This window comes from Bacillus sp. MT94 (assembly GCF_058792475.1).
Window position 1 is genome coordinate 239,816 of sequence record NZ_JBXAEZ010000005.1, and the last position, 57,671, is coordinate 297,486.

At 33.1% G+C, this 57,671-nt stretch carries 50 protein-coding genes and 2 pseudogenes (2 of these 52 running past the window's edge); 18 read left to right on the plus strand and 34 right to left on the minus strand.

The features are described from left to right. From AC1Q51_RS19390 to AC1Q51_RS19410, 5 genes and pseudogenes are all read right to left on the minus strand, one after another. Positions 1-335 carry the beginning of a YjiH family protein gene (locus tag AC1Q51_RS19390; RefSeq protein WP_001289425.1) on the minus strand. The gene continues 994 nt to the left of window position 1, outside the view, so only the first 335 of its 1,329 coding nucleotides appear in the window; the start codon lies at positions 333-335; the stop codon falls past the left edge of the window. A 111-nt stretch (positions 336-446) separates the two neighbouring features. Continuing rightward, positions 447-1,325, minus strand: a complete 879-nt coding sequence (locus tag AC1Q51_RS19395) for an aminoglycoside phosphotransferase family protein (protein ID WP_000553381.1) — start codon at positions 1,323-1,325, stop codon at positions 447-449. Beyond that, complete coding sequence (locus AC1Q51_RS19400) at positions 1,326-1,841, minus strand: GNAT family N-acetyltransferase (protein ID WP_000440752.1); 516 nt, start codon at positions 1,839-1,841, stop codon at positions 1,326-1,328. A 23-nt stretch (positions 1,842-1,864) separates the two neighbouring features. Further along, positions 1,865-2,333: pseudogene (locus AC1Q51_RS19405) on the minus strand (DUF2691 family protein). 215 nt (positions 2,334-2,548) lie between these two features. Beyond that, positions 2,549-2,983, minus strand: coding sequence for a ferritin-like domain-containing protein (locus AC1Q51_RS19410; protein ID WP_000282832.1), 435 nt, complete (start codon positions 2,981-2,983; stop codon positions 2,549-2,551). Between the two features lie 272 nt (positions 2,984-3,255). On the opposite strand from AC1Q51_RS19410, the gene AC1Q51_RS19415 reads away from it, so the two are divergent. Then, entirely contained in the window at positions 3,256-3,762 is a 507-nt protein-coding gene (locus tag AC1Q51_RS19415; RefSeq protein WP_001139527.1) for a GNAT family N-acetyltransferase, read from the plus strand. Positions 3,763-3,925: 163 nt separating this feature from the next. Here AC1Q51_RS19415 and AC1Q51_RS19420 read toward each other — a convergent pair whose 3' ends face one another. Continuing rightward, entirely contained in the window at positions 3,926-5,107 is a 1,182-nt protein-coding gene (locus AC1Q51_RS19420) for a YhgE/Pip domain-containing protein (RefSeq protein ID WP_016512626.1), read from the minus strand. A 171-nt stretch (positions 5,108-5,278) separates the two neighbouring features. Between AC1Q51_RS19420 and AC1Q51_RS19425 the strand changes: the two genes are divergently transcribed. After that, a complete protein-coding gene (locus tag AC1Q51_RS19425; protein ID WP_043315287.1) occupies positions 5,279-5,896 on the plus strand; it encodes a TetR/AcrR family transcriptional regulator in 618 nt (205 codons plus the stop codon). Positions 5,897-5,951: 55 nt separating this feature from the next. Here the strand turns inward: AC1Q51_RS19425 and ppsA are convergent, their stop codons facing one another. The 6 genes and pseudogenes from ppsA to AC1Q51_RS19455 form a co-directional block, all read right to left on the minus strand. Next, positions 5,952-8,558, minus strand: a complete 2,607-nt coding sequence (gene ppsA, locus AC1Q51_RS19430; protein ID WP_492331653.1) for a phosphoenolpyruvate synthase — start codon at positions 8,556-8,558, stop codon at positions 5,952-5,954. Between the two features lie 119 nt (positions 8,559-8,677). Further along, a pseudogene (locus AC1Q51_RS19435) lies at positions 8,678-8,969 on the minus strand (YolD-like family protein). A 285-nt stretch (positions 8,970-9,254) separates the two neighbouring features. Then, complete coding sequence (asnB, locus tag AC1Q51_RS19440) at positions 9,255-11,153, minus strand: asparagine synthase (glutamine-hydrolyzing) (protein WP_002094073.1); 1,899 nt, start codon at positions 11,151-11,153, stop codon at positions 9,255-9,257. 269 nt (positions 11,154-11,422) lie between these two features. Continuing rightward, complete coding sequence (locus tag AC1Q51_RS19445; protein ID WP_492331654.1) at positions 11,423-12,367, minus strand: LysR family transcriptional regulator; 945 nt, start codon at positions 12,365-12,367, stop codon at positions 11,423-11,425. 345 nt (positions 12,368-12,712) lie between these two features. Beyond that, on the minus strand, positions 12,713-13,033 hold the full coding sequence (locus AC1Q51_RS19450) for an iron-sulfur cluster biosynthesis family protein (RefSeq protein WP_001166736.1): 321 nt from the start codon (positions 13,031-13,033) through the stop codon (positions 12,713-12,715). Between the two features lie 18 nt (positions 13,034-13,051). After that, the gene (locus tag AC1Q51_RS19455; RefSeq protein ID WP_075718729.1) at positions 13,052-13,963 is read right to left on the minus strand and encodes a pyridoxamine 5'-phosphate oxidase family protein; all 912 of its coding nucleotides are present in this window, start codon (positions 13,961-13,963) and stop codon (positions 13,052-13,054) included. A 714-nt stretch (positions 13,964-14,677) separates the two neighbouring features. Here AC1Q51_RS19455 and AC1Q51_RS19460 point away from each other — a divergent pair. Both AC1Q51_RS19460 and AC1Q51_RS19465 read left to right on the plus strand, forming a co-directional pair. Continuing rightward, positions 14,678-15,316 (plus strand): HD domain-containing protein, encoded by a 639-nt coding sequence (locus tag AC1Q51_RS19460; RefSeq protein ID WP_001174222.1) that lies wholly within the window; start codon positions 14,678-14,680, stop codon positions 15,314-15,316. Positions 15,317-15,741: 425 nt separating this feature from the next. Further along, on the plus strand, positions 15,742-16,119 hold the full coding sequence (locus tag AC1Q51_RS19465; RefSeq protein WP_097923968.1) for a hypothetical protein: 378 nt from the start codon (positions 15,742-15,744) through the stop codon (positions 16,117-16,119). A gap of 396 nt (positions 16,120-16,515) precedes the next feature. Here the strand turns inward: AC1Q51_RS19465 and AC1Q51_RS19470 are convergent, their stop codons facing one another. Together AC1Q51_RS19470 and AC1Q51_RS19475 are read right to left on the minus strand one after the other, a co-directional pair. Further along, on the minus strand, positions 16,516-17,160 hold the full coding sequence (locus AC1Q51_RS19470) for a LysE family translocator (RefSeq protein WP_000587495.1): 645 nt from the start codon (positions 17,158-17,160) through the stop codon (positions 16,516-16,518). A gap of 137 nt (positions 17,161-17,297) precedes the next feature. Then, the gene (locus tag AC1Q51_RS19475; RefSeq protein ID WP_097923969.1) at positions 17,298-17,879 is read right to left on the minus strand and encodes a DJ-1/PfpI family protein; all 582 of its coding nucleotides are present in this window, start codon (positions 17,877-17,879) and stop codon (positions 17,298-17,300) included. A gap of 142 nt (positions 17,880-18,021) precedes the next feature. Between AC1Q51_RS19475 and AC1Q51_RS19480 the strand changes: the two genes are divergently transcribed. From AC1Q51_RS19480 to AC1Q51_RS19495, 4 genes are all read left to right on the plus strand, one after another. After that, a complete protein-coding gene (locus AC1Q51_RS19480) occupies positions 18,022-18,459 on the plus strand; it encodes an Lrp/AsnC family transcriptional regulator (protein WP_000372089.1) in 438 nt (145 codons plus the stop codon). Positions 18,460-18,565: 106 nt separating this feature from the next. Beyond that, positions 18,566-19,315 carry a glucose 1-dehydrogenase gene (locus tag AC1Q51_RS19485; protein WP_001011722.1) on the plus strand — a complete coding sequence of 250 codons (750 nt, stop codon included), beginning with the start codon at positions 18,566-18,568 and terminating at the stop codon, positions 19,313-19,315. A 685-nt stretch (positions 19,316-20,000) separates the two neighbouring features. Continuing rightward, positions 20,001-20,858: an MBL fold metallo-hydrolase gene (locus AC1Q51_RS19490; protein WP_075717659.1), complete on the plus strand. Its 858-nt coding sequence runs from the start codon at positions 20,001-20,003 to the stop codon at positions 20,856-20,858. A gap of 265 nt (positions 20,859-21,123) precedes the next feature. Then, positions 21,124-21,600, plus strand: coding sequence for a YndM family protein (locus tag AC1Q51_RS19495; RefSeq protein WP_000680673.1), 477 nt, complete (start codon positions 21,124-21,126; stop codon positions 21,598-21,600). Positions 21,601-21,635: 35 nt separating this feature from the next. Here the strand turns inward: AC1Q51_RS19495 and AC1Q51_RS19500 are convergent, their stop codons facing one another. Both AC1Q51_RS19500 and sasP read right to left on the minus strand, forming a co-directional pair. Continuing rightward, the gene (locus AC1Q51_RS19500; RefSeq protein WP_000512135.1) at positions 21,636-22,151 is read right to left on the minus strand and encodes a DUF3231 family protein; all 516 of its coding nucleotides are present in this window, start codon (positions 22,149-22,151) and stop codon (positions 21,636-21,638) included. A gap of 294 nt (positions 22,152-22,445) precedes the next feature. After that, positions 22,446-22,658, minus strand: coding sequence for a small acid-soluble spore protein, SasP family (gene sasP, locus AC1Q51_RS19505; RefSeq protein WP_000002841.1), 213 nt, complete (start codon positions 22,656-22,658; stop codon positions 22,446-22,448). A gap of 245 nt (positions 22,659-22,903) precedes the next feature. Between sasP and AC1Q51_RS19510 the strand changes: the two genes are divergently transcribed. The 3 genes from AC1Q51_RS19510 to AC1Q51_RS19520 all read left to right on the plus strand — a co-directional run bounded on the left by AC1Q51_RS19510 (position 22,904) and on the right by AC1Q51_RS19520 (position 26,889). Then, positions 22,904-24,037, plus strand: coding sequence for a zinc-dependent alcohol dehydrogenase (locus tag AC1Q51_RS19510; protein WP_000649083.1), 1,134 nt, complete (start codon positions 22,904-22,906; stop codon positions 24,035-24,037). Between the two features lie 235 nt (positions 24,038-24,272). Then, entirely contained in the window at positions 24,273-25,127 is an 855-nt protein-coding gene (locus AC1Q51_RS19515) for a manganese catalase family protein (protein ID WP_065229030.1), read from the plus strand. A gap of 88 nt (positions 25,128-25,215) precedes the next feature. Continuing rightward, positions 25,216-26,889: a ribonuclease J gene (locus AC1Q51_RS19520; RefSeq protein ID WP_098211028.1), complete on the plus strand. Its 1,674-nt coding sequence runs from the start codon at positions 25,216-25,218 to the stop codon at positions 26,887-26,889. A gap of 302 nt (positions 26,890-27,191) precedes the next feature. Here the strand turns inward: AC1Q51_RS19520 and AC1Q51_RS19525 are convergent, their stop codons facing one another. Together AC1Q51_RS19525 and AC1Q51_RS19530 are read right to left on the minus strand one after the other, a co-directional pair. Further along, a complete protein-coding gene (locus AC1Q51_RS19525; RefSeq protein ID WP_147801528.1) occupies positions 27,192-27,533 on the minus strand; it encodes a YolD-like family protein in 342 nt (113 codons plus the stop codon). Next, the gene (locus AC1Q51_RS19530; RefSeq protein ID WP_492331655.1) at positions 27,530-28,801 is read right to left on the minus strand and encodes a Y-family DNA polymerase; all 1,272 of its coding nucleotides are present in this window, start codon (positions 28,799-28,801) and stop codon (positions 27,530-27,532) included. Before AC1Q51_RS19530 ends, AC1Q51_RS19525 begins: the two co-directional genes overlap by 4 nt. Before the next feature lie 243 nt (positions 28,802-29,044). Between AC1Q51_RS19530 and AC1Q51_RS19535 the strand changes: the two genes are divergently transcribed. The 3 genes from AC1Q51_RS19535 (at position 29,045) to AC1Q51_RS19545 (ending at position 30,887) form a co-directional block, all read left to right on the plus strand. Beyond that, positions 29,045-29,530 carry a bleomycin resistance protein gene (locus AC1Q51_RS19535; protein WP_234013886.1) on the plus strand — a complete coding sequence of 162 codons (486 nt, stop codon included), beginning with the start codon at positions 29,045-29,047 and terminating at the stop codon, positions 29,528-29,530. 243 nt (positions 29,531-29,773) lie between these two features. Next, positions 29,774-29,896, plus strand: a complete 123-nt coding sequence (locus AC1Q51_RS19540; RefSeq protein ID WP_492331656.1) for a hypothetical protein — start codon at positions 29,774-29,776, stop codon at positions 29,894-29,896. Between the two features lie 55 nt (positions 29,897-29,951). Beyond that, entirely contained in the window at positions 29,952-30,887 is a 936-nt protein-coding gene (locus AC1Q51_RS19545; RefSeq protein ID WP_492331657.1) for a bacteriophage abortive infection AbiH family protein, read from the plus strand. A 577-nt stretch (positions 30,888-31,464) separates the two neighbouring features. Here AC1Q51_RS19545 and AC1Q51_RS19550 read toward each other — a convergent pair. From AC1Q51_RS19550 to AC1Q51_RS19615, 14 genes are all read right to left on the minus strand, one after another. Next, positions 31,465-32,856 (minus strand): serine hydrolase domain-containing protein, encoded by a 1,392-nt coding sequence (locus AC1Q51_RS19550; protein WP_492331698.1) that lies wholly within the window; start codon positions 32,854-32,856, stop codon positions 31,465-31,467. 852 nt (positions 32,857-33,708) lie between these two features. Further along, a complete protein-coding gene (locus AC1Q51_RS19555) occupies positions 33,709-36,834 on the minus strand; it encodes an NACHT domain-containing protein (RefSeq protein ID WP_492331658.1) in 3,126 nt (1,041 codons plus the stop codon). A gap of 11 nt (positions 36,835-36,845) precedes the next feature. Further along, positions 36,846-38,048, minus strand: coding sequence for an MBL fold metallo-hydrolase (locus AC1Q51_RS19560; protein WP_158664800.1), 1,203 nt, complete (start codon positions 38,046-38,048; stop codon positions 36,846-36,848). Positions 38,049-38,519: 471 nt separating this feature from the next. Continuing rightward, positions 38,520-39,017, minus strand: a complete 498-nt coding sequence (locus AC1Q51_RS19565) for a DUF6262 family protein (RefSeq protein WP_088293976.1) — start codon at positions 39,015-39,017, stop codon at positions 38,520-38,522. A 2-nt stretch (positions 39,018-39,019) separates the two neighbouring features. After that, a complete protein-coding gene (locus tag AC1Q51_RS19570) occupies positions 39,020-40,678 on the minus strand; it encodes a tyrosine-type recombinase/integrase (protein ID WP_234013893.1) in 1,659 nt (552 codons plus the stop codon). Beyond that, on the minus strand, positions 40,671-41,852 hold the full coding sequence (locus AC1Q51_RS19575; RefSeq protein ID WP_492331659.1) for a tyrosine-type recombinase/integrase: 1,182 nt from the start codon (positions 41,850-41,852) through the stop codon (positions 40,671-40,673). Before AC1Q51_RS19575 ends, AC1Q51_RS19570 begins: the two co-directional genes overlap by 8 nt. After that, positions 41,828-42,664 carry a hypothetical protein gene (locus tag AC1Q51_RS19580; protein ID WP_492331660.1) on the minus strand — a complete coding sequence of 279 codons (837 nt, stop codon included), beginning with the start codon at positions 42,662-42,664 and terminating at the stop codon, positions 41,828-41,830. Before AC1Q51_RS19580 ends, AC1Q51_RS19575 begins: the two co-directional genes overlap by 25 nt. Beyond that, a complete protein-coding gene (locus AC1Q51_RS19585) occupies positions 42,640-42,942 on the minus strand; it encodes a hypothetical protein (protein WP_492331661.1) in 303 nt (100 codons plus the stop codon). Before AC1Q51_RS19585 ends, AC1Q51_RS19580 begins: the two co-directional genes overlap by 25 nt. 6 nt (positions 42,943-42,948) lie before the next feature. Continuing rightward, entirely contained in the window at positions 42,949-43,668 is a 720-nt protein-coding gene (locus tag AC1Q51_RS19590; RefSeq protein ID WP_492331662.1) for a tyrosine-type recombinase/integrase, read from the minus strand. A 105-nt stretch (positions 43,669-43,773) separates the two neighbouring features. Then, a complete protein-coding gene (locus tag AC1Q51_RS19595) occupies positions 43,774-44,109 on the minus strand; it encodes a hypothetical protein (protein WP_492331663.1) in 336 nt (111 codons plus the stop codon). 897 nt (positions 44,110-45,006) lie between these two features. Beyond that, positions 45,007-46,164 (minus strand): serine hydrolase domain-containing protein, encoded by a 1,158-nt coding sequence (locus tag AC1Q51_RS19600; RefSeq protein ID WP_000857802.1) that lies wholly within the window; start codon positions 46,162-46,164, stop codon positions 45,007-45,009. Between the two features lie 503 nt (positions 46,165-46,667). After that, positions 46,668-47,999 (minus strand): erythromycin esterase family protein, encoded by a 1,332-nt coding sequence (locus tag AC1Q51_RS19605; RefSeq protein ID WP_098352321.1) that lies wholly within the window; start codon positions 47,997-47,999, stop codon positions 46,668-46,670. Positions 48,000-48,520: 521 nt separating this feature from the next. After that, positions 48,521-50,110, minus strand: a complete 1,590-nt coding sequence (locus tag AC1Q51_RS19610; protein WP_492331664.1) for a bifunctional metallophosphatase/5'-nucleotidase — start codon at positions 50,108-50,110, stop codon at positions 48,521-48,523. 608 nt (positions 50,111-50,718) lie between these two features. Beyond that, positions 50,719-51,555 carry a bromoperoxidase gene (locus AC1Q51_RS19615; protein WP_001074328.1) on the minus strand — a complete coding sequence of 279 codons (837 nt, stop codon included), beginning with the start codon at positions 51,553-51,555 and terminating at the stop codon, positions 50,719-50,721. A 502-nt stretch (positions 51,556-52,057) separates the two neighbouring features. Here AC1Q51_RS19615 and ycaC point away from each other — a divergent pair. The 4 genes from ycaC to AC1Q51_RS19635 all read left to right on the plus strand — a co-directional run bounded on the left by ycaC (position 52,058) and on the right by AC1Q51_RS19635 (position 55,985). Then, a complete protein-coding gene (gene ycaC / locus AC1Q51_RS19620) occupies positions 52,058-52,702 on the plus strand; it encodes an isochorismate family cysteine hydrolase YcaC (RefSeq protein WP_098834986.1) in 645 nt (214 codons plus the stop codon). Positions 52,703-52,901: 199 nt separating this feature from the next. Beyond that, positions 52,902-53,546, plus strand: coding sequence for a hydrolase (locus AC1Q51_RS19625; protein WP_000067162.1), 645 nt, complete (start codon positions 52,902-52,904; stop codon positions 53,544-53,546). Continuing rightward, entirely contained in the window at positions 53,543-54,136 is a 594-nt protein-coding gene (locus AC1Q51_RS19630) for an antibiotic biosynthesis monooxygenase (RefSeq protein ID WP_492331665.1), read from the plus strand. Before AC1Q51_RS19625 ends, AC1Q51_RS19630 begins: the two co-directional genes overlap by 4 nt. A 13-nt stretch (positions 54,137-54,149) precedes the next feature. Next, positions 54,150-55,985 (plus strand): amidohydrolase, encoded by a 1,836-nt coding sequence (locus AC1Q51_RS19635; RefSeq protein ID WP_001052853.1) that lies wholly within the window; start codon positions 54,150-54,152, stop codon positions 55,983-55,985. Positions 55,986-56,289: 304 nt separating this feature from the next. On the opposite strand, the gene AC1Q51_RS19640 is transcribed toward AC1Q51_RS19635, so the two are convergent. After that, positions 56,290-57,168, minus strand: a complete 879-nt coding sequence (locus AC1Q51_RS19640) for a LysR family transcriptional regulator (RefSeq protein WP_061660758.1) — start codon at positions 57,166-57,168, stop codon at positions 56,290-56,292. Positions 57,169-57,387: 219 nt separating this feature from the next. Continuing rightward, positions 57,388-57,671: the 3' portion of a MarR family winged helix-turn-helix transcriptional regulator gene (locus AC1Q51_RS19645; RefSeq protein ID WP_061660759.1), read on the minus strand. Its footprint extends 160 nt past the window's final position; only the last 284 of its 444 coding nucleotides appear in the window; the start codon falls outside the window, past its right edge; its stop codon occupies positions 57,388-57,390.

Consider the following 57,671-nt stretch of genomic DNA (forward strand, 5'->3'; position numbering starts at 1 on the left):
CCTATTTTCAAACAATATAATACTCCAAAAACGACACCAACTACTTTTAAAATAGAAAAACAAACGTCTACGATAGATGCATTCCATTTCTTCGTATAAAATGGATAAATCGCACCAATTGCCATAACAAATAATGCATAATAAGGTACTACACCTGGAACGGAAGCCCTGATCCACGATACGATATGATCAATCATAATAGACGATGCACCGTTTATCGTAACAGGAACGAAAAACATAAACACTCCAACGAGACTAGTAAGTATAAACCGAAGAATAATCCCCTTCTCTCGCCCTGTCTTAATTACATTACTCTTTAATTCAATTTCACTCAAAATTCGACACCTCCTATTATCTAAATATTCTGTATAATTATGTTATATTCCTTCTTTCTATTTCTACTATTTAATCATATGAAAAAGCCTATTTTAAAATAGGCTTTTCTATTACCTCTCATAATCATCCACAATCACTTGCATGATACGATACAATTCTTCTGCTACTTTTTCATTACTACCCCTATTCGCATCATATGTAATTAACGCCTTCCAAAGTGCCCATCCTCTCGCTCTATTCCACGTTTCTTCATCCATGCGTAATACTTCTTTAAATACATTTCTACTATTTTCATCAAAAAACGTCCACGCCATCGCTGCATCACAAGCAGGATCTCCTACTCCTAAAATACCAAAATCAATTACAGCACAAAGCTTTCCACCTTTAACGAGTAAATTACCCGGCGCTACATCTCCATGCACCCAAACTGGTTTACGATCCCACGTTGAGCTAAGTGCTAAATTCCAAAGATGCTTTAATAATGCATCTTCAAAAATATCCTTATTATTTTCGATAGCAACTCTCGCCTCTTCATCATATACCGATATAAGTCCGCCCCGGTAAAAATTATGCGGTCCAGCTAAAGGGCCGTTACTCGCATTAATAGATTGCAATTCTACTAAAAAAGATCCTAAGTCCGCTGCAAATTCATTTAAATCACGAACGTTTTGTTTCGTAACTGTTTCTCCCTCTATCCACTTATTAATAGACCAAGGCAATGGATACGCTTCAGACGGATTTCCTTTCGCAATTGGTGTAGAAATTGGTAAAGAAAGTCCCTTACTTAATATAGGAAGCCAACTATTTTCTTTCTCTACTTGCGGTGCATATGCCACATCACTTGGCAATCTTACACTCATCTCATCCCCTAAGTGAAACGTCCTATTATCATGCCCACTAAACTTTACAGGTTTCACTTCTAAAGGGGCCCATTCGGGAAACTGTTCCTGTATTAACTTTTCAACTAAACTTACGTTAATTGGATGCATTCACATTCTCCTTTTCTTTTGAAACTTACTAAGCCCATCCGTACTTCCAACATATTCAAAACCATTTTTCTTATAAAAATCATTCAACGTACGATTATGCCCCACGCAATCTAACTTCAAATACTCTTTATCACATTGTACATTCTCGTCTATCCACTGTAAAACCCTCTCTCCTATTCCATTCCCCTTATATTTTCGTTTCACCGCAAATCTATGAATATATAATGAATTAGAAACTTCCTCTTTACCAAAAATGTGTTCATCCCATTCATTTTGTTTAGGAGAAACTGTAATCGTACCAACTATTTCATCTTCTTTCAGAACAACATACGTATATTTCTCTCTTATACGTTCTAGTATTTCAGCCGTAGCTTCCTCTCCTAAAAGATACTGCCACTGATCCACTTCTTTATGTTGTAGCCATTGTGCTACTTCTTTTAATAGAGTTTTAATACTATCACTCTCATTTTCGGTAGCAATTCGAATTGCATATTCTTTACTTATATTTCTCTCCATATTGCCTTTCCCCTTTCAAATTGCTACCATACTGACAAACGAGTCCTTCCATCATTTTCATCTGTAATATATTCTACATACAATCCTTGATTCCGTGCGTTTTCATACATCATTTCAATCTCTTCTTGGTTTTTCACATAAATTTGTATGTAATCACCATCCGCTACTAATACGACTACTTCACACTTACTCTCCTTAAATTCTTCATATGTTTCAATTTCTCCTAGTACTTCCCCTTTTGGATATGCTTTTAAGTCTACAAATAAAAGATAATATATGTTGTCTTTTATTAGCTTTTTTAAAGCTGAACCTACCATGATCTCGTTATCTTCTGAAAATAATTCTGGACCTAATTCATTCCCTACTATCTATATAAGCTTCCTCCCTTCCCATGGCTTGCCAATCAAATGCAGTAATATCAATTGGCTTTAAGACTTTCCAAAGTAAATTATCATATCCATCTAGAATATCTACTGTAATCCCTCTTTTCATATGTCTGCTCCTAGCTTATTTATTTTTGTTCCATACATTATATATCAAATTTAATTACTATATTTTGTCGATACCTATGTACATCATAAAAAACCGCTCCACTACTAGCGAAACGGTTTCCTTCTACTTACATTTACATATCTTATTCAATCGTTGCACTGCGTTTTAAAATATTTTTTAATATCTTCACTACATCAGTCGTTCATTCTTAATGCTCACTTCGACTTCACGAAGTAATATAAAAACCATACCGCATGATTTTGTTCATCCGCAGCTATTCTCCGTAACAACTCTTTCAAATGTGCATCCGATGTCTCATCTGAAATTTCCAAATAAAAATCTACTGTCTTTTGTTCATCTTGTATAGCGAACTCTAATCCTTGTAAATACGTATTTGGGCAGTTTTCAGTAATTTGTGGTTTCGGCTGCCTGCCAGTTAAGTTCGTATAAATTTGTACAAAGTTGTGGAAATGCTTTATTTCATCATTACGAATTTCAAGAATTTGTTTTTGTTCTACTTGATTTGGAGCCATATTCGCTAATTTTGCATAGCAGCTTATAGCGCTATACTCTCCATTTATAGCTTTCTCAATATCACTTATCAACTTATCATTCTGCCTATACCAATCATAATAATTCGAATTATACATTGTATCCCCTCCATACTTTCGCATAACATTTTATGCATTTTGAAATAGTAGGAGCATGTGTATATAACGGGACAGCTTTAGATTGAAAGTAAAGTTTGAGAAAATGGTCTATTTTGCAAAAGAATTGCTTATGCATAAAAATAACACTATTGTATACTGTTGCTATAAACTCTCGCGGGAGTGGGAAAATACATTCGCGAATCAACGAGAAGTTCAACATGATGCGGTGCGAAGCTATTATGAATTCAGTGACATAACTAGGAGGTTCCGCTATGCCATCTTTATTTAAAACTATGGAGTTCCAGCTAAAAACCGAACGACTTGACCTGAGTATGTGGGAGGAATCCGATTCAGTTTGGATGAGAAAATTAATTGGCGAACGTGGTGTGGACATGCCAGCCCTTGATTCCGTTCGTAGCCGGCTTATTGAGATGCGCAAGAAAGCAGACGAAAATGGCATTTCCCTTCTCACTATTCGTAGGCGAGACGAAGGCGATTTTATTGGATACTGTGGCTTGATTATCGGTCGTTCCACACTTGAAGAGCCGGAGATTGCATACGAATTGTTCCGTAGCGCTCATGGAAAAGGTTATGCGACTGAGGCAGCAGCCGTTGTACTGGACGCTGCAATTGCTACTGGGCGCCACAGGCTTTGGTCGACTGTAGGCGCTTGGAATATCGCTTCCCTCCGGGTGCTAGAAAAGATAGGGTTTAAGAGGCATCACAGTACGTGGGATGACGAGCGCGGTGAGATTGTTTGGAACGTACGCGATCTTTAGAAATTCCGGCTTAATTACATACAACACTTTTTAACAATCAGGCATTTACGTTAAGAAAAAGTCATCAAAACTTATTCCAAGGCGACAACAGCAAATACTAATTTTTCAACTTATAGATTTCATCAAAAAAAGCCGTTTCACTAATTTAGTGAAACGGCTTTTTTTAAGCGTTCAATTCTGTTTTATGCCCTTTTACTGCACTACGTTTGAATGCAGTTGCTAATATAATAACCGCACTTACTATACCAATCCAAACGAGTACAGTAACAGGTGTATTCCAGCTTACCCCTTTTCCGAAGAAGAAGATTTCTCTTAAGCCTTCGATCATAAATTTCATTGGTAACCATGGGTAAACCCAGTCTTGATAAAACGGAGACAACATCTCAGGTGCTAATGATAATAACGGCGCCCCGAAAAATAGTAATAAAGCGAATAAACCGATTCCTTTTAGCCCAACTAATGAAAGTACCGCAGATATCATTAAGAAGAAACTAAAAGAAGTAATGGATAAGAATAGAGCTGTATCCGTGAAGTTCGAAATATTTAATCCTACCATCCCATCTGCAATCCATGTAAGACCAAATCCAATTACAAGTGCCGCAATAGCTCCTGTTACGATTTGTTTTACTTTCAATATAAAGTTTTCTTTTCGTGAACTTACCGGTATTTTACTAATCGCAATAAAAATAATCGCTGCGCTCGCTAAACTTGCAATCCATAACGGCTGGAACAATGATATTGGTGAGTTACCGTTCGCACTATTTTTGCCGACCTCATTCATATTTTTCACGTTCTTTACAATAGGTGTTACTAATTTCACAGCTTGATCTGTTGTTACAGTATCTCCTTTTGCTTTTAACCCTTCTAATATTTGCGTACGAACATTATTGTTCATATTATCAACGGTCGCCTGTAATATTTGTCCTGCCATAGTTGATGCAGCCGTATTCATTCCTTGATTAATATATATTTCTATCTCAGGTGAAGATGGCTGTGGTGTTCGTAACGACGCTTGTTTTGCGCTAAATTCTTTCGGGATGACTAATGCCGCGTAATACTCTTTATTGTTTAATCCCTTTTGAACGGCTTCTTTATTTTTTACTTCTACCCACTTCACTGCGGGTTCTTCCTCTGATTTCGATGATTTTTTCACCGTATCAACAATTGTTTGCCCCATATTCATTTTCGGTTGATTTGGAATTTCTACACCTTGATCCTCATTTACAATTGCAATTGGCAAGTTTTTCGGCTGCGGTTGAACAGTTGGAAATAACGTTAATGAAAAAATAAAAACAACAAGTAGTGCAATAACTGGTGATAACAATAAAAGTTTATTTTTAAACATCTTCTTTTCTCCTCCTTTAATTTGATTTATAATAATCAACAACGTGTTGTTTATTTATATTTTGAATTATATGTTCGAGTTGAACCTTATACAATAATCAAAAATCGTGAATGTGTCGGTTATAAGACACATTTTCTAAATGTGTTCAGTAAAATTAAGGAGGGACATGCTTTGCGCGATAGTAATTTAGATTTGCGTGTTGTTCGTACGAAAACTGCCATACGGAACGCATTGGTGGAGCTAATTGAAGAAAAGGGTTTTGACGCCATTACAGTGAAAGATATTACAACGAAAGCAAACATAAATCGCGGTACTTTCTATGCGCACTATCAAGATAAATTTGATTTAATGACAAAATGCCAAGAAGACATTATGTACGAGTTTTCTAACATTGCTAAACAGAAATTCCCGGAAGTTATTGCTGACCTTGGAACAAATCCTTCTCCAACAATGCCATTTATACTTATCACTTCTATTCTTGAATTTCTAAATGAAAATAGTGATTTTATGAGAGCTGTACTAAGTCCGAAAGGAGATTTATCTTTCCAAACAAAACTGAAAGACTTTATGTGGAAAACATTATTTGAAGATACGAATGGTCCTCTCATTAATAAGGAGAATTTACTTGTTCCAAGCGAATACTTAACTTCTTATATGGCATCTGCACATATAGGTGTCATCCAGCAATGGTTAAATAATGGACAAAAAGAAACACCTGAGGAGATTGCTCGCTTTTTATCAACTATTGCAGTTCATGGACCTTTTTATGCAGCTGGTTTAAAGAAATAAGTCCGCTATATAATAAAAGATCATCCACTTTAATAGCGGATGATCTTTTATTTCATTACAACACTTCAATATATCCTTCTGTTCCATGTACCCGAATTCGTTGTCCGTCTTTTATTATTTTCGTAGCATTCTCCACACCGACAACTGCCGGTAATCCATATTCACGTGCAATCACTGCTCCATGTGTCATAAGTCCACCAACCTCAGTGACTAACCCTTTTATAGACACAAATAACGGTGTCCAGCCCGGATCAGTAAAAGCAGTAACTAATATATCGCCCTCTTCTAAATTCGCTTCTTCCATGTTTAAAATAACGCGTGCCCTTCCCTCTATAACTCCTGATGAAACAGGCAAACCTACAATCGCATCAGCTGGGAGGTTCTCTCGTTTATATTTACCTGTAATGATTTCTCCATCAGACGTCATTATACGAGGAGGCGTTAGTTTTTCATATAATTTGTAATCATTTTTTTGTTTTTGTATCAGCTCGTAATCTAGTTTATTCGTGCGAACAACTTCGTGAAGCTCTTCAAAAGTTAAATAGTATATATCATCAACTTCATGAATGACACCGCTCTGCACAAGTTGCTCAGCTTCTTTCAGTAACGCCTGCTTATATATGAAATAACGATTAACCATGCCGTATTTTGGATATTCACGATACCCGATACAATTACGGATGTTGCGAATCATACGCTTCGTTTCTTCTACTTTTTGTTTACTATCCGGTAAGTGTTGTAATCGATTTACTAACTCTTCTTCTTTTTTCACAGCTTCCTGCAGCCCTTCTTCAAACTTCCGTTTACTAGCACCATATTCAAAGTCCCTTATATGATTTAAAATCATCGGTATAATTGTAGCTGGCTGTTCACTCCAGCGCGTTTTCGTAATGTCGATTTCTCCGCTGCATCTCATTCCATATTTATTTAGAAAGGCATCGATTGCATCCCGAACTTTTTCCCCGCCTTTAAACTGAATTAATTCATCTAAAAAGCTGTCATCTTCTACATGTTGTAAATACGCAATGACTTCTGGATACGGCCGAATCACATCTGCAACATCTAATAATGCTAAACCCATTTCTGAAGTAATATTATTTTGTACAGATTGTGAAAGTACATCTGCTGCATTCTTTTCCCCTAGCCATTGTTCCATCTTTTCATTAATCCATGATGAAGCATTCATACCTGCCATAATAATAGCTATACTTTGCGAGTTAAATAATACTTTCTTTAATTGCTGAATGTCTTCTAAAATAAAATCAAGTACATCCACCCCTGATTTCGTTTGCATGTTTCGTTTTAACTCTTCTATTGATGTTTGACTATTCTTTATTAAATTCGTAACGATTTCCGGATCATTCTCAGGTTGTTGTTGCGAACTTGCAGATGGCACATTTTTACTAAGATCCTTTTCTTTTTCATCATCCGGTAACAATTGAATAAAATCATCTCGCTCGATTATAGTCGTTAATGCATCTCTTACAAGTGGATCCGATTTTCCTAAAGTGTTTATTAAGTAATCTCTGCTAGCAGGTAAAGCTAATTGTTGCGTAGCATCAACAAATAACCTGCCTCCCGCTTTACGCATAGGGGCACTAGTCGTTAACAGGAAAAAAGATAAACCTAATGGTTTCATCGCATCGGTCATCATTTGTTGGTGACCAACTGATATATACACGTGATTTTCCCCATCATTTACTTCTGGAATTGGATATAAAGTCGTAATCGGTCTGCTTTGGACTATATAAATTGTATCATGGGCTAAGCACCATTCAATATCTTGCGGACAACCAAAATAAGCTTCGATTTGTCTTCCGATCTGTGCTAGTTGTAAAATTTGTTGTTCAGACAATGTTTGAAGTTTTTGCTGAACCGGATCAATCTGTTTCGTCTCTGTTCCGCCCTCTTTTAAAGCATAAATAGCTATTTTTTTAGTCGCTATCATCGTTTCTGAAATTTCGCCTTCTTTTACTTTATAATTATCGGCAGAGACCAGTCCCGATACTAATGCCTCACCAAGTCCAAAACTGGCATCAATTGATAACACCTTTCGGTTAGAAGTAATCGGATCAGCCGTAAATAAAATGCCCGAAGCCTCAGGGAAAACCATTTTTTGAACGACAACACATATAGAAACTTGATTATGTTTAAAACCATTTTGTATGCGGTACGTAACTGCTCGCTCTGTAAATAAAGACGCCCAGCACTTTCTTACATGCTGTAAAATCGCTTCTTCTCCGATAATATTTAAATACGTATCTTGTTGACCTGCAAATGAAGCATACGGTAAATCTTCAGCCGTCGCACTAGAACGCACGGCATACGCATGTTCATTTCCAAAACGTGAGAGATAATGAGCTACTGCTTCCACTACATCAGTAGGGATTTCTACTGCCATAATGACTTCTCTAATCTTCTTACTCATTTCACCAATTTGAGCACGCTCTTCCATTTTCAACTTTGTTAGCTGCTGCAACAAATTTTGAAGCTCTTCATTTTGCTCGATAGCCTTTTCATATCCTACCGTTGTAACACAAAAACCTTCGGGTACTTGTATACCTTGAATGTTTGTTAACTCCCCTAAATTCAAACCTTTTCCACCGACGAGCGAAAGCTGCGTGTTTTCTATTTCCTGAAAATCGAGAACAAAAGAACTCATGTAACATCTCTCCTTACTATGCATGTGTTCTTGATTGTAGCAGGAGTCAATACGAATAAATAGTCTATTTCGAACTTGATTTACATGATATAATTAACTTAGGAAGAGATATGCCTCCTCTAATTCACTTCAACTACATCACCAAACTTAAACATCCTTTGATTATGAAAAGCATCCTCCGTCCTCCGTACAAGTAATTGTCTTATTTACTGGATTTATACCAGCTTCTGTTATGTAATTTTTATATAGATAGCTATTTTTATAATATGTAAGTAAAACCTCTTCTTCACCTAAATATGAAGTTAACAGCTTATTTTCAATCCTTTCTTTTGCATCTTGCGTTAAGATTGGGCGCGGAATCTTTGTTTGCTCCTGTATCATTTTTTTAATACAGACGAACTGCTCTGGCATACTAGCAAGCAGTTAAATATACTACAGTGTTTTTCCTATCATTTGGTTAGCTGTTATTGAAGTATATACGTTCGTATTTTAATGATGATATGTAATGATTGGTTGAATGTTTCTTACACTGATAAAAAAGGCCAATTCCCTTAGCGTACAGGGAATCGGCCTTTTCTATGTTGAAAATTGCTTAGCGTACGAAATTCACGTTTTGTTGATGCTTTCCCTCCAAGTAAAAATGGACAGTTTTGTTTGAAGGCGTTATATAATTCTTAAATTGATGGACATATAAATTTAAACTAAATTATATACTCGACACTCTTCACTAAATAAATTTGTATCATATGTATGTTCTATATAAATTTGATGCCATACCATAAAGGTTAGTACTGTCCAAATTTTACGACTATGATCACCTTTATCTGTGCGATGTGCCTCCAGTAAGTTTAATACATATTTTTTATCAATTAAATGTTCGGTTTTACTTTCTTTAATAATATTCAGAGCCCAGTCATACATTTCATCTTTTAACCAATGACGGATTGGCACTGGAAAACCGAGTTTCTTACGATCTAGTACATGATCTGGAACAATACCACGTACGGCTTCACGTAAAATAGCCTTTGTAGTTCTATTGGCAATTTTTAATTCTGTTGGAATTTTAGAAGCGACATCAAAGACTTCTTTATCTAGAAATGGAACACGTAATTCTAGTGAGTGAGCTGTAGACATTTTATCCGCTTTTAATAAAATATCTCCACGTAACCATGTGTACATATCAATGTATTGCATTTTACTTACATCATCATAATCCTTAATTTCATTGTACAATGCTTTGGTAACATCCTTATAGTTAACACTTTCATTGTAAGACTTTATTAACTTAATCTTCTCTTCTTCACGAAAGATCTTTGCATTACCATAATAACGTTCTTCAATTGGTGTACATCCACGCTCTAGAAAACTTTTCCCTTTAAACCCTTCTTTAAGTGCTCCACTTAAAGCTTTTAAAACCGTTCTCCCGGAAGTGGGAATGTATGAGAACATTTTTAAAGAGTTTGGCTCACGATAAATATTATATCCGCCAAATAGCTCGTCTGAACCTTCACCAGACAGAACAACTGTTACATGTTTACGTGCTTCTTTTGCAACAAAGTACAATGGTACTGCTGCTGGATCTGCTAATGGGTCATCCATATGCCACATGATTTTTGGGAATTCATTCATAAATTCTTGTGGTGTTACCAATACACTATAGTTTTTTACTCCTAATTTCTCAGCAGTTTCTTTCGCTACATCTATTTCACTAAATCCACGGTGCTCAAAACCAACAGAGAATGTTAGGAGATTTGGATTTATTTCTTTTGCAATAGAAGCAATAATAGATGAATCAATCCCGCCAGATAAGAATGCACCCACTGGAACATCGCTACGCATATGTACTTTTACTGAGTCATATAATACATCACGAATTGCTCGAATGTGTTCCTCTTTTTTGTTATCTGAAGCATTGAAATATGGTTTCCAGTAGCGATAAACCTCTATCTCTTTTCCAATTTCTTTTATGAAATAATGACCAGGTTCAATTTTATTAATATCATTTGTTAATGTTTCTGGTTCTGGTCCGTATTGGTATGTAAAATAATGTTGGAGAGCAGTTGGATTTACACCCTTATCTTGCATTACATGTAGGATACTTTTCTTTTCAGATGCGAAGAAAGTTATATCGTTCTGTTGTGCAATGTAAAGTGGTTTAATTCCAAAATGATCGCGAGCACCAAATAATTTTTTCTCTTGACGGTCCCAAATTACAAAAGTATACATTCCACGAAGATAATTTACACATTCTTCTTTTACTTGGGCATATAATGCAACAATAACTTCCGTATCTGACTGAGTTGAAAAACATGCTCCCTGTTTAATTAACATTTCACGTAATTCTATATAATTATAAATTTCACCATTGAACATAAGTATATAGCGTTCATTATCATATGCTAGCGGTTGATGTCCCGCATCCAAATCAATAATACTTAACCGTCTAAACCCAAATTGAACATGCTCGTCACGAAAATATCCCTGGTCATCTGGACCACGGTGGTATAACAGATTCGTCATATTTTCAAATTGTATTTTTTCTGTTTCTGAATATCTTTTTGCAGTATTATACAAACATCCTACATAGCCACACATTTTTTTACCTACTTTCAAATTATCTACTCTCTAAAATTTTTATAGTGTAATCCACTTTCAATAAAAGTCAAAAAAATACGCTCGTCAATTAAAGCTTCACAAATAAGTTCTAAGAAATTTAGATAAAAAGGACATTTTTTTGATGATCTAAACTAATTGAAACTTTAATTAAATTATATATCTATAACAAGATAGGGCAATGTTACTTTTTCTATTATAATGATAGATATGTTCTATCTCCCCTCTAATAGTTATTCGAAATTCAATCACTATTTAATTAATTTTCTAATCTGTTCTTTACTTTGTTCAGAAATAGGAAATCCTAATTTTATAATTTCATTTGTAAGCAATTCAATAAAATTTCTAGTGCCAAACCCAATAAATTTATCTCTACGTAAAATAAGGTTAACTTTCCTACTAATTCTAGGATTTACTATAGGAATTGCTAATACATCATTATCTACAGTAATATCAAGTAAAGTTTTAGAGACAATTGTCACGCCAAATCCATTTCTAACAAGATCAAATAACGATTCGATACTAGAGGTCTCAATAATTGGAGACAAGTTTATTTTTTGTGGTAAACATGTATAATTCAATAACTTTCTGCATTCATGACTGTCTGGGAACAAGATTAATGGTAATTTATTCAATTCTGAGAATTGTATTTCTTGTTCATTAACTAGTGAATGGTTATTTGATACCACTAAAAATAACTCTTCTGTATATAATGGTACTTTTACAATTTTTTCATCTTCGAATACGTACTCGGAAGAATCAATTATAACAGCAAAATTAACCTGATTCTGGTTTATTAATTCTAGTATTTCATCTGAACTTATAATTTTTACTGTTACCTCTGGATAATTTTTATGAAAATCTAATAATAAAGTGGAGACTAAGTCTGTTAGTTCGCCAGGCAAAGTGGCAATTGCTATTTTACCTCCTTTTATCTCCTTTAATTCACTGATTTGTTCTTTTACATTATCTAATGCATTAAAAATATTTTTACATTCGTTGGCTAAAATAGAACCAACGTCAGTTATGGCTATTTTCTTTCCCATGCGGTCAAATAACGGCATACCTATTTCGTCTTCAAGAGCTTTAATTTGATGGCTTAATGTAGGTTGCGTAATACCTAGCTTATCTGCTGCTTTTGTAAAATGAAGTTCTTTATAAAGTGTCATGAAATACTCTAACTGTCTTAATTCCATATAAAAATAATCTCCTTTTTTTAAAAAATAATTATATTTCTTTGCATATCTTTATTCATATTATGAGAAATTCTTAATTTTTCAGCCTTATAATCGCTCCGTACTCTCCCTTTACTGTATTATTGCCTAAATGTTCTATTCCTTCATTTATAAAAAAACGTAACTTTCTCTAATTAAATTTACTAGAGAAAATTACGCTTTTGTTATTTGGGATTCGATAATAAATTTTCTTAGTGGGTATATTTAATGTCCTATAGCCTTTCCCTTACAAAAATTTCGTTGGCTATATATGATTTATTTCACCTTTCAGCTTAAAAATTTCTATCTATTTAACAATGAGTACCCTTATTTTTCAACTTCTAAAGGGATGTTGTGACTATAAGTTTGACTAGAGCTTCTAATTTGAAACCCTTCAAAGAAATCAATAGTTAAATTATCATCAAGAAAAGCTAAAGAGGCTTTGTTTATATAAAATGATTTCCAGTTTGTTTGAATTTCTTCGAAACCTACATCTGATTTAATTAATTGTATTCTTACAACCCCATCCAATGGACGCCCGCAGCCTCCCATTTCATATTGTAGAAATCGAAAATGGTTAGGATATTTAGTCTCTAAACTTTCGAAATGTTTAATAGCAGCTTCTGTAACAGTAACATTAATTTGCATAATATTTTCCCGCCTTTTCTATTTTGGATTGAAAGTAGAATAATTCAAAAATTCCCAATTATAAGATTCATAACAAAGCGCTTCAAGTACTTCAATTATTTGAAATTGTACTAAACGTTGCGCACCAGGAAACTTTGAGAGATTATCTTTATCCATGTTCCAAATGATACTTGCTTCTCCTGTGATTTGTAATGTATCCCCAGTATTAAAATCAAAAAACAATAACCCAACATTTGGATTTTGGACAATATTTCCTAAAGTATTGAACAACATGTTTCCTGAGTAATCTGGAAATATAATTGTTTTTTCATTAATGACATGAACAAATCCTGGCATCCCACCCCTATGGGAAATGTCCATCTTTCCCTCAGAACTTGCACTTGCAATAATAAAAGTATCGGATTCACTAATCCAATTCTGTTGCTTTTTATTTAAAGTGTTACGCGGATGAGGTTTCTTATTTACAATTTCTTCAACAGCTTTATATTCGAATCTTCTCGCCTGTATATATTTAGGACAATTACCGAATACTTGTTCAATTTTGATTTCAAAGTTTCCATCTGGATAAATCATCGAAACCTTACCATTTATTCGTATTCTTATTCTGGAAGCAAAATCAATTACTAAAATTCCTACTTCCTTGTGTTGTAAAATATTAAAAAATAAAGGATCACCTTCATTTATTTTTGTATTGATTTTAACTAAGTCAGCTTCGATAGCTTGTATGATACCAGGGTTTCCTGCTAAAAATGAACTCCAAACTCTCCCCTGTTGATCCATAGAAGATACCACGAATGAATTCTGTCCATTTAGAAAATTTATGAACTTTTTCGTCATTGTCTGTTGAATCATTGTACTTGCAGTGCTTGCAATCTTTTGTACACCTAGTAAATCGTGTACAGTACGCTCTCCAGAATGAAAAACCTCCATTTATTATTCCTCCAATCTACTTTGCAATAGCGGACTAGCTAAAACACCTTCAAATACTTAAATGAAATAAAAAACATCGTATTCCCCAAAAATGTAAAGCGAACATTGATAATATAAGCTTTGCCATCAACAAGCTTTCATTACTTTTTATTAATATACATAGAAGAATGAAAGCCATTCACTACAAGAAAATAACTTCATTTCACACTAGTCCTCTTTTGCAAAAGCATAATGGATTCAAAAGATTACCTTTAAGTTCTAACCTAAATATATACAGATATCTTTACGTTTAAAGCCACGCTTTACAAGATACTTTATATACCCCTTATCGTGAGATTTTTATCTATTAAAGTTACTTATCATTTCGTATTGCTATCTTGTAAAGCAACTTCAGTTTAACTCTCAGTTACCTATTAATCAATTCTATAATTTCTATAGTTAACATAGATATCATCTATCATTTTAAGTACATAAAACATTTATATTAAGGATAGATTTAATTCGTAAAATAGGAGGCGCCAAAGTTTTTTAAGTTAAAAGTAGTTATTTGGGTTTGTTTCTTTATGATTTATTGAAACCTTAATCATAGATACCTTCTATGAAAATGATAGAAATGATTACATTGATAAATAATAGATGCTTTATATAATTAAGTTAAGCTCATGAGCTAGCAAGAAAATGGACAATATCAATTATTTATAGGAGGCAATTTATATGCAAAAAACAGTTGCAGGTATAGTAATTCCAGATAGTAAAATAGCAGTAGAGGCGCAAGAAATTCTTCGTGAATATGGTAACGATTTACTATGGAATCATTCAAATCGTGTTTACTTATTCGGTGCTCTTCAAGGAAAAAAAGCTGATCTTAAGTATGATGAAGAGCTATTATATGTTAGTGCTCTATTCCATGATCTTGGGCTCACAAAGAAATTTAGTAGTCCAGACAAACGTTTTGAAGTAGATGGTGCAAATGCTGCACGTAGTTTCCTTCAACAACATGGCATGGATAATGAATCAATTAGACTGGTTTGGGATTCGATTGCACTTCACACAACGATTGGAATTGCTGAATATAAAGAACCCCAAGTTTCATTAATTTATTCTGGGGTAGGTTACGATGTTATGGGAGATGGGTATGACGAAATTTCAGAGGAAATTCGTGAACAAGTTGTATCTGCTTTCCCTCGAGATAATTTCAAACAAAAAATCCTTCCTGCTTTCCTTGAAGGTTTCGCTCATAAACCTGAAACTACTTTCGGAAATATTAAAGCAGATGTTTGCTCATTGCTTCTTCCAGGCTTTAAACGCAAAAATTTCTGTGATTGCGTTTTACATTCACCTTGGAAAGAATAGTCATTACACTTATGACTATTAGAAAAAGGAAATATCTACAAAATAAGTTGGTTACGATTTTGCTTCCTTTTTATATAAAAATTAGAACGAGCTAATTAATTTCTAATTTAATGTAGTGAAATATTACTCATAGAGATAAAAAGCTTGCCATTTTCATTAATGGCAAGCTTTTTTAAGCAAATAATATCTAATAATAGAAGGATCAATTTTTGGGCACTCCATACATGCCCACCAACCTAAGATTTTGAAGTATCCCCAAAACGAAAATTTTATCCTTTCATAGTTGTCCATAGAAATTCAGTTCATTTTTTTCGTGTTGAGAAAGAATGTATTTCTTAGCTTAATAGCAATGTAGTGCTACTCCAGCTTAAAAATATTATTAGGTAACACAATATAAAATCAAACAGTTAAAGGAGCAATAATCTATGTTAAAACTTGTGCATAACGAGACCCACCCTACATTCTTTGAGCAATTTTTCTTTGAAAATCCTGTTCAAAATGATGTTTTTATAATTGAAGTTAACAAAAAACATTTCTTTTTCGAATACGATGCTGTGATTGCTATGATCAAAAAATTAAACTCAAAACAACAAGAATATGTTAAAAGACAACTGCAAATGTATCACTATTTAAGCCAGGACTTAAGTACTTGTTTACAAGCAATCGCAACAGATTACATAAGAAGAATTTTCGAAGAGAACAAAAAAATGGAATGCAAGATTGGAGCCTCACACTCCATCCAACACATGAACTATAGAAGAAACTTATCCAAAGTGGCAAAATGGAGAACTAACGGGAGTTAAGTTCGGGGCTATTGAAACTAAAGAAAAATACTTTTTATAAAATAGTGAAAGAATATGGAGAAAACGAAGTGGCAACTAACTTATAAAGAATTGAAGACGAAAGTTACTTAAAGTAGAAAATTCGGCTTCTTTTATATCGAATTTTGCTTAGCGTATATTTTCGTTAAAATACGGGTAGTACCTCATCGCTATCGAGCTAAGCTCATACAACATCAATTATAGTAGAGGTCGTTTCTTTTTCTAAAGGCTACGTGTAAGGAATTTAAAGACCCCCTCAGGGATCAATGAATTCCTAAGAGGGTGCCTACATGATATAACATATTTACAATTACGTTACGTTTAAAATACGTATCTTTTTCATTTACCTTATAACCATCCTATTTAAGTGTATAAGAACTATGCTTTTGAGATAAAAGTCATTACTTGTTTTATAAACTCGTAACCAAAATAACCACTAAATCCGAATAGGACTATTGCGGCAAATATAGATACCCTTTTAATAAAGGTTGGATTTAGAAAACGTCTAGTAAAATGAACAAAGCTTAATAGGATCATATCATGCATTAAGATACCTAATAAAATACCTACAGCTATTAATATAAATGTAGATGTGCTTGCATTACCTAATGAAGAAACTAGAACCGGACCAAAAACCCCTATCCAAAATACAATATTAGCCGGTGATATAGCAATCATAAAACCAGATAAATAAGCTGATAATAAAGATTTATTAGGATCTTCTCCCTCCATGTTAACTTCTGACTTTGCCTCTTTAATACTTTCTATTCCAATAAACATTAAAAATACAAAACCTAGTAGCCACATAACTGTTTCTACCCATGGGTTGGTTAATACACTAGAGAACCCTAGATAAATCAGAACTATTAAAGATAAATCTACAGTCATTCCTCCTATACCTACAAACCAACCATGTACGAAACCATTTCTCATTCCTTGTTTAGTCATTTGGACTGTCATAGCACCTGCGGGTATCGCTAAAGATAAACCTAACAATATATATGTGAAAAGTGTTATAATCATAAAAATTCTCCTATTATAAGTATTGTAATAATCAAACCCTTTTTCTTTTTCCTCGGGTTCAGCAAATAGAGCCAGAGCACGGCGACTTTTCACATTACTTCTAGCAAGCACAAAAAACTCACAAAAAGAATAAATGCCTAAAATCCCATAAGGTCCTTTACATGTTCAGCATTCTTTTTAGATGTTAATTTTTCAAGTAATAAAAACGCAACATCAAAAGCTGTGCCTGGATTTGATGATGTAATAATATTTCCATCTTGTACTATTAACTCATTTTGTACTATTGCACCAAAATTCTTTAACTGCTCTTTTCGTTTACTCGTTGGATGACTGTATGTGGTAGCTTTTTTACCTACAAGAATTCCACTTTTGCCAAGCGTTAATGATGCAACACAAATACTGGCAATAGGCTTCTGCTTGGCATAAAAATGTTGAATAACATGTAAGAATTCTCTACTGTATGCATCCCGATAAAAACCAGCCTCTTCAAATCCTCCTGGAATAGCTAGTGCATCAAATTCATCTAATTGAATATCATCAACCGTTTTTTCCGGTATGACAGTAAAATTCCAAGTACAAGTTAATTTATTCCGAAGACCAACTGTTACGACCTCGGTTGATCCATCTCCCTCCCATTTATTCCAGCCTAGTACATCTGTAAATACACTAGCTTCTACTGCTTCAAACCCGTCAGCTAATAATAATAAAATCTTTTTCATATCGTAAACCGCCTCCTTCTACCCTTATTTTATACAAGTATAGAAGGCTGATAAATAAGTTCAATAAGGATATTTGATTGTTCGGCTTTATTTTATAAAGAATTTAGGTTATTCTATTTTATAAAAAAAGGTTGGGTAATTTATGGATCAAATTGATAAAAAAATCGTGGGACTATTACAGTCAAATGCAAAAATTTCAATGAAGGATTTAGCGGAAGCGGTTCACTTATCTTCCCCGTCAGTAACTGAGCGAGTACGAAAGTTAGAGGAACAACAAATTATTGAAGGTTACCATGCACATGTTTCTCTAAAAAAAATAAATCGTCCAATTTCTGCACTTATACTGTTTAAATCAACAAATTGTAAATCATTATCTAACTTTTGCTATAATCATCCAGATGTACTCGAGTGTTATAGAGTAGCAGGAGAAATTAGCTATATTGTAAAAATAGCAACACATTCTGTAGAAAGTTTAGAACAATTTATTGATGATTCAATGCAATATGGTACTCCATCAACGAATATTGTGTTATCTTCTTATGAAAAAAAGATAATTACTCCTTTTATTAGTGAAGAGTAAAAATACTAGCATAATTAATTAACTATTGCTTATGCAGAAGGATAATTTTTGTATGTTATATAAAAAAATAAAGACGTTATATTTTTTTAAAAGGAGTGTAATTACAATAAATTTTTCTAATAAATCAGTGATCATAACAGGGGCTGGAAATGGAATCGGGAGAGAAATTGCTTTACATTATGCAGAAAAAGGGGCCAATGTTATTTTAGCAGATATAGACGAAAAAGCAGGTGCAAAAACAGTTACTAAGATAAAAGAACAGGGTAAAGAAGCACTTTTCGTACAAACAGATATAAGGCTCGAAACAAATATTATTCGATTAATGGAAGTAGCTAATCAAACATACGGTCAGATAGATATTTTAATCAATAATGCCGGAAAAGAGTTATTCAAGTCCCCTTACGATATTTCGTTAGAAGAATGGGACGATGTGATCAATACAAACTTAAGAAGTGTTTTCTTGGGTTCGCGTGAAGCAGCAAAGTATATGCGTCATAACAAAGAAGGTGGATCTATTGTGAATATCGCCTCTACAAGGGCGATTATGTCTGAGCCAAATTCAGAATCTTATGCTGCCACAAAAGGTGGGATCGTTGCTATTACACATGCGCTCGCAGCCTCATTTAGCGAAGATAGGATTACAGTGAATGCTATTTCCCCAGGTTGGATTGAAACAGGAGATTATTCAAAATTAAGTAAAATTGATCATGAACAGCACCTATCAAAGCGTGTAGGAACACCAGATGATATTGCACGAGCCTGTCTGTATTTAACAGCCAGTGAAAATGATTTTGTTACAGGTATAAACCTTGTCGTAGACGGTGGAATGACGAGGAAAATGATGTATGAGGAATAGGCGGTAATCAATCAAGAAATACAGATTCGCTATCAATAAAGCCTACTTTATCCAAGGTGATTTACCGAATCATCATGTGAATTTGAAATACAATTGAACTGTCTATAAAAAAGATGAACTGGAATTTCCTATCTCTAATAAAGAAGGGGTTTCTGTTTTTCTTTCGGATGAAACATTTGAAAGTGAATAAAAACCATGAAGTACTCAATGCAAGGACACCAACTACACTAAGAGCGTTAGTTAGATAAAAAATAGAATATATCATATAGCTAGTAAGAGATATTAGTATCACTGAAAGGGCTGTTAATAGCTATTGAAAAGCATAATTTAATCAATCTCAATTACATCACAAAACTTAAATATCCTTTGATTATAAAAAGCATCGGTACAAGTAATCGCCTCATTTAATAGATTTCTATTAGCTGCCGTTCTGTATTTTTTATAAAAATATATTAAAATATTCAGATGAATCTTTTATTAATTCATAACCCCTCCTCAAAAAATAGTAAAAACTACACTTGTGAAATCAATATTTTCTGTTTGCACTTTATATAAATCGATATGTCTCCACCTTAATTTTTGTTTTTTGTAATCCCCACTAATTCTTTTCTCAAATCCCCCAAAATGGATTTGAGAAATTAGGGAACTATAATGTCGTATTGAAACATATTAAGGGGGACAAAAGGTGAACAAGGAAATGAATTATGGAAGTGATTACAAATTTATTCCAGCAACTTCAATTGAAAGTGGTCACGGCATCGAAGTATTACCTGATTTATTTTGCTACACGATTCAAATCGTCAACATATGTTTTGTTGGGAATCCGCATACCGATGATTTTGTTTTAGTTGACGCTGGAATGCCTAAATGTGCAAATGAAATTATCTCTGTTACTCAGGAGCGATTTGGTACAAATAGCCGTCCAAAAGCAATTATTTTAACTCATGGGCATTTTGATCATGTTGGAGGAATAATTGAACTCATTAAATATTGGGATGTTCCAGTCTATGCCCATCAAATGGAGATACCGTTTTTGACTGGACAACAAAGCTATCCTGAACCAGATCCAACAGTTGAAGGTGGTATGGTAGCGAAAATGTCTCCCCTGTTCCCTAATGAACCGATTGATTTAGGATATAGCGTAAAAGCACTACCTATCGATGGAACTGTTCCCCATATGCCAGAGTTTAGATGGATTCATACACCAGGGCATACTCCTGGGCATATTTCATTATTCCGAGAGAAAGACCGAACTTTAATTGCTGGGGACGCTTTTGTTACAGTGAAACAGGAGTATCTGTATAAAGTAATAACTCAAGAACAGGAAATAAGCGGTCCGCCTCGTTATTTAACAACAGACTGGAAAGCTGCTAAAGGGTCAGTTATTAAGCTAGAGAAGTTAAAGCCTCTAACCGCTGTTACTGGACATGGGATACCGATGTCAGGTGAATTGCTATCAACAAGCCTCAAAACACTTGTTCAAGAATTTGATAAAATTGCTGTACCTAATTACGGAAAATATGTAGACAAAAAGATACATTAAGTATAAAAATCAAAACGGAAAAAATTATTAAGTTTAATAAAGAAACACTGTACTTAGGCAACGTCTGTATTATAAGAATGGAAATACACCTTGTGAATAAAACTCGTTATTCCGAAAATACTATCTGTAGTATAAGCCTGCTTCTTAACCAGGTTGTACTTCTTACCATTAAAGGGTGATTAAAACGGGTTACGCTATATAAAAGCATAATCCGTTTTTAATGAAATATTGTATTCCATATACGTTTAAACAATGGAGGAAAATGATGAAACATATTGTTGCCTTATTAATTAAATACACAGCGATAACTGCAGTATTGCTAATCATGCTCAGTATCTTTCAAGGCATTTCAATTCCTAGAGTATTACTAATTTCTCTTTTTCTTACGGGAGCTGCCTATTTAATCGGAGACCTCTTCATTTTACCTAAATACGGAAATATGATTGCTACAATGGCAGATTTCGGCTTAAGCTTTTTCGGAACTTGGTTACTAACATCCTTGTTTACTAATTTAGATGCTACTCGTAACATTGGACTTTCTTCATTCTTAGCCGCATTAATTATTGGCGGAATAGAGGTTTTCTTCCACATTTATATGAAGAGACTAGTACTGCGTAACGATGATGAATTAAGAAATCACAACCATATTCATCATGATAAATATGCTATGGAAATGTCAGATGAATATATGGATTCTTCTACAATAAATAAATCTAAAGTTGAGGATACATCTAAAAAATAAAAAAGTGGCCAATACCACTTTTTTATTTTTGTTTATTAAGCTTGATCAGAATTTCTTACATGTAATGGAGGTGGAACTACCCACCCTTTTTTCTTACTTAAACGCAGCAACGTTACACCTGCTTGCGCTTTTTTCATATGAAATTGTCCAAATAGCATCCCTACATCCTCTCGAAGACATTTCCCCATCACTTGACTACATGTCACAAGTCCAGCTGCTAGCCCTGCAGATACAGCAGCAGCAATTTCAACATCATTAATACGTGCCCCTGGGGGAATGTCTTCGATAGATGCAACTGGTCGTTCTGGAGGAGCAGGCGGTAAAGCTACCCCATTAATCTTTAAAAGAGTTTTTAACTCTTCTACTTCTGAATTCATATCATTTTCAATTAAGCTTTCTAAAAACTTCTTCAAATCTTCGTCACCTGTGTGGTTCATAAATACTTGATGGCTTGCAATTGCACCTTGTGCTGCTAAAAGATAACTCCAAATATCAAATACTTCTCCGTAATGTAACGGTTCATTTTGAGGATTTCCACTTAAAATACCCATTTTTAAATTCCTCCCTTTCGAAAATATCATAATAAATATTGATTTCAATATTGAAATCAAATTTTTAAGTATGCTTTTTCCTGCAAAAGATTTTCTACTATGCATGGAAAACACCTTTCCAACACTGCGTGTTTATTGTTTAGGAAAGTCGTTTACAAATAAAATACTCAAAGATTATGAAAGAAGATTATCAATAATCTTTGAGTGAGAATCTGTTTAATATAAGGTTTTTTATTTTTATGAATACACAAAAGAAATTGATTTACATATTTGCTATATTTTATGCCAATTTACTTAGCGGTTAGCTCTACCACCAAGTTGTTGTTCTGCCATTGCTACTAAACGCTTTGTAATTTCACCACCAACAGATCCGTTTGAACGAGCTGTTGTATCTGCACCAAGTTGTACACCAAACTCTTGTGCAATTTCATATTTCATTTGATCAAGAGCTTGTTCAGCGCCTCGAACTAATAATTCATTACGACTTCCACTATTATTATTTGCCATATCGTTTCACCTCCAATGTTTTTAATATGCTACAAATTATGAAATAATAATTATCCTTTTTATGGGAATTAAATTATGTATAAATATTGAGTTTCTTCTTAAAATAGGGCAAAGACATAAGAAAGAAGAGCTACTATAACGTACTTTCATAACAACAATATGTATAAATTTCTCTTTACTAAAGATTTCTGTTTTGCCAAGAGATACATATAAATTATGAAAAATAATTTATAAGGAGATATGAGATGAAAGCTGTAACCTATCAAGGACCAAACCAAGTACAAGTTAAACAAGTTGATGATGCGAAGTTAGAGAAAAAAGACGATATTATTGTAAAAATTACTTCAACCGCTATTTGCGGTTCTGATTTACATTTATATCAAGGGAACATGCCTTTACCGCAAGGGTACATTATTGGTCATGAACCAATGGGCATTGTTGAAGAAGTTGGTCCAGATGTTACTAAAGTGAAAAAAGGAGATCGTGTTGTCATCCCCTTCAACGTTTCTTGTGGACATTGTTTCTATTGCCAACATGAAATGGAAAGCCAATGTGATAACTCCAATCCTCATTATGATTCTGGTGGATACTTTGGTTATACAGAGAAATTTGGTAACCATCCAGGCGGACAAGCAGAATATTTAAAAGTTCCTTTTGGAAATTTCACTCCATTTGTTATACCGGAATCATGCGAACTTGAAGATGAATCTTTACTGTTTTTATCCGATGTTTTGCCAACAGCCTATTGGAGTGTAATAAACGCAGGTGTTAAGCCAGGTGATACTGTTATCGTCCTAGGTTGTGGACCTGTTGGATTAATGACACAAAAATTTGCTTGGATGCAAGGTGCTAAGCGCGTAATCGCAGTCGATTACTTAGATTATCGTATAAATTATGCAAAAAAGATTAACAATGTTGAGGTATTTGAGTTTACAAAATTCCCCGATATGGGAGAACATTTAAAGGAAATCACACATGGCGGTGCCGATGTAGTCATTGATTGCGTGGGCATGGATGGAAAAAAATCGCCACTAGAATTTCTAGAACAAAAGTTAAAATTACAAGGCGGAACTCTCGGTCCTATTCAAATCGCTACGAAAGCCGTAAGAAAATATGGAACGGTTCAAATGACTGGCGTTTATGGTGGCAATTATAATGCATTTCCACTCGGAGCATTTTGGGTTAGAAATATTAATCTTAAAATGGGACAAGCACCTGTTATTCATTTTATGCCGGAACTATTTGAAAAAATAACAAATAAAGAATTTGATCCAAAAGAGATTATTACACACAAAATCCCCCTTGAAGAAGCAAGCTACGGTTATCAAATTTTTAATAATCGTGAAGATGACTGTATAAAAGTCATTCTGAAGCCTTGAAGCTACAATTTATTATTCTTAATGAAAAGATAAGATTACACTCCGTAATCTTATCTTTTTTTATTAAATGCTAAGTAGCTATTCCCCCAATTTCATCTCACATCGAAAATAGTTATTTCAAAAAACTTTGCATTTTAAGGTAACGGTTTATTGGTAAAAAAATGAATTTAAGTATTAAGTAACCAACTAGCGGACACGATAACAATGTTAACTAACTTAAAAGAGGTGTACTTCAATGTTTTATTATAAAGAGGAAATAATTAATATGATTAAGCCGGATAAACCAGATCCAGCTGCTGCAAAAGTTTTACAAGAAATATTAGGCGGGCATTATGGTGAAATGCGTACAATGATGCAATATTTCTTCCAAAGCTCAAATTTTAGAGGTAAAGAGAAGCAATATCGTGATTTACTTCGAGGTGTTTTTTTAGAGGAAATAAGCCATGTAGAACTTGTACAACATACAATTAATCAGCTATTAACTGGATCTGGTGAACCTACGCCAGGAAATGCTGGTATTGACAAAGCACCGCTTGATGAAGCGATTAAACATGCAAATCCTCACCACTTTATTGTAGGTGCTCAAAGTTCATTGCCTGTTGATGCAGCTGGCAACCCATGGAATGGATCTTGGGTATATAGTCATGGGAATTTGATTAGCGATTTATTAGATAACGTAGTACTTGAATCTACAGGTGTACTTCAAAAAACTAGAATTTATGAAATGAGTTCTAATCAAACATTTAGAGAAACTCTTGCATTTTTAATTGTACGTGATAATGCACATCAAAATGCTTTTGCGAAAGCTTTAGAGACATTGGGTGTTGAATGGGGGAAACTCTTCCCTGTACCGAACTATGATATTAATAAATACCCAGAGTGCAGAAAGTATGTAGACATGGGGTTCCATAACGCACAATTTAATTTTAGCTTAGATCCAACAAGAATGGGAGAAATATTCCAAGGTGAATCACCAAGTAGAAACAAAGGAACATTAACAGTAACGGAACCGCCAAAAGGTTTTCCTGTACCAGAACTTCCTGAAATGCCAAATGAACATAGTCCTGGATTAAAAGATATGGATCTTTGAGATAATTGTAACCAACTATTTATTAATAGTTGGTTACAAACCTTTACATAGATTCAAGTAAATTTGATTTTAAGAGGAGGATATTCATTTGAGTACAATAAATGATAAACTATCTATTTTTGCTTTAGGTGGTGTTAATGAAATTGGTAAAAACATGTATGTCATACAATATTCAGATGACATTGTAATCATTGATTGTGGTTCTAAGTTTCCCGACGAGAGTTTATTAGGCATAGATTTAATAATACCTGATGTTACATATTTACAAGAAAATAAAGATAAAATTCGAGGTTTAATTGTTACACATGGACACGAAGATCATATTGGAGGTATTCCGTATTTTTTAAAACAATTGAATGTGCCAATTTACGCAACAAAATTAACCTTAGGCTTAATCGGCATTAAATTAAAAGAACATAAACTTCAAGATTCGACACAGTTAATTGTTATTGACTCTGAGTCTTTAATTGAGTTTGGACAGATAAACCTATCTTTTTTCAAAACAAACCATAGTATTCCCGATTGCCTCGGGATTGCTTTTCATACACCAGAAGGTACAGTAGTCCATACAGGTGATTTTAAATTTGATTTGACTCCCATAAACAATCAATATCCAGACATTCACAAAATGGCTAATATCGGAAGTAACGGAGTTTTAGCTCTCCTCTCAGAAAGTACGAATGCCGAACGTTCTGGATTTACTCCATCAGAACGGTTAGTAGGCGAAAAAATTGAAGAAGCCTTTGTAAAGGCTCACAGAAAAGTTATTATATCTACCTTTGCTTCTAATGTGAATCGTGTACAGCAAATAGTAGATGCCGCTTTAAAAACAAATAGAAAGCTTGCCCTCCTCGGAAGAAGTATGGTGAACGTAGTTTCTGTCGCCTTAGAACAAGGCTATTTAAATATACCTGAAGGAATGTTAATCGAAGCAAATGAGATTAATCAAATGGAACCGGAAAAAGTCGCTATACTTTGCACTGGTAGTCAAGGTGAACCTATGGCTGCTCTGTCCCGATTATCTAGTGGCAACTATCGACAAGTTGATATTTTACCAGGTGACACAGTCATTTTATCTGCCTCCCCCATACCAGGAAATGAACGTAATGTTTCACGTATTATAGATAACTTATTTCTATTAGGAGCAAATGTTATTTATGGATCTGGAAGTTCAACAGGAATGCATGTTTCTGGACATGCATATCAAGAGGAATTAAAATTGATGCTTACTTTAATGAAGCCTAAATATTTCATTCCCATACACGGTGAATTTAGAATGTTACATCATCACCGTCAATTGGCAGAATCTGTTGGTGTCAAGAAAGATAATATTTATGTTATCGGCAATGGAGATGTTGTTGATATTAAAAATCAAACTGCTATGCAAACAAGACGTATTACTGCAGGTAATATATATGTAGATGGATTAGGTATTGGAGATGTTGGAAACGCCTTATTGCGCGATCGCAAACAACTTTCTGAAGATGGTATGCTTGTAATAGTTATAACCTTGAGTAAAACAGAAGAGAAAATAATTTCTGGCCCTGATACAATTTCTCGCGGGTTTGTATATGTTCGGGACTCAGAAGATTTCTTAAATAAAATTAATCAATTAGTTGTAGAAACTGTCAACAGATTACAAAAAGCACATATTAATCAATGGAATGTTCTAAAAAGAGAAATACGAGAATCACTTGGTCACTTTATATACTCACATACAAAAAGAAAACCAATGATCCTCCCTATTATAATTGAAGTGTAACATACTTATTTTCTTTAGTTATTAAGTCTTGTCTTACTTATATCTATTAGTATCTAAAACGGCTTTTTCTAAATAAATATCGCACCATCTAACAACTGATATTCATAATTTTAAGAAACCCTATAACTGCTGTTAATGCTTATTCTATCGTTAACGGGGTTTGTTTCCCCACATTCTTTCATCTGAAATGCAACTATCGTCAATGGTAATAAAGGGTATCTTATTTTTAGTATAAGCGTAATACTGTAACTGACCTTTCTATGCAGTAGGCTAAAAAAACACCTGCTGCATAGAAACATACTTTAATCAATCTCAATTACATCAAAAAACTTAAAAGTACGCTTATTACAAAAAGCATCCGTACAAGTAATCGTCTCTATTAATGGATTAATATCCACTACTGTTATGTAATTTTTATATAAATAACCATCTTTATAATATGTAAGTAAAACCTCTTCCTCACCTAAAAATGAAGTTAATAGCTTATTTTCAATCATTTCTTTTGCATCTTGCGTTACAATTGGACGCGAGGCTTTCGTTTGCTCCTTTATCATTTCTTTAATAACTGCGAACTGCTCCGGCATACTGGCAAACGGTTGCCACTTTACCATACCTCTTCCTTTTGGCATATTAGCATTCTTCACGATTTGTGCCCTCCTAATAATGTGTTTCTATATCTTGCTGTTGCGACGCTTGTGTAGGAAATACCTCGTAAAATACTGTTCTTACCAAATCGTGTTCGAATTTCGTCCATAACTTTCGTTAATCTCATTTCTTTTTCTCTTTGTACAATGTTATCGAAAAGCGAAATTTGCTCTTCCCCTTCATTAATAAGGTTTGTTAATGAAACACTTACTGATCGAATCGGCTCTCCTGTATGGCGCTCATATAAAAAATATGTACAAACATTATAAATATCCATCGTTAAATTTGTTGCTCTATTTAACGTATGTGCCTTTTTTATTCCCCCACCGTATTCCCTGCTATATCCAACTGAAAAATGAATTGTTTGCGCGCATTTCTTTTCTCGTCTCAATCTATAACAAACTTCTTCTATATGCTCTAATAAAATAAATATGAACTCTTCTACCGAATAATCACGCAATAACATTTGGCTTTTCGCTATAGATGTTGTCGCTGGAACATATTTTTCTGCTATTCTACTAAAATCAATTCCATTACTATGTAGATGTAACTCTTCTCCTATTACACCGAATGATTGCTTTAAATATTTCAAAGGATACCGAGCTAATTCTCCAATGGTATGTATACCCTTTCGATTTAATTTCATTTCCGTTTTATACGATATACCCCAAAATTTACTGAGTGGTCTAATACACCATAACTTCTCGGGTATATCGTCATACGTCCACTGCGCTATTCCATCCCTATTCTTCTTCGCTTCCACATCCATCGATACTTTACTCAATAATAAATTCGGCCCAATACCAATCGTACTTTCAATCCTTGTACGTTCATATATTTCTCGCTTGAACTTTAATGCAAACTCGCGCGGATTACTGGCAAACAAATGAATACTTGCAGTCATATCCATAAAAAATTCATCGATACTATATTGATGAAAATCTTCCGGTGCGACATATTGCAAAGCCAAACCCGTTATGAAAGTTGAACACTTCATATACGTATGCATAATTGGATTCACAATAATAATATCTGGTCGCTTCGGTATTTCGTACAAACGAGCCATCTTCTTTATTCCTAACGCTTTTAATGGCGGTGTTGCTGCTAATACAATTGATCCGCTCTGATTCACATCCCCTACGACAGCCAATTTTGTATATCTTGGATCAAGTCCTTTTTTAATACATGATACGCTTGCATAAAAGCTACGGAGATCTTCTGTTGTCAATGTCTTGTAAACTATTTGTTTACTATTTAATTCAGACATACAGAATAATTATATAAATTAACTTTCCTAACAAAAAAGAACGAACGTTCTTTCGGAGATTTTAATTATAAATAATAGTTTTATTCAATGTAATTTCAAATGTGTTTCATGATAATAATGTTAGTTAATTTACATTATCATGACTTAAATCAAAAACAGTCATAAACATATGTTCAGTGACAATAAAGCTGTTTAAAAAATAATTAAGTTGTTTACTTCTTATAGGACTAACGAAGTAGTTTAATGGAAGAAGAATTTATAGTAAGTGTTATAATAATCAATAACTTAAACAAAGGGGGAGCATTTTTGTACAAACTCAATGCATTAATACCAGAGCTATCAGTTTCAGATATAGAGCAAAGTTTAAATTTCTATTCGGAAATTCTCCTGTTTAAAATTGAATATCAAAGATCAGAGGATAAGTTTGCTTTACTGTCTTTAAATGACTGCCAGATTATGATTGAAGAAGTAAATGATCATTGGAGTACTGGGGAGTTATCTTATCCCTACGGAAGAGGAATTAATTTTCAAATTATCACAAATGATATTGATCCACTATATAATAGTTTGAAAAAGAACGAGTATCCAATTAAATTTGATATCCAAGAGAATTGGTATAGAGCTGATACTAAATTAAAGGGACAAAAAGAATTTTTAATTATGGACCCTGATGGTTATCTATTAAGATTTGTTCAAAATTTAGGTGAAAAAGATGTTGAGGCAGATTAAGCTATGTAAAATAGGATGAAAACTTAGTAAATGGGGCAAGCTACTTTTTTTCAATAAGAGGCATTAGTTGAATAAGAATTAACCAACTTTATTACTTTTATAAATTACAGGCTACAACAATTAAATTTAGTTTTAAATGTGGATTTAAAATAAAGTCATACCGTTTTGAATAAAGTTATACCGTTTATAAAAAAGTTGCACCGTTTTACCCCTTTAGATATGATTGTCTAACGGGATGTTTTTATGTCTAAAAGAACTAGAACATCTAAAAATGATAAGTGGTTAAAAGAAGGACGAGGACGAGGAACAGGACGCGGAGTAGATTATAAACCGTTGTTAAACGTTCAAGTTGTTTTTTTAGCGTAATGTGTACGTTTTATTGTAATTTTATTACAGATTTTTAATTAGGATGGTGTTATAAGTGGATTTGTTTATTATTGGGAATGGATTTGATTTAGGACATGGTTTACATACGAGGTATTGGAATTTTCGTTGCTATTTAGAAGAACATCAAGAAGACTTCTTGAGGGATTTCGAAGAGAAATATTGTTTGTGGGGAAAAGGGTTGCAAACTTATCTATGGAATGATTTAGAATTTAATTTAGCTAATATTGATGACTATGTATTGATTGAACAAATGCTTCAAAGTACGGATTTGGGGCTGGAAAGTGGAAATATTGGTATAGAAGATACTTTGAATGATTACTTCGGAGACAAATTTAAGTACATTGAAGAATTAACTATCTATTTAAAAGAATGGATTGAAGTAGTAAATAAAGATTTGGACGGTATAAATAGAAGAACATCTTTAATAGATGAAAGCCATCAAGATATATTTATAAACTTTAATTATACCACTACTTTGGAGGCTATTTACAATATTTCAAGATGGAATATTTTACATATACACGGTGTAGTAGAATCAGATGATGAATTGGTATTAGGGCATTCAAATTCATCTAGAATAGATTACTTTTACGAAAATTATAAAGACTGTCAAAATAGATTTGATGAACAAAGGGCACCAATATATAAGGTTTTAACTGACTATTGTTCTAAAACATATAAAGATGTAAAAAATTATATAGATCAACTACTTTCATTGAAATTTGATGCTGTTGAAAGAGTAATTATAATTGGACATTCTTTAGGTGATGTAGATTTGCCATATTTTGAAGAAGTTAAGAAACGTGTTAATGAAAATACAGAATGGAATGTTTATTATTACAGTGAGAATGATATTAATAATTTTAGAGATAAATTGAATCAAATAGGCATAATTGAACAATATATAAAATTTATTCACTGTGACACATTTTATGATCTACCTTTAGTAGAGCAAACAAAAGTAAATTAAAAATGTGTAATTTTTTAATTTACTTTTGGTCAATCTTTTTATAAAAATTTCATCATGTCAAAATTAAACCCACGCTTTTTGATTAATCTTTATTCCAAACACGTAGGCTTCTTCTATTTATAAAACTAACGTTTGCAGCTAAATTTTAATTTAACTTTATTCCAAACCAACATTAAATAACTTTAAAACCACCTACAAGTTAATTTTAGTAGGTGGTTATTACATTTCTTTAAACACTACAGAAACAACTTTATTATCTCTACACAACATAAGGAGTTATACATATTATTCACAGTTATCTTTAGGTTAGGTGAGTGTAAAATTTGATATTAATGTGCAGAAATAATAAAGTTATTTAATTTACAATAAAGTCATTTAAAAAATAATATAGTTGTTTAAAAATCCTTATTCCACGAACGGAGCGGGTTAGTGGGAGCAATAGTAATTAGGTTTGACTGGGAAAATTGTCGATGATATTAAAAAAGACACCGAAGTGTCTTATGTTTTTCAAATTAAGCATACCGATAAATTGAAATTTAATGACTTAACATTATGCTTATCTTGGGAGCGGGGTATTTTATCGGTGAGTGTATACAAACCATGTAATGCTTGCTGTTAATAATGCTGACGAAATCAAAGCTGTAAGAACACTATATGTTTGCCACATAAGTATTGTTGACCAATCAAAAGCATAGCACAGTATACCCAGGGCAATCGTAGCGATCAGGAAAATAACTGTTACGGTTATTCTCTTTTTTGTCATTGGCTGCCGCTCATTCGTTCTCCTTCTGCGTAATCCTAAGATAAATAGCAAAACGGCCAATAGGCAAAGAATAATTGTGATAGACGACAAAATGATATCCAAAAGCTGTGTGCCGCTTATTTCATATGACTGAGTTAGATTGCCTTCTAATATATCTTTAACTTTTAGTACCATGTTTGTATTGGTATTTGCGCCGTTGCTCAGCAAGGAGACGGCTGTTCGTTCATTTGGCAGTATGACTACTTCGGTTCTGAAATTTGGATTGCCCCCAGTGTGTTCTATAATCGTTTGTTCGGCGTTTACGGACCAGCCTGCCGCATAATACATACCGTTGACAGCCGAAACAGACATATCACCCCTATGTGATTTTTCGATAACCATGTGAAATATTTCGGGTATGTCCTGCACGATCCCCATCTGTATGCCCATCCAACGCGCCATATCTTTTGTATTAGAAATGATGTAGCCTGCGGGTTTATTCCCAGCATAATCCGGAGCTTTAAATGGAGTTGTCATAAAAAAGGAAGAACGGTAGCCCTGTGCCAACTGTCCAGTGACTTGAGCAGCTTCTTTATAAACATACGTCTGGTGAAGACCTAACGGCTGAAATACCTGTTCCTTCATAAAGTCTTCATAGCTTTGTCGCGACACAATCTCAATAACCAAACCCAATACGTCATAATTAACGGTTCCATAGTTATACTGTTCACCGGGAGGGAACGCCAATTCAGCATCCACGAGCATTTCCACAGTTTTTTGCAACATATCAGGTGTATTGCCTTGTGGAATATTTTGAGTATGCCTAATATTTGTTAGACCACTGGTATGGTGAAGAAAGTTATTTAGTGTAAGACTTTGCATATCAACAGGTTTCCCTTGATACTTTAACGTAAACCAAGGTAAATATTTTTGGACAGGGTCAGTCATTGAGAGCAGCCCTTGCTCTTCCAACAACATAATACCCATACCGGTAAAAGCTTTACTGACCGAGGCTAACTCATAGAGTGTATTTTCACTTGCAGACAACCCCTTTTCACGGTCTGCATACCCTGAAGAAAAGTAGAACACTTCATCATCAGCAAGTATTGAGATTGACATTCCCGGTACACCTGATATACGACAGGCATCATCTAGCAACGCTTGTATTGCCGCAGATTGCGAATCTGACAACGCATAACTTTGTGTTGTGAATCCTGAGAATAATATAAATAACCTCCTTTTACAACTACGAAACTAAATTTTAATTTATCTTTCTATTCACCTATATAATATCAAGTAATTGTGGAGAGTTACACTTAAAAGAACAGATGCGTTAGTTCAATAAGAAGTAAACAACTTTATTATTCATTTTTTAAGTATTATATAAACAGATGGATGTAATTTGAAACAACTTTAAAGAGCCTTGCTACGTAGAATGTAGTAAGGCTGTTAGCTTTTAATAATCAAAATTCAATAACTTTATTATCATTATACAATTAAAAGGACCACAACATTTTAGACATATCTAAAATGTTGTGGTCCGACTTGTTTTTTATTTTCACTAACGCGCTCGTTACTTTAAGTACATCTTTTCACAATCTTTTCTTACTCATTTCCATTTCATTAAAAAGTCGATTCTGCTGCAATGGTACTTATTATTTAAAACTTGAAACGTTATAGCTATATGATGGCTACAACTCTTTAAATATGAAACGAAACTTAAATATACCTATAAAAATTCATAACCATCACAAAAAACTTATTTTACCGCAAATGAAAACGAAATCATACTAAAAAATTAAACATCCGTTATGATTATTATTAAATAAAAATTCACATTCAAAAACTTTAATTAGAAATAAGAATTTTTATTTAATGTAATTTCAAATGAAATTACTACTCGTTTGGAAAATACTTTAGACATTTCTTTGAAATAAGATTTGATTAAATATACCTTACAAACTCGTGTTTTATGTAAAAAACATTTTAAAAAAAATGTTCAAAATTGATTTTCATTCATAAAAACACTCCCTAAGTATAATTTTCATAGAAATAATAGAGAAGATTATCCAGCAAAAATTATTTAAGATCTCCTAGAACATATTTTAATTCCTCCTTAATTTCTCCATAAACCATATTCCTTAAATTTGTTTCATCATAAAGATATGGATCTATCACTGAACTTTGGAGAGTATGTCCACCTACTAACTTCCGATCAAGCCTTAAAAGTTCTTGATCAATTGTTGCCAATTTTGTTTCAAAACCGTCATCGCCAAACCACTTTGCTTTTTCTTCTTTAAGAATTGGTATTGCTTCCTCCAATGTTTTTACCGGAAACCACTCTATACTAATTCCACTATACCTTTCCTCATACTTTTCTAATCCTATCTCAAACCTAACAGGCCCCGCCTCATACAATCTCATATGCCGATGAATCGAAATAAAACATCGTTCTACTAAATTTCTATATGCTTTTTGATAGAATTCAAAAAATTGCTTTAATCTATCTTTAATTCGCTCCTCACTCCACAAATCTAAAATAGAATGAGTATTTTCACTAGGTTTAATATCTGATGGAAGTAATAAATACTCTCTAAATTCTATCTTTTCCTCTATTAATTTGAAGAACTGCATTAAAACACCTGCTACAAATTCATTATTTAAACGACCATAGAATCCTCTCGATTGTAGATATGTAAAAATATTGTCTCCATACAAAAGAACCTCAAGAATACGTTGGGCTGGGTGTTTACTTAAGCTAACTCTATTTAATTCACCATTTAATTCTCTCAAAGAGAAAAACTCACTTGGTAAATCCTTTAAAACATATTCAATACACGGTACTATACTTTCTGGAGATTCATACTTAAACAATCTTTGTTTTTCTATTAATTCTTTTAATTGATTCTTCACAATATATAGAGCCACTTCCCTAGAAGAATCTAAACCTAAATCTGTTTGTTTAAGGTCAAAATACCAGTGGTTAGATGATTGAAAAGAAATAATAGGTGTACTTATAACATTACCATTCTCATCTTGACTTTCCATGGTAGCAGTGCTGGCTTCCTCACTTACTATAATAGTTTTTTCATCTACATCATTTTTAACTATTTCTATACTTAAAGTTAAAACAGTCCTGTCTAAAGACCCTACAATAGTAACTTTATCATTGCTACACCAGTCTCTGTGTTTGCACCAGGGATAAAACTCACTTTTTATATTCCCGAAAAAGCTATCTATAATATTCAAATAACTTTTTCGTACTTGTACAAAATACTCTTCCAGATATTCTTTGCTCCATATTTTATCTAAACTATTATTAAAACTAAATCTTGCTTCTAAACATTGACGATATAGATAAATATCCTTTGTTTCTAATTTATCCAAAATTAGATTTTGTTGATTATAATTCCTTAAAAGGCCCGCTGTAAATTTAAACACTTCATAATAACCTTCGTCTAAATAATTATTTTCAACATAATTCAAAATTTCTTCCTCAGAAAGTTTTGAAAGTTTAAGAGCAACAAAATATTCTTCTATTGAAGGATGGAAGAATTCTATGCGTCCTTTTTCTTCCAAAAGCACCCCAGTTTTTAATAGTTCTTTTTTTATTAAATTTAAGTTTTCTTGCCCTTCAATCCGACTACCTACCACATCCCTAAACTTTGTCGAATTATTTTTCTCTCTAAAGTTTAAGAAAGCAAATTCCATTAAAATTTCTTCTTTAACATCAAATTCAAAATCCATTTCTAAATACGTTCCATCTTTTAATAATCTTTCTTGCATAATATAAGAAATAAACATCTCATATAGCTCAGATTTATTCTTAGGTATGACTTTATTAGTCATTTCTTTCATAATGTGAGTAGTCATATAAAGAAATAACGGATTTTCAATTAAATCCTTTAATTGTTTTTTTAGTTTATGAATATAAGCATAATGAACATCCTCTTCAAATATGGCTTGAATATATTCTTGAATTTGTGTATCAGACAAGGCCTTTAGATTATAATCTGTCAATATTTTGTGGAATTCATTATGATAGTTTTGTTGGCGACAAGTCATAATAATCTTGGTCTTCTTAATTTGAGATACTCTACGTATTTCTCTAATGAATAGGTCTTTATCATGAATAATTTCATCTAGTCCATCTATGAGTAAAATATATTTACCTGATTTTAAATCTTCAACTATTTGCGCATCTTTCATATCAGGTAAATAATATTCCAATTCTTGCTTTATCCCTTCTACAATACTCTTATAGCCCCTATTCCATTCTTTAGCTTGTAAATAGATTGGTATTTTCCCAATAGAAACCTGTGGATTTTCTATAATCTCTAACATAAACATGTTCAATAAGTATGTTTTTCCACCACCAGGTTTTGATAAAATCATCACAGATTGATCATCTTCTAAAATTTTATTAAAGTTAATATCTTTTTCAGATACATTTTTGGGTTGAACAGATATAGAAAAACCTAAGGGATTAACTTTATTTTTCTCTATATTTCTCTTTAAATTGTTTTCCAATTGTTGTTGTAATGTATTTTTTAAAGATAATATATACTCTTCATATTCTGACTCATGTTTCTTTGTAATAAGTGGGACTCCCACTAAATTTAGGTATTCACTATAAATATATAGACTCACTGCACACAGCCTACTTGCCTCTTTGCTTTCACTTACTTGTTCTAACATCACAGCTACTGCTTGATTATTGTATAGTAAAGGTCCTCCTGAACAACCACGATAATCTTTAATAGAATCTGATTTCACCTTAATATCTAAATTAGATCCATAATCAATGTCTACATCTTTAAACTCGTTTATGATTTCTAAATCTACTGATGTACCTTTTTCTTTTGCAACAGCTGGATAACCATAACTAATGCATTCAGTTGTAGAATAAAATCTATAATCTGTGCATTTAATAATATTAATATCTTCAACTTGCTGATTTAGTTGTAAACAAATAATCTCATACTCTTCCCAACCTTCTATACTCAGTATTGGTTCTGCTTTAAATGATTTTTCTACTCCTTTTTCATTAATGAAGGTTACTTTAATCTCTTTAACTTCTTTTTTTAAATAAGGTTTTATAGCATGTAAAGCTGTAAGAACCTTATCATTTGAAACCAAAAACCCACTTGAAGTTCGATCACCACATTCAATTTTGGGTATAGACAATCTAGATAAAAAATCCATTATTACCTCTCCTAATCCACAGCTACATTTAAGGGTGTTGAACTATTCCCTTCAACTATCTCTAAATTAAAGCTTTTCTTCATTTCTTTTGTACTAAGCCATTTAGATGCTTTTGTTTCGTAATTAAAATAAAATTCTTTATTTATGTCCTGATTCATATAGATAAGTTTTGCTAAAGATTCTAAATCTGGATGTGTATGCTTATTACCATTAGTAGAAATTAAAAATTTATCACTTTTTAATACCCCTGATAACTCCAGCGTCATGTTCTTACTGCTCCCATGATGAGGCACTTTTACCAAATCAAATTTTTCGATTCCTAAGTTACGTATATTTTTATATAAAATATCTGGATGTGCGTCACCTAAAAATAAGAGATTCCTTTCTTTATAATTAATAGAAATAGCTATCGATGATCCATTTGTTGGGGAATTATCAAGATTCCCTTTCCTTTGAATATTTTTTTGTAATGATTCAATAGTTAGAATTTCTTCCGAAGAAACCTCTGTTTTATCAATCTGTAATTCTTCATACATTAACAACATAAACTCAAAAGCATCGTCAAATAAGCTATCTTCTGTAATATTAAAATTCCATTTTTTATTTGTGAGTTCTTTTATCCACTTTTTCTTCAATTTCTCTAATTTTTCATTATTAGGAGAAAGTATATTAATAGATACATCTCCCAATTCAACTTTTTCAATATTATCTTGTGAAACAGCTTTTTCTTCGAAACTACTATTCCATTTATATCCACCTTTTAATAATAGAGCCCCAAAGGTAGAACCTTGTTTTATACTTACTTCAGATTTATCAACCCCACTAAATGACTCTCTCTTTATATATGATTCTCCTAATGCAATTTCTCTTTGTAATATCTTTGTTTCTTTCTCATTGAGAGCACCTTCCTTTTTATCTATCTGTAAATGACGATAACAGTTATACCAAACTTCTTCTATTTCTATAATTTTGGACTCATTATTTTCTTCAATAAACGCAATGGCCCCCAATATATGATCCTCATCAATATGTGTTACAATAAATAAGTCTATTTTTTCGCCTAACTTTTTTAACATTTGTAAATCATTTTTCAAATAGTTATGGTATGTATCTGCATATCCGCAATCAATTAATATGTGTTTACGACTTTCTTCCCCTAAAGAAATCAAAAAGCAATCTCCATTTTCAGCAGGATACATTTTTACGTTAATCAAATTTTTAAACCTCCTCAAATTTTTAATAATAGAAATTACTATTATTAAAAAAATTTCTCTATCTAATTTGGACATTTCTTATAACTTTGAGACAAATGTTCTATACGCATATATTCATAACCCTTTAAACCTTCACTATTCCAATGGACAAATTTGTAGGTTAATTTATTTAGTAAATCTTCAAATATTTTCTCAACCTTTATACCTGAAATATTTATATCCATAAGAAATAGATAACGTACAATTATATATAGTAAATACCTTTATTTAATGAATGACTATTTTTACGTAGTATAGATAATAAATACTCTTTTCAAGAAAATTCCCTATCTTTAAAATCTTCTTTTGAAATATACTTATATTTTTATTATACAGAGAAAAAATAAGAAGTGGTATAAAACTCCAATTCTACACAATTTTCATTTAACAATAAATAACGTTTAGGTATATATTACCAAAAATGACCTACCATTAAATATTAGATCCTATGTTTAAATCTTCTATTTTAATGCCACGAATATGTAGCTCTCTTAATATTTTTAAATATTGGTATAAGAGATTTTCATGTTTCTCTTTTATTTCTTTTACCTCCACTGCATTTATTTGCAAACGTGTTTGTTCTTGCTCTAGTTTTCTTTTTAACTTTTCATTTTTATTTTCGGCTATGGATAATTTATACGTAAGTTCATCAATTTGTTGTTGTAGATTATCATTATCAACACAAAATACATCATTTGGTTTTAAAGAAGGTTCTTTACACTGTTTCCAATTAACGTCCCAAATCCCACGTATATGTTTTTTATACAAAACAGCCCTACTTAAATTAGTTACCTCGGCCAACTTTTGAGCCGTTATTTTACTATTTACTCCCTCAGTATCTTTAATAAATTCAACAGCCCATGTTACAGCTTCCATAGTTTGTTGCCTAGCTTGTTCTTGTAACGTTTTTAATCCCTCATTTAATGTCAATTTTATTCCCACCTATAACATTCTTTTTTGTTGTTTATTTGCTCATTAATAGCTTCCTTTTCAAATTTTTCAATACCTATTTCACAAATATTTATAATACGCTCTAAGTAGCTTACATTACGAATAGCATTCTCAAGATGCGCTGCACGCCTCTTGTTATTCCCAATTTGTTCAATCATTTCTTTCCAGTAACTATATTCTTTTTGGTAATCGTCAAGGTATTCAATTTTAGGAACAAACCAATCACATGCATAACATTCAAAATGAATAGAGGTCCCTTTAGGATTGCAACCCGATATATCACTACAAATTCCTACCCCTTTTTTTCCATTTGCTTCCCATGTTAAATATTTACGTGAATCCTTTTCTAGCTGCGCCTGTGTACGCTCGTCTAAATTAATTATTTTCCCTCTAAAAGATACTGGACTTTCCTTCTCATTTTTTAAATTCTCTATATTTAAATGAATTTCTTTATGCTTTTCTACTAACTGATGTACATAATATTTTGTCATTTTTTCATTCTTGTGGCCAGTTAGTTTTCTAACTTGTTCTGCTGTGTATCCCACCACATATAATCTATCGGTTACTGCATTATGTCGAAATTGATGAGTTGTAGGGATAAAAAGCTTATTATTCTTATCTCTAATATCTAACGCAATAGCTAATTGCTCAAGTAAACTATTTACTTTTGAATGTGTCCAAAATGTTAATTTTTTAAAATTGTTGATACGAATATTAATATTTTTATTTTCAAAAGAGAACGTCCAGTGCTTTACAATAAATAGTAAATCTGTATACTCTTTGTTCTTAAATCGATATTTAGTATCCAATAATAAAGCCTCTGTTTGTATTTGAAGTTCTCGTATTAAATCAATTACATATTTTCCATGTCCAGTGTAAATGATTGGGATAGCCTTGATTTCTGGACGATTATAACCGCCAGTTTGCTTGAAAGTAGGAATTAGAATCGTATATTCACTATAAAAACTTTTTATACACTCTCTCTTCATACTAAGAATTTCAGTTATTCGATTTGGAAAAGAACGTAAAAGCCAATACAATGTTCGAAATTCTAACGGAATAGCAGTATTTGTTTTCATAACAGAATCCCATTTCCTAATAACTTCCTGAGGAATATAACGTTCTTTAGGCTTACCCTTTTTCTCTGGAAATGGATTACGTTGCTTAGTTGGATTTATATCTGGTAGTTCTGGAAGCTCATTTAATATGGAGAAAAATTTTCGAATAGCTAAATAACTCGAACGTTTTACATTATCGCTTAAAATATTCATACGAATCCAGTATTCATATTTATTTATTATTGAACGATTCACATTTTTAAGATCTACTTTTGGGAAGTTTCGTTCAAGAAATTCAAAAAATTTAGTTAGCTTTCCGCACAAATTTCTGATATGACTAATAGAATCAGATAAACTCAAGGCAAAATATTTGACTAGTTTTCTGTATTTTTTTGGGATACTTTTAAAGTGCAATGTATACTCTGACAAACGACGCGTGTCTCTTCTTTTGTTTAAGCAATACCATGTATCATCATCAAAGGAAAAATCCCCGTATATTATAGTTTGTTGCTTCAATTGTTCTTTTATATTTTTAGCGTACGGTATACTTTCAAGAAGCGAAGTATTAATTCTTTTATTCATGTGGTTTCATCCTCTCTTTTATAAAAGATTCTAACTTCTTTATTGTATTTTCATATGTTTTTAGCAAATGATTTTCTGCTTGAAATTCCCTATACTCCTCATAGTTAACGTTACCCTGTTCACTATGATAAGTAGCTAAACGCTCAATATATTCTTTTTGTTCATGATATAGCTTTTTCCACATAGGTAATTTTTGAGGTCCTGTTAACAAAAGAGAACAGCCCACACAGGACTTTTTCTTACATGGTCCAAAAGAAACATGTTTAAGGCAAGTACCATGTCCTTCTGGAGTTTCACGGGCACCTTGTAAGATTTCTTCTTTTAGTGCATTTAACTCATCTTTGGTATATGCCTTAATAACCTCTGGTTGTATCTCATCAAATAAGGCTTCAAATAAAGTACGATCCAAGTTAGAAATTTTCATTTTATCAATATCTTCATAATATTGAAGAGTGGTTCTTTCTGTTAAATGACCTAATATTTGCGATGTTTCTTGAATGGAAGCTCCTTCTGTGAGTAAACGTGTAGCAAGTGTCTTGCGGCATTGATGGTGTGAGTACACCCATAATTCTCCATCTGCGTTTTTAATTTTATTCCTTCGAATCAAGCGGTTTATAGGTGCTTCAATATCAGATCTAGTATACGCAATTACACGTTGAGCACTTTGATGTAATTTTCTTTTCGTACCAGTTAAACGTATAAAGATATAATTTGTATTCGCTTTCTGACGTAGAAATTCAGTATTGTCAATTTGTTTTTTTATATAATTAACAACAATAGGGTCGAGAATAGGAATTTTATTATAATCATCTAGTCCTATCTTTCTTCTATAACGTAATATTTTATGAGGGATATATTTTAGATAAAAGATTTTTTCTTTTATATCCCATTCTAAACAATTTTTCTCTAGTTTTAATACTTCGGATATACGTAACCCGGTATTCATCATAATAAGCCAAGCATGTTGAATATGTAATGGACATTCTTTAATTGCAGTTTGCAATTGCCTTACTATCTCATCTGGAATGTAAGGTATATTCTCACTATCTATACGTGTATTAGGAAGTATTAGTTCACGAAAAGGATTACTATAATGGGTAGCTATTTTATTTCTCTCTATTAACCAGTCCACAAATAAACGTGCTTCAGTCATAGATCCATTAATCGTGACCATTTTATATTTAACATCACCACTTTTTTCTTTTGGTTTTGAAGATGTGAAAAGATTCGTTTTACTTGATACTTATCTAGTTCTAACATAGAAAAAACATTAATATTATCAAGCTCTTTCATTGTATTAATAATACGCATCAAATCCCAAAAACGTTGTTGAATTCCCCTTGCCTTTTCTCCTTTTTCAAACCAATTATGTAAATAACCTTTTAATCCTTTTTTAATAAAAAAAGGGATATTTTCGAAATTCAGTTTTATAATACGCGGCACTTCAATATTTTTCTCTACTAACTTCCACACATCATCTTTAGTATTTAATACGTTATTGTCCATATTATTCAATTGTTCTTCTCTTAGTTCACTAACTACAGTTAGAATAGGATCTCCATATTTTTTGAATGGTCTTATCTCACTAACAATTCCCCCGGAAGGGCGAATTATATGATTCTCATCAGTCATATCTGCCTGAAATGAATGTAGCCATAATTTTTTCCAAGTAATGGTATAACCAAATTCTATGATTTCATAACCACACTGTTTTAAGTAATTAATAAGTGGCACTTCATTTTCTGGAAGTAGTAACTCAAAAAATATTGTCTTCCTTAATTTTGACCAAATATGGCGAATAGCTTCTTTATTAAATCCTAAGAGTGCCTGTATAAGTTCTTTTCTAATTTTATTATAAAAATTATGATATGCTAGTTCATATAATTCGATTACAGGACCTGACGTAAAAGAGTGTAAACCTCTAATGCTGGCATAAATACCTTTTATCGAAATTTCTTTTCCTAATTCATAATGGCACTTACACATTTGCTCAACAAAATAAGTAAATTCTTGCGATAGTTCTTGTACAACAACTTGTCCAATAGCTTTTTTAATTTAAATGAAGATGAATTCATCACATATCTATAAAGTTGATAATCTAATTCTTTAAAAATTTGAAGGAGCTTATGAGATAGGGTAGAAAAGTGTCCTAACGTTTTAATTTGTTTAATTGTTTTCCCTTTCATACATTCATCTTCCAAAACATTGATAATTCCTTGAATATTGAGAATTTTATCGTTACACATCTCTAATTCCAGATTCATTATATATCAATTCTCCTCTGACATATCTTGATTTAATGTAATGCTATTAATTTTCTCTAAAATACATCGCTTTTGCCTTAAGTTATATCCACGTTCATATATTCTAATTGTTTTCTCACTTCTCCATCCCATTTCATTATCAATATAGGTTTGTGTGATACCTAAATGGGGATAATCTCGCATGAGTTCAACTAATCGCTGTACTCTTGTACTACGCCCACTATGGGTACGAATTTCCTTTTTATTAATTCCAGCTTTTTCTCCTGCACTTTTCAAAATCCTAAGAAAGTTCCTAGTCCTCATAGGTTTTCCTTTGAAAATACCATGATAATTTAAAAATAAATAAGAGCTATATTCTATATCAATTAATCCTCGCTCATTCACTAAGTACTCCTGAATTAGATCACTTAGTTTATTATTTATAACAATTGTTCTTTCTTCTGTTTTTGCTTTGGCTTTATTTTCAATGTTTAGTTCACGTACAACTTGTAATGTTTGTTCAATTGGATCAAAGTGATCTAGTTTTAGTCCTAAAAATTCCCCAATACGCATACCAGTTTCTATACTTATTTGAAAAATAACTTTGTCCCGAATAGTAGGAAGGCACTCAGTAATCCTTTTAATTTCACCTTCTGTATACCATTTAAGATGTACATGTTTTTTTGTATACTTAATTCTTGCGAGTATCGTTTTTTCTGTATTAAAAGACCATATTTGACCGTACAATAGCTTTTTTTTCCAATGAACGTTAAAAGAAGAATTTTGTCTTTCTACCTTTGAACGTAGAGGACTTTGAATTAATACCTGCTCATCTTCTAACCAACCATAGAATTACTTTATGGGGGTAAGATTAGTTTGTATAGCTGTAAATGTTAAAGGAGCTTCAATGTTAATAATTTGTTCTCTAAATCCCATTAGATATTTGACATACTCTTCAATGGTACCTTTGTTCTGGACCTTTCTAAAATCCATGTTTTTTCTTTTCAGAAAACGAAGATACTTCAATAAAGCATATGCATAACGTTCCCCTGTCAAATAACTATTTAGGCTAGCTAAATCTAGCCAGAGAGCCACCTCAGGAATCGGAATTCCATTATCTGTGATTAAATAACGTAATTCATTTTCTCCTTTTGCTATTTCTACAAGTAAGTTATCATCTTGATTCATTATCTTCCCTCCTAAAATAAAAACCCATCAGTTTTATTATAAAAAAAATGTCAACGATACAGAATCGTTGACTTAATGGTAACAGAAAAGGTCTACACAAAGAATAATACGATTCGGTAAAAGAGAATAATCATACAAGGTTATCACTCCTAACAAAAAGAACATTCGTTCTTATCATATACGAACTCATGTTCTTTTTAAAGGTATTTCTATGAAAATTTTGGTTAAAATGACCGGGCTTTAAAAATCTAAAAACACTTAAGAGCCCTACAATATTCAAATACTGTTTTCACCATTAGGAGATGACACTGTATTTAGTTCTAAAAAATCTCACTCAATGCATACTACATATAATTAAGAATGATATTTACGCGCTATCAATCACGGTGGGAAAAACTCTGTATACAAAACAGCTAGAATTTCAAGTAACTGATGAACATAAAAACTACTAAAATTCATTTCAGCTTTCATGTCTCTAATTCATATATTCTTCTAAATTTATTTTCAGCAAAATCTCCTACATAGCACCTGTGCCAAGATTCATCTGCATAACTAGTTACATTCTCCTTTTTGCTATTATTAATAGCTTAGTAATAAAAGCTGTTAAACAGCAAAGGTGCGAAGTCCTAAATTAGACTTCGCACCTTATACAAATTTATAATCAGTGACGATACAAACACAACTACAATAATATATACATAATAATCACTCATTATATCTGTTACTTCTTTAATCGGCTGGAGAGAATACAATATATAAACCAATCCTTTTACTTAGCCACCTCTCATTATCGGATTAATTGTTTCTAGATACTTAATTCCCTCTATACTAATTTTAATCGGTAATCTATTCCGATTAAAATTACAAATGATAAATGTATCCAGTTTTCCTTTTTGCCTACTTGCTAAATTCAGCAATTAAAACGTTTTTAAAAGACTCTGGATTATTAATCTTAAAACTGTTCGAATTGACGGCCAATGTATGTTTGCCTCCAAGTGTTCCACCAGCAAAAGTGGAAAACCCTAGAACGCCACCTCTGTGTCCCCATACCGAGACACCATTCGGAAGCTTAATTTCAAGGATTCCAAGACCATATCCGGTTCCCTCTCTATTTGTAGGAACTGTAGTAAGCATTTGTTTTAACTGCTGTTCCTTCAGTAATTTACCACTGAGTAAGTAAGAGAAGAATTTGTTTAAATCGTCAGCAGTAGAAATCATATCTCCATCCGAGCTACCTGGGTTAATATAAGTAACGTCTTTTAGCTCACTCGCTCCGTCTAGTTGCAAATAGCCACGGGCATGCTTGGTGCCTGGAATCACGCTTGAATTACCAGGTAGAAATGTATTTGACAAATCAAGCGGTTCAATAATTCGGTTTTCAACCTCTTCCGCATAACTGTTGCCAGTTACTTTTTCAATAAGGATCCCCAGTAATACGTAACCTGTGTTTGAATAAGACCAACCCTTTCCTGGTGCAAAATCTGGGGGAAGAGAAATCCCCATTTTGACGAATTCTTCAGCCGTATACGATTTTTTTGTATCCATAATATCGAAGTCTTTTGAATTTATATAATCAGCAATACCACTTGTATGATTCAATATTTGCCGGATAGTAATCTGGTTACCATCATATCCGTTTCCTTGAATAACACCAGGTAACCATTTTTCAATGGAGTCGTCTAGATTCAAACGGTTCTCTCCAGATAATTGAAGTAGAACTGTTGCAATGAACGTTTTCGTCACACTGCCAATGCGAAAGCGAAAATCTGCTTTCATTGGTTTCTTAGTTCTCAGATCCGCTATCCCAGCGGTATAACTCCAAGTTTTACCACCCTTAGAAATTTGAGCGAGTATTCCCGGGTATCCAAGTTGCAGTTCATCTCGTATTGCTTTCTTAACGGAATTACGATCGCTTTGCGTACTTGTTTGTAACGAACTAGATACATTTTGCGTAGGTTCTGCTTTTACAACTGATGTTGGTGTTATGTATAACAGGGAACTTCCACCTATTAAAAGTGCTAGACTTGCACATGTAATTTTACTGCGTGTTTTCATAAAAAATTCCTCTCTTCTATTAAAATTGTATAGATAGTTGATAGAAGTGTCATATACGAACCACACAGCTATCCATTCTCCAAATGATGAAAAGGCAACAATGCATTTGCAATCATTGTACTCATTATTTTCACAAAACACTCTTGTTACTGATTGTTTGTTTTATATGTAGGCCGTAATTGTTCCCCCCTTCACGCCTCCTTATATTTTTATCCTACACAATGAAAATCTCTTTTTTCTTACCTATTCCTTACAAATTCCTTACATACAAAATCACTTGTACAATAGGGTTGAAGTAGCATCTGTGCCCGAAAGCGCAAAAAACACCGATGCTTTTCGCTTCAGTGTTTTTTGCGCTTTACATATTGAAGATTCGTTTTACTCTTAACAGCTTAAATTGCTGATTTTTTCTAATGCGATTATTCTTCTTGCTATATAAAACAAATTTCATAGTGTTATATGAAACACTATGAAATTTGTCATTAAGGCACATTATTCTAAATTTATTGATGTAGTTGAGATGGACTCACTTTTTGAATTTGAACAAGTATATCAAACGCTTTACCTAATGATATATCAACAGTTTTTGGTATATCAGGCCCTTCGGTAGTTATTCCAGCGAAAATTGGATGTTGTTCGTTTAACCAAGTTTTTGTCACGCCGTTCGCCTTACGTAAATCAATAAAAAATTGATCTTTTTTCACCTGTCCAAAAATGTAGTTATAACTGTTTAGATCATCTAATTTTAATGTTCCATATGGGCCGAATTCACCATTGCTATTCTTGACATTGTATTGTCCTTCATAAACTGACGTTCCAATAGATACGTACCGTTTTCCGTAATATTCTGCTAAATGCTGCCCAGCTACTTTAGGATATATAAAAGGAAGCATATTTGTTTTCGAAATGTGTCCATTATGTCCCCATACAATGGTTTTTCCTAAATGTTCTTCAGTCCACTTCGCATTTTCATACATTGCAATATCATGTTTCAAATAAAAATCCGCTGGTTTATCAGGAGGTGTCGCTAACATTGTAGTAAACTGTTCAATAATACGAGCATTTTGCTTTATCCATGCAAACTCTTTAGATTTTCCATTTAAATAGCTTTTATTTTCCTCTAATAAAGCACTAATTTGTTTAGCATCTAAAACATACTTTTCTTTTTCTTCTTTCGTAAGACTTTCAAAAATATTCATATCCTTTGTTACAGGAATAAGACCTTTTATCTGCTCTTCTACTCTAGGCAATAGTTTTGAATTGTTCGCTTTAATATATTCTGTTATATTATTATAAACATTCTCGTTTACTGATTGAATGTCCATCCCGATGATACGTACTTTAGATTTATGTTTTGGATTAGCATTATATTGCCGAATCCAATCAAGTAAATCTAGCATTTCTTTCGTCTTAAATACAGGTGTTAGATGTTGGCTTGGGTTTCCCTTACCAGTAAGAACATATCGATCAAGTTCCAAGGCCCTGTCCCATCCCTCTTCTAAAACTAGATTGGTAAAGCCCTTTTCAGATACTAAATACTTAACAATGCGGTGTTTCATCGTAAAAACTTCATGAGCCCCATGCGTAGCTTCACCTAAACCTACAATTGAAGCTGAACCTACCATATCCTTAAGTGGTTTCAAATCATTAAGAGATGCAGTTGGATTAGTTGTTTTTAAAGGCTTTGCATGTGCTTCTAACCATTTCGCTATTTGATTTGTATTATAGGGAGCTGTAACAGAAACCTCTGTTTTCGAATCTGCATAAGTATTTCCTACAAAATGAGTCATTGTTATAGCAGAAGCAACAATTGCAATAATTATTTTCTTTTTCATAAAAAACCTCCTGAAATATTTACTTATAGCTTTTTGACATACTCTGCCAACTTCCGTTTAAAACATTCATTTTCTTATTACTGTTAAGATACATTTATTCTAGTTCCTAAAACTCACTTATTTCTTAATAGGTTCTTAAGAAATTCTTAATTCACTTATACGAATATAAAACTAAATAAGCTTCAATTCATTGTATTGTAAATTCCTCATTGCATAACATTATAATGTACAGATATTTGTTATAAATGATGTTATCTAAAGTATTCAATTTCAGTATGTATTATTAACGTAGTTAATATATGGTTAATATGAAGTTCCAAATTTTGATTGTTTGTAGTCTCTTTATCATAGAGTTAATTTAGGGGTTATTTTTTGTTCACTTCATTTTTTTCGGCACCCTGCATCTAGACAGTATACCCATTGGCCACAGTTAGACTATTTCAAATCAAAAAAATAGATTACCTGCACACTAAAGAGTATAGTGCACAGGTAATCTAGTTGTTTTTGAGATTAATAAAAAACTAATTTATTTTTTGAATTCTTCCATCAATAATAGACTGAATTGGTTCTTTTGATTTTTTTATATAATCTACTAATGCTTCAAAATCAGTTGGTCCTGTTTCAGCATCTTTACCGTTTTTAAAGGATACAAATCCATCTCCACCTGAAGCTAGAAATGCGTTCGCAACGACGCTGTAAGTTTTAGAAGGAATGATTTCTTCTCCATTTGTTAAGCGAATACTTGTTACTTTTTCTCCATTAGGCTTGTTCGCATCCCAAGTGTATTGGATTCCTGAAATTTGAAGCATTCTTGTTATGTCTTTTTGCCATTGTTGATTTAAAATATCACGAATGTCTTGACCTGTTAAATTTACTTTTATTAATTGATTTCCGAATGGTTGAATACCATATATCTCTCCCCATGTAATATCACCAGCATCTAAGTCATTACGAATACCACCAGGATTCATAAGTGCAATTTGAGATTGCATTGTTGTACGCTGGGCATCAGCAACTAAATTTCCAAGAGTAGATTCACCAGCCGTATTGAGTTTGCGATCTAGTGGCGCAATAGACTTACCTACAACTTCATTAACAAGAGGTGCGATTTTTGCTTGATATTTCTCCATCTTCTTCTTGATTTTTTTATCAGGCTCTATGCCTTCATGGTAAGTTGTAACAATTTCTGCTTTTTTCTCAACAATATCTTGTGTTTTACGATCAATCTTTACATCAACATCAGCAAAAGCCATACCATATGAATTTGCTTGTACGACAAGTTTATTATTAACAGTTCCATTTACATAGGTGTGGCTATGCCCACCAAAAATAACATCGACTTCTGGATCAGTCTCATTTGCTAATCGGACGATATCACCATTTGTTACACCGTTCCCATCTGTTATACCTCCGTTATGTGCAAGAACAACGATAGATTTAACGCCTAGTTTTTTTAATTGCTTTACGGATTTGTTAATAGCTTCAACTTCATCTGTAATTTCTACATTCTTTAGCATAGTAGGCATAACAAGATTAGGAACATCCGTTGTTACGACTCCGATAAATCCAACAGGAACTCCTTGTACCTTTTTTATAGTGAATGGTGGTAAAAATAAACGACCGGTGGATTTATTATAGAAATTTGCAGCAACATATGGGAATTTTGCTCCTTTAAAATTCCCTGTTTTCTCATGGTATCCACCATAAATAAGGCGGTTCATTTCTTCAACACCTTCATCAAATTCATGATTTCCTATCGTTCCAACATCGAATTTCAAATCATTTAGAAATTCAATTGTAGGTTCGTCTTGTAATAATGCTGAAACAGGAGTACTTGCTCCAACAACATCGCCGGCATGTACCTTTAATGTATTTGGATTTTGTTTTTCACGATCACGTAAATAAGCCCCTAAGTACTCAATTCCCCCTGCATCTTTATTGTTAATTTTTTTTACAGTGTCTAGTTGCCCATGAAAATCGTTAATACCGAGCATTTGTACATCTATGTAGCGGTTTTGTTCTGTACTTGCTTGGATTGAAGGCGCAGCAAATACACTAGTAAAAGTAACTGTACTTAATACTAAAGCAACTGGAATGATTTTTTTCAACATAAAATTTCTCTCCCCTAATTAAAATCTGACATAATACGATGTTATTTTAATATATTAAGAGAATTATTTCTACAAAAATTCTACTAATTATAAAAATTAATAAGATTTTATTGTTTTCTGATAAATAACTCCTTCCTCAAAAATGTGAAGGTGTAAAACGTCAATTTTAAGTGGAGGATGAATATTTGTAAGCTTAAGCCTACACTTTTTTATTAGGATGTAAAGGGCCCCACTCAACTTAAGAAACTTCACTACCCAAAACAAGAAAATGTGCGTTTCTTTGTTTGGAGGATTATTCAAAATATTATCTTGATCGTAATATAGCAATACATCTAAAAGACCTAAAAAAACTCTAATCAATAAATTTTTGCTTTTAAGAAGAATATTCAATTCAAAACTAATGAATATTTATCAACCTAACATATCATTACCACCATTAAAAAAAGAATAGAAATTTCGTTATGAAAGATTTCTATCCTTTGAATTGATTACGGTGGTGCACTACTCCGCATTAAAAAAAGATGCTCCTGGCTTTATCCAAGAGCATCTTTTTTTAGATTTATTTTTACTTGTTTATAATTTATCAATTAACAATTATATAGTTGTAATCAGTCCTTTAAAAATAATAGGAGTGCTTCATTAAATTCTTTAGCATGCGTTGCATTTAGCCCATGTGGACCACCCTTTATTAAGGCTACTTTAGAATTAGGAATTGCTTCATGTGTTAATTTCCCACTATATTCATATGGTACAGTTGCATCAGAATCACCGTGAATAATAAGAGTAGGTATATTAAACTTCTCCAAGTCTTTTCTAAAATCTGTCTTACTAAAGGCGGTAATACAATCAAGTGTTCCTTTAGGTGATGCACTGGCTGCAATATCCCAATTATATAAACGGAATGGCTCACTAACTAAATCTGTTCGATTACCAGCCGCGAAAAATCCCTTAGTAAATTCATCAAGAAATGCAAGGCGGTCATTTATCACACCACTTTTGAATGCTTCAATTGTTGCATCATCTAAGGCCCCTTCAGGATGATCCTCTGATTTGTATAAATATGGAGGAACTGCCCCAGCAAAAACAGCCTTTTCAATACGATCTGTTCCATACGTACTAATATACCGGGCTACTTCGCCTCCCCCCATAGAAAAACCAACAAGTGTGACATTTTGAAGCTCTAAATGTTCTAATAGTTGATGTAAATCAGAAGTAAAGGTATCATATTCATACCCTTCCCACGGCTGAGATGATTGTCCAAATCCTCGACGATCATATGTTATAACTCTGTATCCAGCCTCAACAAGAGCGGGAACTTGGTATTCCCAAGATCGACCACTTAACGGCCAACCATGAATGAGTACAACTGGTTTTCCTGTGCCATGATCCTCATAATATATCTCAATTGGTTCTTGATTTTCGGTTCCTACAGTAATTTTAGCCATGCTTCTACCTCCCAAAAATATTCTAATATGTATCCTTTTTTTCAATAATCCGGATGAATGTCATAACCTATTCATGCACGTTTATATTGTGAACTCTAAGTATGAAACTCTATTGTTCCAATGCATTCATTTTCTCCTTTTGGAACAATCCCCCCTCTAATACCTTTTTCATCATAAAATAATTACTGAACATTACTCCTATTCAATTGTAATAACAAAAATAGGTGACTATCAATATCATTCTATCTATAGGATGTATAGGTAAAACCAATCTATTTTATAGTGAAAACAACTATAGTTACAACCTATACAAATTATAGATAATTTAGAATTGATTAACGAATCAGTTTTCAAATACTATAAATTTGTATAGCACTTCATGTTCTGTGAATGCTGCTATAACCAATATTATTGGTCAGCTTAGTTATAAACGACGAAACTTATGATAGTATTCGACTATTTAAACTTTCTTCGATTACTTAATTTTTAGGAGGAATACATAATGACTGATCTCTATTCTCGTATTAACAAAGATGATGCTGTCGTGCTTTTAGTAGATCATCAAACTGGTCTTATGTCCGGACTAGTACGTGACTATGGTGTTGATGAATTCAAGAACAATGTTTTAGCTCTTGCTCATACTGCTAAGTTTTTTGATTTACCAGTTATTTTAACAACAAGTTTCGAAAACGGGCCTAATGGACCTTTAATGCAAGAATTGGTTGATCTCTTTCCTCATGCACCAAAAATAGCTCGACCTGGACAAATTAACGCATGGGATAATGATGATTTTGTAAAAGCAATCGAAGAAACTGAAAAAAAACAACTTATCATCGCAGGCGTAGTTACGGACGTTTGTGTTGCTTTCCCGGCACTTTCCGCTATAAAAGCTGGATATGAAGTATTTGCTGTTACGGATGCTTCAGGAACTTTCAGTAAACAAGTTGCAGATGCTGCCAATACTCGTATGGCACATAGTGGTGTACAACTTATGAACTGGTTTAGCGTAGCTTGCGAATTACAACGCGATTGGCGCAACGATGTCGAAGGTTTTGGCAATTTGCTTGCTAGCAATCTTCCAGGCTATCAAAATATAATTGGAAGCTATAGGGGAGCTCAGCGAGATCTTAGTAAACAAAATGCATAAATGTATTTCAAAGAAATAGCTTTAAATCACTTTCAAAAAAATGGATGGTATACATTTAGTGCTGATTAAATCAGCACTCTCTTTTAATTTAAAAGGTATAGCAAAAATTTTATTTTTACGATTACAATTTTAAATTAACAGAAAAGATATTATTTTCAATAATATCTATTTTAAACAATTAAAAAAGGAGCGTTTTATTATGAGTAATTTAGAATTGTTAAATCCGGAGAACAGTGCATTAATTTTGATTGATTTTCAACCTCAAATGACTTTTGGAGTTGCAAGTATTGATAGACAAACATTGATTAATAACGTTATGCTACTTGCTAAATCAGCAAAAACTTTTAACGTACCTACTATTCTTACTACAGTTGAGACACGCAGCTTTTCTGGTTATTTTTGGCCACAAATTCTTGACATATTCCCAAACCATGAAATTATAGAACGCAGTTCAATGAACTCTTGGGAAGATCCAAAATTTGTTGAAGCAGTTAAAGCAACAGGTAGAAAGAAATTAATATTTGCAGCACTTTGGACTGAAGTTTGCCTTGCATTCCCTGTGCTTGAAGCAATTAAAGCTGGCTATGAAGTGTATGCAGTTGATGATGCTTCAGGTGGTACTAGTCTGACAGCACATAACGCTGCTATGCGTCGTGTAGAACAAGCTGGTGCAATTCCAGTGACAGCAATTCAAGTTTTACTTGAATACCAACGTGACTGGGCACACAAAGACACTTATGATGCTGTAATGGAAATTGTAAAGGAGCACACTGGCGCTTATGGTCAAGGAGTAGAATACGCATATACTATGGTGCACGGCGCGCTTCCAAGCAGGAAAATATGAAACAAGAAGGAGTAGCTGTCGAAGAGACTTATACAGGGAACCCGATGGATGCTGCTGATCCAGTAACAACGATTGTTACATGGGAAATTCAACAAGGTAAAGAAAAACAGTTTGAAACATGGAGACATGAAATCGAAGCTGCCGCTACTAAATTCCCAGGGCATTTAGGTGTAAATCTAATAGTTCCAAGTAACGAATCGAGAGAGTATACTGTTATTTTTCGATTTGATACGTATGAGCATCTACGTGCTTGGCAAGAATCAGACATTCGCCGGGATTTGTTAAAAACGGCAGAACAATTTCAAGCTACTAATCCAAGTTACAAAACTGAAAGTAGTTTGGCTTATTGGTTTGTTACTCCGAAAACGCCAGTTCCACCGCCAAAATGGAAAATGTCTATCGTTACCCTTCTGGGTGTATGGCCTCTTAGCATGTTAGTTCCTAAAGTGATAGGACCTATTATAAAACATATGAATCCTATTATGTCCGCTTTTTTCGTTTCTGTATGTATAGTGTCCTTGCTATCATGGGTAGTCATGCCGATTTTCGGTAAATTATTTCATCCATGGTTACAAAATAATAGAAAGTAGACGAGGTGTGAACATGAATTTACCGGATATGATCTTATATAACGGAAAAATTACTACCCTTGACCCATCTCAGCCTGAGGTATCTGCTATCGCCATAACTGATGGTTTAGTCACTGCAGTAGGTGGAGATGAGCTTCTTAATAGTGCCACGGAAAAAACAAAAAAAATAGACCTTAAAAGAAAGAGAGCTATTCCAGGCCTGAATGACTCCCATATACACGTTATTCGTGGTGGTCTGCATTATAATATGGAATTACGTTGGGAAGGCGTGCCATCACTTTTTATTGCTCTAGAAATGCTCAAAGAACAGGCAAGGCGTACACCTGCTCCTCAGTGGGTAAGAGTAGTTGGAGGTTGGTCTGAATTTCAATTTAAAGAGAGACGGTTGCCAACTTTGGAAGAAATTAATGCCGTTTCTGAAGACACTCCTGTCTTTGTGCTACATCTTTACGATAGAGCACTTGTAAATCGTGCAGGGCTACGTGCACTGGGATACACGAAAGATACCCCAGACCCTCCAGGCTGTTTAATTCAGCGGGATAAAAGAGGTAATCCAACGGGCCTTTTAATTGCTAACCCTAACGCTTCTATTCTTTATTCAAGTTTGGGTAAAGCTCCAGTACTTAATCTTGACGACCAGATTAACTCAACTCGCCATTTTATGCGTGAATTAAATAGATTAGGTATTACAAGTGCCATCGACGCAGGTGGTGGATTCCAAAATTATCCGGATGATTATAAAGTTGTTGAACATTTAGCTGAGAAAGATCAATTAACTTTGCGTATTGCGTATAATCTATTTACGCAAAATCCAAATCATGAATATGAAGACTTTGCTTCATGGGCAAAAATTGTTTCTCCAGGTCAAGGAACTGATAAGTATAAAATGAATGGTGCCGGAGAGATGTTAGTATTCTCAGCAGCCGATTTTGAAAAATTTCAAATGCCACGGCCTGAACTAGCTACGATGATGGAAGCTGACTTAAAGAAAGTAATTTCTCTATTGGTGGAAAACCGTTGGCCCTTCCGTTTACATGCAACTTATGATGAGTCAATCACACGTTTCTTAAATGTATTTGAGGAAGTTAACAGAGAAATTCCTTTTAATGGTCTACGCTGGTGGTTTGATCATGCAGAAACAATCTCAGATCGTAGTATGGAACGTGTTAAGGCTTTAAATGGCGGTATTGCCATCCAAGACCGCATGGCTTTTCAAGGTGAATACTTTGTTGATTTATACGGAAAGGAAGCTGCAAAGCATACACCTCCGATTTATCGTATGTTAGAACTTGGTATACCTGTTGGCGCCGGTAGTGATGCAACTAGGGTTTCCAGCTATAACCCTTGGGTTGCTCTTTACTGGATGGTTGCTGGAAAAACCATTGGTGGTCTTTCGATATACGATGAAAAAAATAAACTTGATAGAAAAGTAGCCCTGGAATTATATTCAAAAGGAAGTGCGTGGTTCTCTGGTGATGAAGGTAAAAAAGGAACCCTGGCAGTAGGTCAGTTTGCTGATATTGCTGTATTGTCTGCTGACTACTTTACTGTGCCAGAAGAAGAAATCAAAAACCTTGAATCATTACTCACCATTATGGGTGGACAGGTTGTTTATGGAAATGATGAATTTAAAAATTTATCACCTGAATTGCCGCCAGCATCACCTGATTGGTCACCGACGGGCATTTACGGTTATGGTGGTGCTAACCTAGCCAACACTATACTTTCCCACGATTCCCATGATAACAAGTTACATAGTTGTAGTAACCCTCTCCATCAACACACTCATACCGTAATAGGAAAAGATGGAACTAAATGGGGGATTGGTTGTACTTGCTTTGCTTTCTAAGTCAAAACCACCGGTATAATGCCGGTGGTTTTCTTTCTACAATAAGGGTATGTAGATTCGAAATAACATTGTATATCCCTACATGGAACCTGTTACTATGCGATAAGACCGAAGAATTGATTGATTAACTTAACTTGTTTTTGATAGCCTTCTCTCCTTGCAAAGTCTGTCCTTTTTTCCTTAATTAAAAGTCAATGGTATCCCCCTCTTGATCGACTACACCACACATATAAATCCACTGCCCTTTGACTTTAATATAGATCTTAATTTTTCAATTGTTACACTAGAATCATTATTATTTCTATTACACTGATACTTTTTGCGAATCATTTAACTTCTGCATAAAGATACGTGCTGCAAAACTTAAAAATTTATCATCAAAGTGAATAAGATTAATATCTTGGCTTGGTGTTGGGTCAGTAATACGAACTATGCTCAAAGTATCATTATTAACAAAGTTAACCAGTGAAAGAGGTATTATGGCAACCCCATGTCCATTGTATACAAGGCTCAATAGAGAAATAGAAGATTTTGTTTCTATATTTGCTTCAGATAAAGATAACCCTAAACTCTCACAATATATCTTAATAGATTCACGACAACTACATGAAACCATTATTCTACTCAGCCCTACTAATTCTCTAAAAGAAACAAATGATTTTTCATTCAAAGGATGATTTTTTGGAATTACAAGGACGAGCTCTTCACTATACAAAAGGGTGCTTGTTAATGTGTCTGGAATTTGAGCACTACGTGTAATCCCGAAATCAATATTTTTGTCAACGATTTGATTTACAGCAACTTCGGATTCTATAATTTTTACTACGATGTTGGGATAATGTTGTTGAAACTTCATAATATAAGGTGTTAAATAAGTGAGATCCTCTAATAGACCTCCTATAGTAATCACACCTCTTTTTACACCCTTTAATTCAAAAATTTCATTATAAACGTCATCAAATTGTTGCATAATAAATTTTCCTTTATCAAATAGCAGCTTACCCGCTTCTGTCATTTTGATACCTCTTCCAACTCGATGAAACAAGGGTGTATCAAGTTCACCTTCTAAAACACGTATTTGTTGACTTAAAGTCGGCTGTGAAATACCTAGAACTTCCGCAGCTTTAGTGAAACTATTATTATTACAAACTTGAATAAAATACTCTAAATGACGTAATTCCATTCTTGATACCCACTCTCCGCTTTATGAAAGATTTATAATTTAAAGGACGATATGTATACGTTAACATAACAACTTCATTTCATATTATACCGATTGAAATTACACGCTTTATTCATTTTGTATTATAATAAATTTACTACCATTTATTAATTTTTCCTCCTATTTATTTAATTTATATTTAATTAGGACATTACTAATTCGAGATATATTTCTAAACTTTTATAGTTCTAGTGCATAATACCCTAATTTTTTCAACTTTTCGATTATCATTTTTTTCTCAATATAGTCCAAACCACCAAATATTTGCCGAATCGCCTCTTTATGCTGAGGAAAAATAATATCCATTAATTCAATACCTTCTGAAGTAATTGACGCATACGTGACACGGCGGTCTTTAGGATATGGTTTTCGTATTAAGAACCTCTTCTTTTCCAACTTATCCACTACATACGTGATACTACTACTTGCAAGTAATATTTTATCTCCAATTTTTTGTATAGGCT

Excerpts from the sequence above, each read along its gene's own strand:
- AC1Q51_RS19395 (WP_000553381.1), bottom strand. The coding sequence starts at position 1,325 with ATGCATCCAATTAACGTAAGTTTAGTTGAAAAGTTAATACAGGAACAG.
- AC1Q51_RS19400 (WP_000440752.1), bottom strand. The coding sequence starts at position 1,841 with ATGGAGAGAAATATAAGTAAAGAATATGCAATTCGAATTGCTACCGAA.
- AC1Q51_RS19410 (WP_000282832.1), bottom strand. The coding sequence starts at position 2,983 with ATGTATAATTCGAATTATTATGATTGGTATAGGCAGAATGATAAGTTG.
- AC1Q51_RS19415 (WP_001139527.1), top strand. The coding sequence starts at position 3,256 with ATGCCATCTTTATTTAAAACTATGGAGTTCCAGCTAAAAACCGAACGA.
- AC1Q51_RS19420 (WP_016512626.1), bottom strand. The coding sequence starts at position 5,107 with ATGTTTAAAAATAAACTTTTATTGTTATCACCAGTTATTGCACTACTT.
- ppsA (WP_492331653.1), bottom strand. The coding sequence starts at position 8,558 with ATGAGTTCTTTTGTTCTCGATTTTCAGGAAATAGAAAACACGCAGCTT.
- asnB (WP_002094073.1), bottom strand. The coding sequence starts at position 11,153 with ATGTGTGGCTATGTAGGATGTTTGTATAATACTGCAAAAAGATATTCA.
- AC1Q51_RS19445 (WP_492331654.1), bottom strand. The coding sequence starts at position 12,367 with ATGGAATTAAGACAGTTAGAGTATTTCATGACACTTTATAAAGAACTT.
- AC1Q51_RS19450 (WP_001166736.1), bottom strand. The coding sequence starts at position 13,033 with ATGCAAATTAATGTTACTGTTACAGAAGCTGCTATTAAACATTTCGAA.
- AC1Q51_RS19455 (WP_075718729.1), bottom strand. The coding sequence starts at position 13,963 with ATGGAGGTTTTTCATTCTGGAGAGCGTACTGTACACGATTTACTAGGT.
- AC1Q51_RS19460 (WP_001174222.1), top strand. The coding sequence starts at position 14,678 with ATGCAAAAAACAGTTGCAGGTATAGTAATTCCAGATAGTAAAATAGCA.
- AC1Q51_RS19465 (WP_097923968.1), top strand. The coding sequence starts at position 15,742 with ATGTTAAAACTTGTGCATAACGAGACCCACCCTACATTCTTTGAGCAA.
- AC1Q51_RS19470 (WP_000587495.1), bottom strand. The coding sequence starts at position 17,160 with ATGATTATAACACTTTTCACATATATATTGTTAGGTTTATCTTTAGCG.
- AC1Q51_RS19475 (WP_097923969.1), bottom strand. The coding sequence starts at position 17,879 with ATGAAAAAGATTTTATTATTATTAGCTGACGGGTTTGAAGCAGTAGAA.
- AC1Q51_RS19480 (WP_000372089.1), top strand. The coding sequence starts at position 18,022 with ATGGATCAAATTGATAAAAAAATCGTGGGACTATTACAGTCAAATGCA.
- AC1Q51_RS19495 (WP_000680673.1), top strand. The coding sequence starts at position 21,124 with ATGAAACATATTGTTGCCTTATTAATTAAATACACAGCGATAACTGCA.
- AC1Q51_RS19500 (WP_000512135.1), bottom strand. The coding sequence starts at position 22,151 with ATGGGTATTTTAAGTGGAAATCCTCAAAATGAACCGTTACATTACGGA.
- sasP (WP_000002841.1), bottom strand. The coding sequence starts at position 22,658 with ATGGCAAATAATAATAGTGGAAGTCGTAATGAATTATTAGTTCGAGGC.
- AC1Q51_RS19510 (WP_000649083.1), top strand. The coding sequence starts at position 22,904 with ATGAAAGCTGTAACCTATCAAGGACCAAACCAAGTACAAGTTAAACAA.
- AC1Q51_RS19515 (WP_065229030.1), top strand. The coding sequence starts at position 24,273 with ATGTTTTATTATAAAGAGGAAATAATTAATATGATTAAGCCGGATAAA.
- AC1Q51_RS19530 (WP_492331655.1), bottom strand. The coding sequence starts at position 28,801 with ATGTCTGAATTAAATAGTAAACAAATAGTTTACAAGACATTGACAACA.
- AC1Q51_RS19535 (WP_234013886.1), top strand. The coding sequence starts at position 29,045 with ATGGAAGAAGAATTTATAGTAAGTGTTATAATAATCAATAACTTAAAC.
- AC1Q51_RS19540 (WP_492331656.1), top strand. The coding sequence starts at position 29,774 with ATGTCTAAAAGAACTAGAACATCTAAAAATGATAAGTGGTTAAAAGAA.
- AC1Q51_RS19555 (WP_492331658.1), bottom strand. The coding sequence starts at position 36,834 with ATGGATTTTTTATCTAGATTGTCTATACCCAAAATTGAATGTGGTGAT.
- AC1Q51_RS19570 (WP_234013893.1), bottom strand. The coding sequence starts at position 40,678 with ATGAATAAAAGAATTAATACTTCGCTTCTTGAAAGTATACCGTACGCT.
- AC1Q51_RS19575 (WP_492331659.1), bottom strand. The coding sequence starts at position 41,852 with ATGGTCACGATTAATGGATCTATGACTGAAGCACGTTTATTTGTGGAC.
- AC1Q51_RS19580 (WP_492331660.1), bottom strand. The coding sequence starts at position 42,664 with ATGTGTAAGTGCCATTATGAATTAGGAAAAGAAATTTCGATAAAAGGT.
- AC1Q51_RS19585 (WP_492331661.1), bottom strand. The coding sequence starts at position 42,942 with ATGAATCTGGAATTAGAGATGTGTAACGATAAAATTCTCAATATTCAA.
- AC1Q51_RS19595 (WP_492331663.1), bottom strand. The coding sequence starts at position 44,109 with ATGAATCAAGATGATAACTTACTTGTAGAAATAGCAAAAGGAGAAAAT.
- AC1Q51_RS19600 (WP_000857802.1), bottom strand. The coding sequence starts at position 46,164 with ATGAAAACACGCAGTAAAATTACATGTGCAAGTCTAGCACTTTTAATA.
- AC1Q51_RS19605 (WP_098352321.1), bottom strand. The coding sequence starts at position 47,999 with ATGAAAAAGAAAATAATTATTGCAATTGTTGCTTCTGCTATAACAATG.
- AC1Q51_RS19610 (WP_492331664.1), bottom strand. The coding sequence starts at position 50,110 with ATGTTGAAAAAAATCATTCCAGTTGCTTTAGTATTAAGTACAGTTACT.
- AC1Q51_RS19615 (WP_001074328.1), bottom strand. The coding sequence starts at position 51,555 with ATGGCTAAAATTACTGTAGGAACCGAAAATCAAGAACCAATTGAGATA.
- ycaC (WP_098834986.1), top strand. The coding sequence starts at position 52,058 with ATGACTGATCTCTATTCTCGTATTAACAAAGATGATGCTGTCGTGCTT.
- AC1Q51_RS19625 (WP_000067162.1), top strand. The coding sequence starts at position 52,902 with ATGAGTAATTTAGAATTGTTAAATCCGGAGAACAGTGCATTAATTTTG.
- AC1Q51_RS19630 (WP_492331665.1), top strand. The coding sequence starts at position 53,543 with ATGAAACAAGAAGGAGTAGCTGTCGAAGAGACTTATACAGGGAACCCG.
- AC1Q51_RS19635 (WP_001052853.1), top strand. The coding sequence starts at position 54,150 with ATGAATTTACCGGATATGATCTTATATAACGGAAAAATTACTACCCTT.
- AC1Q51_RS19640 (WP_061660758.1), bottom strand. The coding sequence starts at position 57,168 with ATGGAATTACGTCATTTAGAGTATTTTATTCAAGTTTGTAATAATAAT.